The sequence below is a fragment of the Streptomyces formicae genome (assembly GCF_002556545.1).
In the GTDB taxonomy this organism is placed as follows: domain Bacteria; phylum Actinomycetota; class Actinomycetes; order Streptomycetales; family Streptomycetaceae; genus Streptomyces; species Streptomyces formicae_A.
Genome location: NZ_CP022685.1, coordinates 8,553,786 through 8,611,456, shown reverse-complemented (window position 1 = coordinate 8,611,456; position 57,671 = coordinate 8,553,786). Strand labels below are relative to the sequence as shown.

General features: G+C 73.0%; 3 protein-coding genes and 3 pseudogenes (2 of these 6 cut by a window edge). All 6 read right to left on the bottom strand.

Going from position 1 to position 57,671, the window contains the following annotated elements:
* Positions 1-208: pseudogene (locus tag KY5_RS43330) on the bottom strand (type I polyketide synthase); its annotated part reaches 2,261 nt to the left of the window's first position; the annotation flags it as partial.
* A gap of 102 nt (positions 209-310) precedes the next feature.
* Positions 311-6,370 (bottom strand): annotated as a pseudogene (locus KY5_RS43325) (type I polyketide synthase); the annotation flags it as partial.
* 162 nt (positions 6,371-6,532) lie between these two features.
* Positions 6,533-9,052: pseudogene (locus KY5_RS43320) on the bottom strand (type I polyketide synthase); the annotation flags it as partial.
* Between the two features lie 69 nt (positions 9,053-9,121).
* The gene (locus tag KY5_RS37160) at positions 9,122-29,278 is read right to left on the bottom strand and encodes a type I polyketide synthase (protein ID WP_234363046.1); all 20,157 of its coding nucleotides are present in this window, start codon (positions 29,276-29,278) and stop codon (positions 9,122-9,124) included.
* Positions 29,279-29,328: 50 nt separating this feature from the next.
* Positions 29,329-53,991, bottom strand: coding sequence for a type I polyketide synthase (locus tag KY5_RS37155; RefSeq protein ID WP_098246318.1), 24,663 nt, complete (start codon positions 53,989-53,991; stop codon positions 29,329-29,331).
* Between the two features lie 78 nt (positions 53,992-54,069).
* Positions 54,070-57,671: the 3' portion of a type I polyketide synthase gene (locus tag KY5_RS37150; RefSeq protein ID WP_098246317.1), read on the bottom strand. 15,538 nt of this gene lie beyond the right edge of the window; 3,602 of the gene's 19,140 nt are visible here — the last part of the coding sequence; its start codon lies beyond the right edge, outside the window; it ends in the stop codon at positions 54,070-54,072.

The following is a 57,671-nucleotide window of genomic DNA, read 5'->3' as shown; positions in this document are numbered from 1 at the left end:
GCCACTCCTGGGCCAGCGAAAGCGCGCGCAGCACGGTGGCGCGGGCGGCCGAGACCGGCTCCGTGCCGTCATCGGCGCACGGCACGAGGACCACGTCGGGCACTCCGGCCGCGGCGAGGGCCGTGAGGCCGTCGTACTCGGCGACGCTGACGCCGGACGCGGCGAGGCCCGCGCCCGCCTTCAGGTCGTCGGGTCCGACGACCGCCCAACCGCGGGCGGGAGCAGGGGCGGCCGCACGGGTCGGTGCGGCCACCCACTCCAGCCGGAACAACGCGTCGCGGTGGCGTGCACCCCACTGGTCCGCGGCGATCGGCCGCAGGACGAGGGATGCGACCGTCGCCAGGGGTTGCCCCTGCGCGTCGGCCAGTTCGAGGGCGACGGCGTCAGGTCCGGCCTGCGTGACCCGGACCCGCGCCGTGGTGGCACCGGTCGCGTGCCACCGGATGCCGCTCCAGGAGAACGGCAGCCTGGGTCGGCCCGCGTCCTCGACGAGTCCGCCGAGCATGCAGGCGTGCAGCGCGGCGTCCAGGAGCGCCGGGTGGAGGCCGAACGACGCGGCGTCCCGGTGCTGGTCCTCGCCGAGTGCGAGCTCTGCGTAGACGGCGTCGTCGCCGCGCCACGCCGCGCGCAGGCCCTGGAAGGCGGGTCCGTAGACGAACCCGGCCTCCTCCAGGCCGTCGTAGAAGCCGTCGACGTCGATGGGTTCGGTTCCGGCGGGCGGCCACTGGGTGAGCGCGGCAGGGGCTGCGGACGCTCCGGTGGTCAGGAAGCCGGTGGCGTGCCGGGTCCAGTCGTCGTCGGCGTCCTGGCCGTCCGGCGTCGAGTCGATGGTCAGCGTCCGACGGCCGGATCCTTCGTCGCCGCCGACCGTCACCCGCAGGCGTACGCCGCCGTGTTCGGGCAGCAGGAGCGGCGCGGCGAGCGTCAGCTCCTCCACCTCGTCGAGGCCGATCCGGTCGCCCGCGGCGAGCGCGATCTCGGCGAAGGCCGTGCCGGGCAGCAGGACCGTCTGCCCGACGGCGTGCTCCGCGAGCCACGGGTGGGTGTCGGTGCCGAGCCTTCCGGTGCACAACAGGCCCTGCCCGTCGGCGAGTTCCATGGCGGCGCCGAGCAGCGGGTGCCCGGCGGCCGCCAGGCCAAGACCCCCTGCGGCTTCGTCGAAGCTCAGGTCGCGGGGAGCGTCCAGCCAGTAGCGCTTGTGCTGGAAGGGGTACGTCGGCAGGTCGGCATGTCGTCCGGCGGGCACCAGGGCGCGCCAGTCGAAGGGCAGGCCCTCGACGTACGCCTCGGCCGCCGACAGCAGGAACCGGTCGAGGCCGCCGTCTTCCCTGCGCAGCGTGCCCACCACGGCCGCGTCGCCGCCGTGCGCCTCCAGCGTCTCGCGCACACCGAACACCAGCACCGGGTGGGGGCTGCACTCGATGAACGTGCCGACGCCGTCCGCCAGAAGACCACGTGTGGCGTCCTCGAAGCGCACGGTGTGCCGCAGGTTCTGGTACCAGTACTCGGCACCGACCTCGGTCCCGGTCAGCCACTCCCCCGTCACGGTGGAGAGCATCGGCACTTCAGCGGCACGGGGCTCGACTCCGGCCAGCACACCGGCCAGCGTCTCCTCGATGAGTTCGACGTGCGGGGAGTGGGAGGCGTAGTCGACAGGAACCCGACGGGCCCGTACCTCATCGGCGGCGCAGGAGTCCATCAGCTCGTCCAGAGCATCCGCGTCACCGGCCACGACCACCGAACCGGGACCGTTGACCGCTGCGACGGAGATCCGGCCGTCCCAGCGGGCGATCCGCTCACGCGCCGCCTCGACCGTCATCGCCAGGGACACCATGCCGCCCTGGCCCGACAGCGCCAGAATCGCCTGACTGCGCAACGCCACAATCTGCGCCGCATCCTCCAGCGCGAGCGCGCCCGCCACATGCGCGGCAGCGATCTCACCCTGAGAGTGACCCACCACGGCATCGGGCTCCACGCCGTACGAACGCCACAACGCGGCCAGCGACACCATCACCGCGAACAACACGGGCTGCACGACGTCCACGCGCTCCAACGCATCCGCGTCGGACAGCACGTCCCACAACGACCAGTCCACATAAGGCGCGAGCGCCTCCGCACACGCGTCCATGGAGGCACGGAACACCGGCGAAGACTCCGCCAACGCCACGCCCATCTCCAGCCACTGCGAACCCTGACCAGGGAACACGAACGCCGTCTTACCCGCAGCACGCGCCACACCCACCGCCACACGCGCCGACTCGGCACCCTGAGCAACGGCCGCCAACGCCTCCGCACCGCCCGCCACCACCACAGCCCGGTGATCAAACACCGACCGCGACAACAACGCATCCCCCACACGCGCAGACCCCAACTCGCCAACAACCGAAGCGAGTTGAGACGCGTGCGCACGCAGCGCGTCCGCCGTACGGGCGGACAACACCAGCGGCACCGGACCGGCCACCGACGGCTCGTCGACCGCAGCGTCCTCGGGTGCCTGCTCGAGAACCACGTGTGCGTTGGTGCCGCTCACGCCGAACGAGGACACACCCGCGCGCGACGGGCGGCCTGTCTCCGGCCACGGGCGGGACTCCGTGAGGACGTCCACGGCACCCGCCGTCCAGTCCACGTGCGGGGAGCGCTCGGAGACGTGCAGGGTCGAAGGCAGCACGCCGTGCCGCATCGCCATCACCATCTTGATCACGCCGCCGACACCGGCCGCGGCCTGGGTGTGGCCGACGTTCGACTTCAGCGAACCGAGCCACAGGGGCTCGCCGGTGCGGTCCTGGCCGTACGTGGCGAGCAGGGCCTGCGCCTCGATCGGGTCACCGAGCGTCGTGCCGGTGCCGTGCGCCTCGACCACGTCCACGTCGGACGTGCCGAGGCCCGCGCTCGCCAACGCCTGGCGGATGACCCGCTGCTGCGAGGGGCCGTTCGGCGCGGTGAGGCCGTTGGACGCTCCGTCCTGGTTGACCGCCGAGCCCCGCATGACCGCGAGGACCCGGTGGCCGTTGCGGCGCGCGTCCGAGAGGCGCTCCAGGACGAGCATGCCGACGCCCTCGCCCCAGCCGGTGCCGTCGGCATCGGCGGAGAACGCCTTGCAGCGGCCGTCGGGGGCCAGGCCGCGCTGGCGGCTGAACTCCACGAACGTCGCCGGGCTCGACATCACGGTCACGCCGCCCGCGAGCGCGAGCGTGCACTCGCCCGTGCGCAGCGCCTGCGCGGCGAGGTGCATCGCCACGAGCGACGAGGAGCACGCGGTGTCCACGGTCATCGCGGGGCCTTCGAGGCCGAACACGTACGAGACCCGGCCGGAGGCGACGCTGCCCGAGCTGCCGAGGCCGAGCTGCCCCTCGAAGCCCTCCGGGGAGCGGCTGAGCCGGGAGGCGTAGTCGTTGTACATCACGCCCGCGAACACGCCGGTCGCGCTGCCGCGCAGGGACTTCGGGTCGATGCCCGCCCGCTCGACGGCCTCCCACGACGTTTCGAGGAGGAGGCGCTGCTGCGGGTCGACCGCGAGGGCCTCGCGCGGCGACATGCCGAAGAAGACCGGGTCGAACTCGGCGGCGTCGTAGAGGAAGCCGCCCTGCCGGACGCTGCTGGTGCCGAGCTTCTCGGGGTCGGGGTTGTAGAGCCCTTCCACGTTCCAGCCCCGGTTGTCCGGGAAGTCGGACACCGCGTCGCGGCCTTCAGCCACCAGGCGCCACAGGTCTTCCGGCGAACTGACGCCGCCGGGGTAGCGGCAGCTCATGCCGACGATGGCGATCGGCTCGTCGGCGTCGGCCGCCGTGCGGAGGGTGACCGCGCCCGTCTCCGCGCCGCCGAGCAGCGTGGTGTGCAGGTGGTCGGCGAGGACCAGCGGGGTCGGGTAGTCGAAGACCAGCGTCGCGGGGAGGCGAAGCCCGGTGGCCGCGTCGAGCCTGTTGCGCAGTTCGACCGCGGTGAGCGAGTCGAAGCCGAGCTCGCCGAAGGCCCGCTCCGGTTCCACCTCGGCGGCGGAGGCGTGGCCGAGGACCGCGGCGACGGCGGTGCGGACGACGTCGAGCAGGGCGGGCAGGCGCTCGTCCTCGGGCAGTGCCGCGATCCGTGCCGCGAGGCCGCCGTCGGCCTTGGCGGCTTCGGGGCGTGCCGTGCGCACGAGGGCGCGCAGCAGCGGGGGTACGGCCTCGGGGCGCGCCCGCAGCGGCGCCAGGTCGAGCCGCATGGGCACGGCCACGGCGCAGGGCAGCGCGAGGGCGGCGTCGAAAAGACGCAGGCCCTCGTCGGCCGAGAGCGCGGCGACACCGGCCCGGGTGAGGCGGCCCCGGTCGGCGTCGGCGAGGTCGCCCGTCATGCCGCTGTCGTCCGCCCACAGGCCCCAGGCCAGCGAGGTCGCGGGCAGGCCCTGGGCGCGGCGGTGCTGGGCGAGCGCGTCGAGGTAGGCGTTGGCGGCCGCGTAGTTGCCCTGCCCGGGGTTGCCGAAGGTGCCCGCGGCCGAGGAGAACACCACGAACGCGGACAGGTCCAGGTCGCGGGTCAGCTCGTGCAGGTTGCGGGCCGCGTCGACCTTCGGGCGGAACACGGTGTCGATCCGCTCGGGGGTCAGCGACTCGATGACGCCGTCGTCCAGGACGCCCGCCGCGTGCACGACGGCCGTGACCGGGTGGGCGGCGAGGAGTTCCGCCACCGCGTCGCGGTCGCCGACGTCACAGGCGACCGCGGTGACCTGCGCACCGAGATCGGTCAACTCCTGGTGCAGCGCTCCGACTTGGCCGCGCCTGCTGGCCAGGACCAGGTTCCGCACCCCGTGCCGTACGACGAGGTGGCGCGCGACCAGGCCGCCGAGCGTGCCGCTCGCCCCTGTCACCAGGACGGCGCCGTCGCCGAAGCCCGCGCCTTCCTGCTGCTCGGGGCGGGCCCGCACCAGCCTGGGAGCGCGCAATTCACCGGCACGCAGCGCCAGTTGGGGCTCGCCGGTCTCGACGGCGGCGGGGAGCACGGGGAGCGCGGCCGTCGGCTCGTCGGCGTCGACGAGGACGAACCGGCCGGGGTGTTCGCCCTGCGCGGCCCGGACCAGGCCCCACACGGGCGCGCCGGTCAGGTCGGTGACGTCCTCGTCGGGTCCCACGGCCACCGCGCCCGCGGTGACGAACACCAGACGCGCCGAGCCGAACCGCTCGTCGGCGAGCCAGCTCTGCACCAGGGCGAGCGCCCAGTGCGTCGCCTGCGCGGGGTCGGTGGCGGCGGGGACGGGGGCGAGCACGAGGTCCGGGATCCGGTCCTCGGCCGCCAGCGCGGTCAAGTCCGCGTAGGAGCGGGCCTGTTCGCCGACGTCGAGGCCGTCTCCGAGGACCGCCCAGTCGGCCGGGGTGGCGGGGGCGGGCCGCACCCGCGCCCAGTCGACGCGGAACAGCGAGTCGAGCCGGTCGCCGCTCAGCGCCTCCGTCGCCAGGGGCCGCAGGGACAGGGTCTCGACGGTGGCGACGGGTGCGCCCGTGCCGTCGCTCAGGGCGAGCGCGACGCCCGAGGTGCCCGCCGGGGAGAGCCGTCCGCGCAGCACGGTCGCGCCGCCGCTGTGCAGACTCACCCCGCGCCAGGAGTACGGCAGGTGCAGCCGTTCCGTGTCGGCGACGAAGCCGCCGAGCCCGATGGCGTGCAGCGCGGAGTCGAGGAGCGCGGGGTGCAGCGCGAAGGAGGCCGCGCCCGCCGTGGTGTCCTGCTCGGGCAGTGCCACCTCGACGAACACCTCGTCGCCGCGCCGCCAGGCCGCGCGCAGGCCGCGGAAGGCGGGCCCGTAGCCCAGTCCGCCCGCGGCGAGGTCGTCGTAGCGGCCCTCGATGTCGACCGGCTCGGCGCCCGCGGGCGGCCAGGTCTCTCCCGTAGCGGCCGGGGTGTCCGTGCCAGCCGTCGCGAGCGTGCCGAAGGCGTGCCGCGTCCACGGCTCGTCGTCGGGCGCGTCGTCGGCGCGGGCGTAGCAGTTCAGCGTCCGGCGGCCCGACGCGTCGGGGGCGCCGACGGAGACCTGGAGCCGTACCGCGCCGTCCTCAGGGAGGACCAGGGGCGCGGCGAGGGTCAGCTCCTCGACGTGGTCGAGTCCGACCTGGTCGCCCGCCCTGACGGCGAGTTCGAGGAAGGCGGCGCCGGGCACGAGGACCACGCCGCCGACGGTGTGGTCGGCCAGCCACGGGTGGGTGGCGAGCGCGAGCCGCCCGGTGAGCAGGGCGCCTTCCTCGTCGGCGAGGGTGACCGCGGCGCCGAGCAGCGGGTGGTCGGCGGAGCGCAGCCCGGCCGAGCTGACGTCCGTGGCGTACGCGCCCGTGTCCAGCCAGTACCTGCTGCGCTGGAACGGGTACGTGGGCAGGTCGACGCGCCGGGCGCCGCGGCCCGCGAACACCGAGCGCCAGTCGAGGGTGACGCCCCGCGTGTGCAGGGCGGCGACGGCCGAGGTGAGCGCGGTGCCCTCGGGGCGGTTCGCGCGCGCCGCGGCCACCAGGAACGCGGCGTCGTCGACGCAGTCGCGGCCCGCCGCGGTGAGCACGGCGTCGGGGCCGAGCTCCAGGAAGTTCGTGACGCCCAGGTCGCGCAGGCACCGCACGCCGTCCAGGAACCGCACGGCCTCGCGGACGTGGCGCACCCAGTGCTCGGGGTCGCGCGCCTGCTCGCGGGTGAGCACGGCGCCGGTCAGGGTCGACACGACGGGGATCGAGGGCGTGCCGTACGTGAGGGTGCGCGCGACGGCGCGGAAGTCCGCGAGGACGGCGTCCACGTGCGGGGAGTGGAAGGCGTGGCTGACCTTCAGGTAGCGGGTCTTGCCGCCCTGTTCCCGCCATGCGGCGTCGAGGGCGGCGACCGCGTCGGCGTCGCCCGCGACCACCGTGGACTCGGGGCCGTTGACCGCCGCGACGTCCACCGTGCCGCCGTGCTCGGCGATCAGGCGGCGCACTGTTTCCTCGTCCGCGCGCAGCGACAGCATCGTGCCGCCCTCGGGCAGCGCCCCCATGAGCCTGCCTCGGGCGGCGACGAGGGCGCAGGCGTCGGCGAGGGTGAAGACGCCCGAGGCGTGGGCGGCGGCCAGTTCGCCGATGGAGTGGCCCGCGAGGAACTGCGGGGTGAGGCCCCAGGCCGTGACGAGGCGGAAGAGCGCCACCTCGATCGCGAACAGCGCGGGCTGCGTGTAGGTGGTGAGGTCGAGCAGGGCGGCGGTCTCGGTGCCGGGCTCGGCGAAGAGCACGTCCCGCAGCGGCCGGTCCAGGTGCGGGTCGAGGTGACCGCAGATCTCGTCGAGGGCCCGTGCGAACTCCGGGAACTCCTCGTACAGTTCGCGCCCCATGCCGACGCGCTGGCTGCCCTGTCCGCTGAACAGGAAGGCGAGTTTGCCTCTGCTGCCCACCGTGCCGCGCACCAGGTTCGGTGCCTCGCCGCCGGTGGCCAGGGCCTTGAGGCCGCTGAGCAGTTCCGCGCGGTCCGCGCCGACGACGGCGGCCCGGTGTTCCAGCGCGGTCCTGGTCAGGGCGAGCGAGTAGCCGATGTCCGCGGCCGACGCGTCGCGCGCCGCGGTCCTGCCGCCCTGCCCGTCCACGTGGGACAGGAGGGCGGCGGCGCGCTCGCGCAGCGCGGCGGGGTCGTTGCCCGACAGGACCCACGGCACCGCGTCCGCGAGGACGGGGGCGACGGGCTCGCCGTCGATGACCTCGGTCTCGTCGGCGTCGGTCTCCTCCGCCGGGGCCTGTTCGAGGACGACGTGGGCGTTGGTGCCGCTGATGCCGAACGACGACACCGCCGTTCTGCGCGGCCGTCCCGTCTCCGGCCAGGGCCGCGCCTCGTCGAGGAGTTCCACGGCGCCCGCGGCCCAGTCGACGTGCCGGGAGCGCTCGTCGACGTGCAGGGTCGGCGGCAGCACGCCGTGCCGCATCGCCATGACCATCTTGATGACGCCCGCGGCGCCCGCCGCGGCCTGGGTGTGGCCGATGTTGGACTTCACCGAACCCAGCCACAGCGGCTCGCCGGTGCGGTCCTTGCCGTACGTGGCGAGCAGGGCCTGCGCCTCGATGGGGTCGCCGAGGGTGGTGCCCGTGCCGTGCGCCTCGACCAGGTCGATGTCGCCCGTGGTCAGCCCCGCGCTCTCCAGGGCCTGCCGGATCACGCGCTGCTGCGAGGGGCCGTTGGGCGCGGTCAGGCCGTTGGACGCGCCGTCCTGGTTGACGGCCGAGCCGCGCAGGACCGCGAGGACCTGGTGGCCGTTGCGGCGGGCGTCGGAGAGCCGCTCCAGGAGCAGCATGCCTGCGCCCTCGCCCCAGCCCGTGCCGTCGGCGCTGTCGGCGAAGGACTTGCACCGGCCGTCCGCGGCGAGCCCGCGCTGCTTGCTGAAGCCGATGAACGTGTCCGGGGTCGCCATCACGGTGACACCGCCCGCGAGGGCGAGTCCGCACTCGCCAGAGCGCAGCGCCTGGGCCGCCAGGTGCAGCGTGACCAGGGACGACGAGCACGCCGTGTCGACGGTGACGGCGGGGCCCTCCAGGGCGAACGTGTACGACACGCGGCCTGAGGCGACGCTGCTGAAGCCGCCGGTGCCGAGGAAGCCCTCGACGCCCTCGGGCACGGACCGCAGCCGTGACGTGTAGTCGTGGTACATGACGCCCGCGAAGACGCCCGTCCTGCTGCCGCGCAGGGACGCCGCGTCGATCCCGGCCCGCTCGAACGCCTCCCAGGAGGTCTCCAGGAGGAGGCGCTGCTGCGGGTCCATGGCGAGGGCCTCGCGCGGCGAGATCCCGAACAGCCCCGGATCGAACTCGGCGGCGTCGTGCAGGAAGCCGCCCTCGGTGCGGAAGACCCGGTCGGGGTCCTCGGGGTCGGACAGGGCGACGTCGCCCCAGCCACGGTCGGTGGGGTACGGCGTGACGCCGTCGCGGCCGCCCGCGACCAGGTCCCACAGCTCTTCGGGGGAGCTGACGCCACCGGGGTAGCGGCAGCTCATGCCGATGATCGCGACCGGCTCCTGCTCGCCTTCCTCGACCTCGCGCAACCGCTGGCGGGTCTCGCGCAGGTCAGCGGTGACCCGCTTGAGGAAGTACCGCAGCTTGTCTTCGTTTTCCATGCCTTCTCTACTCCAGAGAACGTCGTGCAAGTGGTGTGGCCGGGCGGCGGGTCAGGAAATGCCGAATTCCTTGCCGAGCAGGTCGAACATCTCGTCGTCCGTCGCGGCGTCGAGGTCGTCGGCCGCCTGCGGCTCTGTGGCCTCTGCGCGGCTGTCGCGCCACGCGGTGAGCAGCGCCGTCAGGCGGGCTCCGACCAGGTCGTCCGCGTCGCCGCCCGCCTCGACCGAGGCGAAGCTCGCCTCGATGCGGCCGAGTTCGGCGAGCAGCGGCGCCACGCCCCCGGGCTCGTCCACGACGAGCGTGTCCACGAGGTGACCGACCAGGTCGAGCGGGGTCGGGTAGTCGAAGACCAGCGTCGCGGGAAGGCGGAGTCCGGTGGCCGCGCCGAGGTGGTTGCGCAGCTCGACCGCCGTGAGCGAGTCGAAGCCGAGCTCGGTGAACGCGCGCCGCTCGTCGACCGCTTCGGCTCCCGGCAGTGCGAGGACCGCGGCGACGTGCGTGCAGACCAGGTCCACCAGGGCGGAGGGACGTTCACTCGCGGGCAGCGCCGCGAGCCGGTCCCGCAGCGCGGCAGCGGGGTCGCCCCCGGTCTCCGCCGCCCTGCGGGTGGTGGTCCGCACCAGGCCGCCGAGCAGCGGCGGCACGACGGCCGCCGCGCGCAGCGCCCGCAGGTCGAGCCGCATGGGCGCCACCACCGGGTCCGCGCCCAGGGCCACCGCGTCGAACAGCTCCAGACCCTCCTCGGGGGTCAGGCCCGCGGCGCCGGTCTCGGCGAGGCGTGCGCCCATGCCGTCCTCGCCGTCCCACAGGCCCCAGGCCAGCGAGGTCGCGGGCAGGCCCTGGGCGTGCCGGTGCTGGGCCAGCGCGTCGAGGAACGCGTTGGCCGCCGCGTAGTTGCCCTGCCCCGCGTTGCCGAAGACACCGGCGGCCGAGGAGAACACCACGAACGCGGACAGGTCCAGGTCGCGGGTCAGCTCGTGCAGGTTCCAGGCCGCGTCGACCTTGGGCCGGAACACGGTGTCGATCCGCTCCGGCGTCAGCGAGCCGACGACACCGTCGTCCAGGACGCCCGCCACGTGGACGACGCCCGTCACGGGGTGCTCGGCGAGGAGCGCCGCCACCGCGTCGCGGTCCGCCACGTCACAGGCGGCCACGGTGACGTCGGCGCCCAGTTCGGTCAACTCGTCGCGCAGTGCGCCGACGTGGCCGCGCCTGCTGGCCAGGACCAGGTCCCGTACGCCGTGCCGTACGACGAGGTGGCGCGCGACCAGGCCGCCGAGCTTGCCGCTCGCCCCTGTCACCAGGACGGCGCCGTCACCGAAGCCCGCGTCTTCGCGCTGCTCCGGGCGGGCCCGCACCAGCCGCGGCGCGAAGGGTTCGCCCGCGCGCACGGCCAGTTCGGGCTCGGGGCTGCCGATGGCCGACTTCCAGCTGTGCTCGTCCTCGACGTCGACCAGGACGAACCGGTCCGGGTTCTCGGACCGCGCCGACCTGACCAGGCCCCACACGGCGGCGGACGCCAGGTCGGGCACATCGTCCCCGGCCCCGACCGCCACCGCGCCACGGGTCACAAGGACCAGCCGCGACGCCGCGCACCGCTCGTCGGCCAGCCAGCCCTGCACCAGCTCGAGAGCGGTGTGGGTCTGCCGGTGCACCGCGTCCGCCGTCATGTCCGCGGGGCGCGCGCAGCGCACCACGGTGTTCTCGGGCAGCGTCTCCCCCGCGTCCAGGGCCGACCGCAGCGCGGCCCAGTCCGCGAACTCCGCGACGGAACCGGCGCTCTGGGCCGCCGCCGGTGCGGGCACCCAGTCGGTACGGAACAGCGCCTCGTGTCCGCGCGACGCACCGAGCGAGCCCGGGGTCACCGCACGGACGACCAGCGAGTCGATCGTGGCGACCGGAGCGCCCGAGCCGTCCGCGACCGTCATGGCCACGCCGTCCGATCCGGCGGGCGTCAACCGCACCCGGAGGACCGTCGCGCCCACCGCGTGCAGGCGTACGCCCGTCCAGGAGAACGGGAGCTTCCCGGTCCCCTCGGCCTGGTCCATCAGGCCGATGCCGTGCAGCGCGGCGTCGAGCAGTGCCGGGTGCAGACCGAACCGGCCCGCTTCCACGTCGTCGGGCAGCGCGACCTCGGCGAACACCTCATCGCCCTTGCGCCACGCGGCCCGCAGGTTCTGGAAGAGCGGCCCGTAGGCGAATCCGCCGTCGGACATGTGGTCGTAGAACCCGTCCAGGTCCACGGAATCGGCTCCCGCCGGCGGCCAGGCGCCGAGGTCGGCGGGGTCGCCCGCGTCGTCCGTCAAGGTGCCGCTCGCATGCCGGACCCACGGCAGGTCGCCGTCCTCGTCGCGGGCGTGCACGGTCACCGGGCGACGGCCCGACGCGTCGGGCGCGCCGACCCGCACCTGGACCTGTACGCCGCCCTGCGCGGGCAGCACCAGGGGCGATTCCAGGGTCAGTTCCTCCACGCAGGCGCAGCCGACCTGATCACCGGCCTGCACCGCGAGCTCGACGAACGCTGTGCCGGGAAGGAGCACCGAGCCCATGATCGCGTGCTCGGCGAGCCACGGGTGCGTACGCAGCGACAGCCTGCCCGTGAACAGGGCGGTGTCCTCGTCCGCGAGGGTGACCGCGGCGCCGAGCAGCGGGTGGTCGGCGGAGCCGAGCCCGAGGCCCGACGCGTCGGTGACGGGCCGCATGCTCGTGTCGGGCCAGAACCGCTGGTACTGGAACGCGTACGTCGGCAGCTCGACGGTGTGGGCGGTGCCCGCGTAGTAGGCGGCCCAGTCGACGGGGATGCCGCGCACGTGCAGGGCGGCGAGCGCGGTCATGACCGCGTCGCCCTCCGCCCGGTCGCCGCGCAGCGCGGGGACGAAGTCGGCGTCCGGCAGGGATTCCTGGCCGAGCGCGGACAGGACGCCGCCGGGTCCGATCTCGACGAGGACGTCCGCGCCCGTGGCGACCACGGCGTCGGCGAACCGCACCGCTTCGCGCACGTGCCGCACCCAGTAGTCGGGCGAGGCGAGTTCCTCGGCGCCCGCCCGCGTTCCGGTGAGCGTCGACACGATCGCGATCTCCGGTGTCCTGGCGGTCACACCTGCCAGGACCTGCCGGAACTCGTCGAGCATCGGGTCCATCAGCGGCGAGTGGAACGCGTGGCTCACACGGAGCTTGCTGATCTTACGTCCCGCGTCGCGCCACCGCTCGGCGACGGCCTCCACGTCGGCGGCGACACCGGAAATGACCACCGCCGAGGGCCCGTTGACCGCCGCGATGCCCACCGTCTCCGGCAGATCGGCGGCGACCTCGTCCTCGGTCGCCTGGATCGCGACCATCGCACCGCCCTCGGGCAGCGCCTGCATCAGACCGGCACGAGCCGATACGACCTTGGCCGCGTCGGCGAGGGACCACACCCCCGACACATGTGCCGCAGCCAGCTCACCGATCGAGTGACCAGCCAACACATCAGGACGTACACCCCACGACTCGAAGAGCCGGAAGAGAGCCACCTCGACCGCGAACAGCGCGGGCTGCGTCACACCCGTCTCGTTCAGCGCGTCCGTGTCCTCCCCGAAGAGGACCTCACGCACCTGCGGGTCGAACTCCGCGAGGACCTGGTTCAGGGCCTCGGCGAAGACCGGGTAGGCGTCGGACAGTTCACGGCCCATGCCGAGCCGCTGCGAACCCTGGCCCGAGAACAGGAAGCCGACCCGGTGCTCGTCGGCGACACCGTTCAGGGCCCCGGCGACCGGACGTCCTTCGACGGCGTTGCTCAGCCCGGCAAGGAGCTCCGGCAGGTCGTGGCCGACGACGGCGAGGCGGTGCTCGAACCCGGCCCGCGAGGTCGCGAGCGCGCGGGCCACGTCCACCGGGTCGAGCCCGGGCCGCGCGGTCAGGTGGTCGCGCAGCCGCGCCGCCTGGTCGCGCAGGGCGTTCTCGGTGCGGCCGGAGAGCAGCCAAGGGCCGATCGGCGCCTCGGTGGCACGCGGCGCCTCGGCGTCCGAGGGCGCCTCGACGATGACGTGCGCGTTGGTGCCGCTGAAGCCGAACGACGACACGCCCGCACGCCGGGGCCGGTCGGCCTCGGGCCACGGCCGCGCCTCGGTGAGGAGTTCCACGGCGCCCGCGGACCAGTCGACGTTCGACGAGGGCTCGTCGGCGTGCAGCGTCTTCGGCAGGACGCCGTTGCGCAGCGCCATGACCACCTTGATGACGCCGCCCACGCCCGCGGCGGCCTGGGTGTGGCCGATGTTGGACTTCAGCGAGCCGAGCCACAGGGGGTCACCCGCGCGGTCACGGCCGTAGGTGGCGAGCAGGGCCTGCGCCTCGATGGGGTCGCCGAGGGTGGTGCCGGTGCCGTGCGCCTCGACGGCGTCGACGTCGGCCGCCGTCAGGCCCGCGTTGGCGAGGGCCTGCCGGATGACGCGCTGCTGGGACGGGCCGTTGGGCGCGGTCAGGCCGTTGGAGGCGCCGTCCTGGTTGACCGCCGTACCGCGGATCACCGCGAGCACCCGGTGGCCGTTGCGCCGCGCGTCAGAGAGACGCTCGAGGACGAGCATGCCCACGCCCTCGCCCCAGCCGGTGCCGTTGGCGTCGTCCGAGAACGAACGGCACCGGCCGTCCGGCGAAAGACCCTGCTGGCGGCTGAAGTCGACGAACGCGCCGGGCGTCGCCATGACCGTCGCGCCGCCCGCGAGCGCCAGCGAGCACTCGCCGGAGCGCAGCGCCCGCACCGCCAGGTGCATGGCGACCAGGGACGACGAGCACGCCGTGTCCACCGTCATCGCGGGGCCTTCGAGGCCGAAGGTGTACGAGAGACGGCCGGAGGCGACGCTGCCCGCGTTGCCCGTGCCGAGGTAGCCCTCGACGCTCTTGGGCGCACCGTGCAGCTGCGTGGCGTAGTCGTGGTACATGACACCCGCGAACACACCGGTCGCGCTGCCCCGCACCGACTTGGGGTCGATGCCCGCCCGCTCGAACGCCTCCCAGGAGGTCTCCAGGAGCAGTCGCTGCTGCGGGTCCATGGCCAGGGCCTCGCGCGGCGAGATGCCGAAGAAGGCCGGGTCGAACATGTCGGCGTCGTGCAGGAAGCCGCCCTCGCGGGTGTAGGAGCTGCCGCCCCGTTCGCCGGAGGGGTCGTAGAGCGCCTCCACGTCCCAGCCGCGCTCGGTCGGGAACGGCGTGATGCCGTCCGCGCCGTCGACGACCAGGCGCCACAGGTCCTCCGGCGAGCGGACGCCACCGGGGTAGCGGCAGCTCATGCCGACGATGGCGATCGCCTCGTCGGCCTCGGCCGGGGCCACCGCGGCGGCCGGGCTCGCGGGCACCAACTCAGCCGATTCGCCGCCCAGTTCGTCGCCGACGAACGCGGCGAGCGCGGTCGGGGTCGGATAGTCGAAGACCAGCGTGGCGGGCAGCCGCAGACCCGTGGCCGTGTTGAGCCGGTTGCGCAGGTCGACGGCGGTCAGCGAGTCGAAGCCGAGCTCCGTGAACGCGTGCCCGGACGCGACCGCCTCCGGCCCCGCGTGGCCGAGGACCATGGCGACCTGGGTGCGGACGAGGTCCAGGAGCACCCGCTCGCGCTCGTCCGCGGTGAGCGGCGCGAGACGGCCCCGCAGAGCGCCCGCCGGGTCGGCACCGGTCCCCGCGGTCCTGCGGTTCGTGGTGCGCACCAGGCCGCTCAACACCGGCGGGATCACCGGGAGTTCGCGTACGGCCCGCAGGTCGAGCCGCATCGGTACGACGACCGGCGCCGCTCCCGCGACGGCCGCGTCGAACAACGCGACGCCCTCGTCTGCGGAGAGGCCGTTGGCGGCGGAGTCCGCCACCTGGGCGCCCATGCCGTCGGCCCACAGGCCCCACGCCAGCGACGTGGCGGGCAGCCCCTGGGCGCGCCTGCGCCGGACGAGCCCGTCGAGGAACGCGTTGGCGGCCGCGTAGTTGCCCTGCCCCGGCGCGCCGAGCGTGCCCGCCACCGAGGAGAACAGGACGAACGCCGTCAGGTCCAGGTCGCGGGTCAGCTCGTGCAGGTGCCGCGCCGCGTCGACCTTGGGCCGGAACACGGTGTCGATCCGGTCCGCGGTCAGCGAGCCGATCGTGCCGTCGTCCAGGACACCCGCGGTGTGCACGACGGCGGTCACGGGGTGCTCGGCGAGCAGCGCGGCCAGCGCGTCGCGGTCGGCGACGTCGCAGGCGACCACGGCGACCTCGGCGCCCCGCGCGACCAGTTCGTCACGCAGCTCGTCGGCGCCCGGCGCGGCCGCACCGCGCCTGCTGGCGAGGACCAGCCTGCCGACGCCGTGCCGCTCGACGAGGTGCCGGGCGAACAGACCGCCGAGGGCGCCCGAGGCGCCGGTCACAAGGACCGTGCTGTCGGGCCCGAACGCCGCTTCCTCAGCACCGACTTCGGCCTTGACCCGCGCGAGCCGGGCCACGTGGACGTTCCCGTCGCGCACCGCGACCTGGGATTCCCCGGTCGCCACGGCGGACCACAGGGCGGCCGCGTCGTCCACATCGACGTCGACCAGGACGAGGCGGTCGGGGTTCTCCACCTGAGCCGTCCGCACCATGCCCCACACGGCGGCGGACGCCAGGTCGGGCACGTCGTCCCCGGCCCCGACCGCCACCGCGCCACGGGTCACGAGCACGAGCCGCGACGCCGCGCACCGCTCGTCGGCGAGCCAACCCTGCACCAGCTCAAGGGCGTTCAGGACCGCTTGGCGTACGTCGTCCACGCCGTGCGAGTCGACGCACCGCACCACGGCGTGGTCCGGCAGCGTCTCCCCCGCGTCGAGGGCCGACCGCAGCGCGGCCCCGTCCGCGAACTCGGCGACCGAGCCCGCGCCCTGGGCGGAGGCCGGTGCGGACACCCAGTCCAGGTGGAAGAGCGACTCCCAGCCCTGGCGCGACAGCGTCGCCGTCACGGGGCGCAGCACCAGCGAGTCGATCGTGGCGACCGGGGCACCGGCCCCGTCCACGACCGTCAGCGCCACACCGTCCGATCCGGCGGGCGAAAGCCGCACCCGGAGCACCGTCGCACCGGAGGCGTGCAGCCGCACACCCGTCCAGGAGAACGGCAGCTTGCCGGGCCCTTCGGCCGCGCTCATCAGGCCGATGCCGTGCAACGCGGCGTCGAGCAGCGCGGGATGCAGACCGAAGCCGCCCGCCTCCACGCCCTCGGGCAGCGCGACCTCGGCGAACACCTCGTCGCCCTTGCGCCACGCGGCCCGCAGCCCCTGGAACACCGGACCGTAGCCGAAGCCGCCGTCGGACATGCGGTCGTAGAGACCGTCCAGGTCCACGGAATCCGCCCCGGCGGGCGGCCACGCGCCGAGACCGGCCGACGGCGCGTCCGCGCCGTCCACGAGCACACCGCTCGCGTGCCGCACCCACACGTCACCGTCGTCGCCACGGGCGTGCACGGTCACCGAGCGACGCCCGGTCCCGTCGGCCGCGCCCACCTGCACCTGCACGCGCACGCCACCGCGCTCGGGCACCACGAGCGGCGCCTCGAGGGTCAGTTCCTCGACCAGGTCGCAGCCGATCTGGTCGCCCGCGCGGATCGCCAGCTCCAGGAACGCCGTCCCCGGCAGCAGGATCGAGCCCTGGATCACGTGATCGGCGAGCCACGGGTGGGTCTCCACGGACAGGCGGCCGGTGAAGAGCTCCCCGTCCGAGTCCGCCGTGTCGACGATCGCGCCGAGCAGCGGGTGCCCGGCCGAGCCGAGCCCGGCGGCGTTCAGGTCACCCGCGCCCACTCCGGCGTCCAGCCAGTAACGCTGGTGCTGGAAGGCGTACGTCGGCAGGTCCACGCGCCGCGCGCCACGCCCGGCGAAGAACGCCTCCCAGTCGAGACGCACACCCCGCGCACACACCTGCGCCACCGCGGAGACCAGCGCGGACTCCTCCGGCTGACCGTTCACCTGATCGGTACGGAGTACGGGGACGAAGGCGGCGTCCGGCGCGGACTCCTGGCCGAGGGCGGAGAGGGTGCCGCCGGGGCCGACCTCGATGAAGGTGACGAGGCCCTCCGCCGCCAGCGTCTTCACGGCGTCGGCGAAGCGGACCGACTCGCGGACGTGGCGTACCCAGTAGTCCGGCGAGGCCAGCTCGTCGGCGGAGGCACGTACGCCGGTCAGGGTGGACACGATCGGGATCGAGGGGGCCTCGTAGGAGACGCCCTCAAGGACCTGGCGGAAGTCATCCAGCATCGGGTCCATCAGCGGCGAGTGGAACGCGTGACTCACGCGGAGCTTGGTGACCTTGCGGCCAGCCTCACGCCACTTCTCTCCCACGGCCTCCACGTCGGCCGCGACACCGGAAATGACCACGGACGACGGGCCGTTGACCGCGGCGATGCCGACCGTCTCCGACAGGTCCCCGGCGATCTCCTCTTCGGTCGCCTGGATCGCGACCATCGCGCCACCCTCGGGCAGCGCCTGCATCAGCCCCGCACGAGCCGACACCACCTTCACGGCGTCACTCAGGGACCAGACACCCGCGACATGGGCCGCTGCGAGCTCGCCGATCGAGTGACCAGCCAGCACGTCAGGGCGTACGCCCCACGACTCAAGAAGCCGGAACAGCGCCACCTCCACCGCGAACAGCGCGGGCTGCGTCACACCCGTCTCGTTCAGCGCGTCGGCATCCTCACCGAACAGCACCTCACGCACCTCAGGCGCCAGCAGATCAAGCACCTCGTCCAGAGCGGCGGCGAACACCGGGAAACGGGACGCCAGTTCACGCCCCATCCCCAGCCGCTGCGAACCCTGACCCGAGAACAGGAAACCCACACCGCCCGGTGCGACCGCACCCGTGACCAGGCCGGGGAACGGGCGCCCCTCGGCCAGCGCGGTGAGCCCGTCCAGGAGGGCCGCGTGGTCGTCGCCCACCACGACCGCCCTGTGTTCGAAGGCCGACCGGGTCGTCGCCAGGGCGTACCCGATGTCCTGTGCGCGGCTCGGCTCATCGTGCTCGGCGGGCGCGCCCGTGACGTGCTCCCGCAGCCGTACGGCCTGGTCCCGCAGGGCCTCCGCGGTCCGCGCGGACAGCACCCACGGCACGACGCCGCCGTCGGCGGGGGCAGAAGCCTGGGCGGGGTCCTCGCTCGGCGCGTACTCGATGATGGTGTGCGCGTTCGTGCCGCTGATGCCGAACGACGAGATGCCCGCACGGCGCAGGTGACCGGTCTCCGGCCACGGCCTGGACTCCGTGAGGAGTTCGACGGAGCCCGCCGACCAATCCACCTTCGTCGAGGGCTCGTCGACGTGCAGGGTCGGCGGCAGTACGCCGTGGCGCAGCGCCATGACCATCTTGATGATGCCCGCCACACCGGCGGCGGCCTGGGTGTGACCGAGGTTCGACTTGATGGAGCCGAGCAGCAGCGGCCGGTCGGCATCGCGGTCCTGGCCGTAGGTGGCGAGCAGGGCCTGCGCCTCGATCGGGTCACCGAGGGTGGTGCCGGTGCCGTGCGCCTCGACGGCGTCGACATCGGACGGTGCCAGTCCGGCGCTCGCCAGGGCCTGGCGGATGACGCGCTGCTGCGAGGGACCGTTCGGAGCGGTCAGACCGTTGGACGCGCCGTCCTGGTTCACCGCCGAACCCCGTACGACGGCGAGTACCGGATGGCCGTTGCGGCGGGCGTCGGAGAGCCGCTCGACGAGCAGCATGCCGACGCCTTCGCCCCATCCCGTGCCGTCGGCGCTGTCGGAAAACGACTTGCAGCGGCCGTCCGAGGACAGGCCGCGCTGGCGGCTGAAGTCGATGAACGTGCTGGGCGTCGACATCACGGCGACACCACCGGCGAGCGCCATCTCGCACTCGCCCTGGCGCAGCGCCTGGATCGCCCAGTGCAGGGCGACAAGCGAGGAGGAACAGGCGGTGTCGACGGTGACGGCCGGGCCTTCGAGGCCGAGCGCGTAGGCGACGCGACCTGACGCGACGCTGCCGGAGCCGCCGGTTCCGAGGTAGCCCTCGACCTCCTCCGACACGGAGCGCAGCCGCGCCACGTAGTCGTGGTACATGACGCCCGCGAAGACGCCGACCGCCTTGCCCTTGGCGGAGTTGGGGTCGATGCCCGCCCGCTCGAACGCCTCCCAGGAGGTTTCGAGGAGGAGGCGCTGCTGCGGGTCCATGGCCAGGGCCTCGCGCGGCGAGATGCCGAAGAACGCCGGGTCGAACAGGTCGGCGTCGTGCAGGAAGCCGCCTTCACGGGCGGTGGAGCTGCCCGTGCGCTCGGGGTCCGGGTCGTACAGGGCGTCGGTGTCCCAGCCCCGGTTGACGGGGAACTCGCTGATGGCGTCGGTGCCGTCGAGCACGAGCCGCCACAGGTCCTCCGGCGATGCGACGCCGCCGGGGAAGCGGCAGCTCATGCCGACGATCGCGATCGGCTCGTCGGATGCCGCGACGACGGTGCGCGTGGGCGCGGCGACGACAGGCGCGCCCGCGATCTCGGTGCTGATGAACGCGGCGAGCGCGGCGGGGTTCGGGTGGTCGAAGACGAGCGTGGCGGGCAGGCGCAGCTCGGTGGCCGCGTTGAGGTGGTTGCGCAACTCCACGGAGCTGAGCGAGTCGAAGCCCAACTCGCGGAAGGCGCGGTCGGGTTCGACGGCGTGCGCCGAGCTGTGCCCGAGCACGGCGGCGGCGTGCGTACGGACGAGGTCGAGGAGCGCCTTCTCCCGCTCGCTCTCGGTCAGCCCCGCGAGGGACTGCGCGAGCGCGGACCGGTCGGCGGCCTCGGCGGTCCTGCGGGCCGTGTTCCGCACCAGGCCGCGCAGCAGGTGGAGTACGGGATGGGTACGGGCGAAGCGACGCAGCACCGCGAAGTCCATCGGGACGGGCGCCAGGAGCGCACGTCCCGTGGAGGTCGCCGCGTCGAACAGGGCCAGGCCCTGGGCAGGGCCCAGCGGGATCGCACCGCCGCTGGTGATGCGGCGTACGTCGGTGTCGTCGAGGCTGCCCGCCATGCCACCGCCCGTGGCCCACAGGCCCCAGGCCAGCGATGTCGCGGCCAGACCGCTCGCGCGGCGGTGCTGGGCGAGCGCGTCCAGGAAGGCGTTGGCCGCCGCGTAGTTGCCCTGACCCGGACCACCGAACACACCAGCGGCGGAGGAGAACATCACGAACGCCGACAGGTCCAGGTCCCGAGTCAGCTCGTGCAGATGCCAGGCGGCATCGACCTTGGGCCGGAACACACCGTCGATACGCTCAGGAGTGAGCGAGCCGATCACACCGTCGTCCAGGACACCCGCGGTGTGCACGACGGCGGAGATCTCGTGCGCGGACAGAAGGGCTGCCACCGCATCCCGGTCGGACACGTCACACGCCGCGAACGTCACCTCGGCGCCCTGCGCGACGAGTTCATCGCGCAGTTCCGCGGCTCCCTCGGCGTCGGCGCCGCGCCTGCTGACCAGCAACAGGTTGCGCACGTCACGCTCGGCGACCAGGTGCCGGGCGACCAGACCGCCCAGGGTGCCCGTCGCACCCGTGATCAGGACCGCACCGTCACCGAAGCCCGGCTCGTCCACCACGGACCGGGCGGCGCGGGCCAGGCGCGGGGCGCTGGCGGCGCCCGCACGCAACGCCAACTGCGGTTCGCCCGTGGCCAGTACGGCAGGCAGTACATCGAGGGAAGCAGCCTCGTCGAGGTCGACAAGGACAATTCGGTCGGGGTTCTCCGACTGCGCCGAGCGCACCAGGCCCCAGACGGCGGCATGGGCGAGATTCCGTACGTCCTCACCGTCCTCGGTAGCGACGGCGCGACGCGTCACGATGACCAGACGCGCGGCGTCGAACCGCTCCTCGCCGAGCCACGTCTGGATCGCGTCGAGCGCCCAGTGCGCGGCCTCGTGCGCGTCGGCCGCCGGGTCGGAGGTGGCCTCGACCGGGCAGGACAGGGCGACGTAGTCAGTCAACTCAGCTGTTGACGAAGCCAGTTCGGCAAGGTCGCTGGCCCACTCGACCGTCGGGGCGACGTCCTCGACCAACGGCACCGGCGCCCAGTCCACACCGAACAGCGCATCGTCGTGCGCGTCGGCGGCGGCCTGGACCGGGGCGGCCGGGCGAAGGATCAGCGAGTCGATCGTGGCGACCGGCGCACCGGCGCCGTCCGCGATCGTCAGCGACACCCCGTCGGGGCCTGTGGTCGTGAGGCGCACCCGCAGCGCCGTCGCGCTGGAGGCATGCAGGCGCACACCCGACCAGGAGAACGGCAGCTTGCCCGTGGTGTCGGCCTCGTTCGTCAGGCCGGTGGCGTGCAGCGCGGCGTCGAGCAGCGCCGGGTGGAGGCCGAAACCCTCCGCCTTGACGCCCTCGGGCAGCGCGACCTCGGCGAGCACCTCGTCACCGTGGCGCCAGGCGGCCCGCAGGCCCCGGAACACCGGGCCGTAGCCGAACCCGGCTTCGGACATGGCCTCGTAGAACCCGTCCAGGTTCACGGGCTCTGCCCCAGCGGACGGCCACTCGACCAGCGCCTCCCCGCCGGAACGTCCGCCGGAACGCAGCACACCGGTAGCGTGCCGGGTCCACGAACGACCGTCCTCCATGTCACCCGTGCTGGAGTGGAAAGTCACCTCCCGCCGCCCGGAACCGTCCTCGGCACCGACCCACACCTGCACCCGCACCGCACCGCTCTCGGGCAGGACGAGCGGCGCTTCCAGCGTTAGCTCCTCGACCAAGTCACACCCGACCTGGTCACCCGCACGGACCGCCAGGTCCAGGAACGCCGTACCCGGCAGCAGAACCGATCCCATGACCGCGTGGTCGGCCAGCCACGGATGCGTCTGCACGGAAAGACGGCCGGTGAGCAACACACCGTCCGTGCCGCCGAGTACGACGGTCGCACCAAGGAGCGGATGCTCGGCGGGACCGAGCCCCGCCGCCGCGACGTCGCCGATCAGCGGCTGCACGTCGGGCCAGTAGTCATCGCGCTGGAAGGCGTACGTGGGCAGGTCGACGCGCCGTGTTCCGTGACCGGCGAAGAAGACGCTCCAGTCCACTCGGACACCGTGAACGTGCAAACGCCCCACGGCAGTTGTGACGGCCAGCGCCTCCGGGCGCTCACCGCGCAGCACGGGTACGAGGGTGGCGTCCGGCGCGGATTCCTGACCGAGGGCGGAGAGCGTGCCGCCGGGACCGACCTCGACGAACGTGCCCACACCCTCGGCGGCGAGCGTGCTCACCGCGTCGGCGAAACGTACCGACTCGCGCACGTGGCGTACCCAGTAGTCCGGGGAGGACAGCTCGTCGGCGGTGGCGCGCACGCCGGTCAGCGTCGAGACGATCGGGAGCGAGGGAGCCTCGTACGACACGCTCTCAAGCACCGTACGGAACTCGTCCAGCATCGGGTCCATCAGCGGCGAGTGGAACGCGTGACTCACGCGGAGCTTGGCGACCTTGCGGCCAGCCTCACGCCACTTCTCCCCCACGGCCTCCACGTCGGCCGCGACACCGGAAATCACCACGGACGACGGGCCGTTGACAGCTGCGATGCCGACGGTCTCCGACAGGTCTCCGGCGATCTCCTCCTCGGTCGCCTGGATCGCGACCATCGCGCCACCCTCGGGCAGCGCCTGCATCAGACCCGCACGCGCCGACACCACCTTCACGGCGTCGGACAGCGTCCACACACCCGACACATGGGCCGCAGCCAGCTCACCGATCGAGTGACCAGCCAGCACATCAGGACGTACGCCCCACGACTCAAGAAGCCGGAACAGCGCCACCTCCACCGCGAACAACGCAGGCTGCGTCACCCCCGTCTCGTTCAGCGCATCCGCGTCGTCCCCGAACAGCACCTCACGCACCTGAGGCACCATCAGCCCAAGGGCCTCATCCAGAGCTGCGGCGAACACCGGGAAACGAGAGGCCAGTTCACGCCCCATCCCCAGCCGCTGCGAACCCTGCCCCGAGAACAGGAAACCCACCCGGCCCGGCTCATCGGCCACACCCGTCACCACGGCGCCGGACACCTGGCCCTCGGCAACCGCCGTCAGCGCGTCGAGCAACTCCGACCGGTCGGCGCCGACCACCACCGCGCGGTGCTCCAACACCGCACGCGAGGTCACCAGCGCCTGGCCCACATCCAGTACGGACAGGTCACCCGACGCCTCCACGAAGGACTTCAGACGCGCCGCCTGCTCGCGCAGCGCCTCCCCGTTCCGCGCCGACAGCACCCACGGCAGTAGACGACCGTCCTCGGGCGGCTCCTCGATCTCCACCGGCTCCGGCGTCGGAGCCTGCTCCACGATCACGTGTGCGTTGGTGCCGCTGAAGCCGAAGGACGACACACCCGCACGCCACGGTCGGTCGGCGGCAGGCCACTCGCGCTCGTCGGAGAGCAGCTCGACCGCGCCCGCGGTCCAGTCGACGTGCGGCGAAGGCTCGTCCGCGTGGAGGGTCTTGGGCAGCACGCCGTGGTGCATCGCCATGACCATCTTGATCACACCCGCCACACCGGCGGCCGCCTGCGTGTGACCGATGTTCGACTTCAACGAGCCGAGCCACAGGGGCCGGTCGGCGTCGCGGTCCTGGCCGTACGTGGCGAGGAGCGCCTGGGCCTCGATCGGGTCGCCCAGCTTGGTGCCCGTGCCGTGCGCCTCGACCGCGTCCACGTCGGACGGGGCGAGACCGGCCGTCGCGAGCGCCTGACGGATCACACGCTGCTGCGACGGGCCGTTGGGCGCGGTGAGGCCGTTGGACGCGCCGTCCTGGTTCACCGCGGAGCCGCGTACGACCGCGAGGACCTTGTGGCCGTTGCGCTCGGCGTCCGAAAGGCGCTCCACGAACAGCATGCCGACGCCCTCGCCCCAGCCCGTGCCGTCCGCGCCCGCGCCGAACGCCTTGCAGCGGCCGTCCTCGGCCAGCCCGCGCTGGCGGCTGAACTCGATGAACGAGCTGGGGGTGGACATCACCGTCACGCCGCCCGCCAGGGCCAGTTCGCACTCGCCCTTCTGGAGCGCCTGCACCGCGAGGTGGAGGGCGACGAGGGACGACGAGCAGGCCGTGTCGACCGTGACCGCGGGGCCTTCGAGGCCGAAGGTGTAGGAGAGGCGCCCTGAGGCGACGCTCGCCGCGTTGCCGGTGCCCGCGTAGCCGCCCGAGTCCTCGGCGGAGGCGCTCAGGATCCAGCCGTAGTCCTGCATGTTCGAGCCGACGAACACGCCCACGCGCTCACCGCGCAGGGAGGCGGGGTCGACACCCGCACGCTCGAAGGCCTCCCAGGAGGTTTCCAGGAGCAGTCGCTGCTGCGGGTCCATGGCGAGGGCCTCGCGCGGCGAGATGCCGAAGAAGGCCGCGTCGAAGCCGCTCACACCCGACAGGAACGCGCCGGACCGGGAGTAGGAGGTGCCGATCGAGTCCGGGTCGGGGTCGTAAAGACCCTCGAGGTCCCAGCCGCGGTCGGTCGGGAAGTCGGATACGGCGTCGCCGCCCGCCCGGAGCACCTGCCACAGCTCCTCCGGGCTGGTCACACCGCCCGGGAGGCGGCAGGCCATGCCCACGATCGCGATCGGCTCGTCGGAGACGTCGGTCACGGTGGCCGAAGCCGTGGTGGCCGCGACCGCTCCGCACACCTCGGCCCGCAGGTAGGCGGCGAGCACGGCCGCGTTCGGATAGTCGAAGACGAGGGTCGTGGGCAGCGCGACCCCGGTGGCCTCGCTGAGCCGACTGCGCAGCTCCACCGCCGTCAGCGAGTCGAAGCCCAGGTCACGGAAGGCACGCGTCGCCGGGAGCGCGTCACCGGACGCGTGCCCGAGGACCGCCGCGGCCTCGTACCGGACGAGCTCGGTGAGCTGTCGCTCCTGCTCCGCCTCGTCCAGACCGGCGAGCCGCCGCGCCAGATCCGAGGCGCCCTGCTCGGGTGCCGCGGTCTCGAACGCGGCCCGCACCTGCGGGAGTTCGCTCAGCAGCGGGCTGGGCCGCTGCGCCATGAACGTGGCCGCGAACCGCGCCCAGTCCACGTCGGCGATGGCGACGTTCCCGTCACCGCTCTCCAACGCCGTGGCCAGGCCCACGATGGCCACCGCCGGAGCCATCGAGGGCAGACCCCGGCGCTTCAGCTGCGCCCCGGCGTCCTGCCCGGCGTTGGCGACCATGCCGCCGTCGGCCCACGGGCCCCAGGCCACCGCCGTGGCGGGCAGACCCGCGGCCCTGCGGTGCTCGGCCAGCGCGTCCAGGTAGGCGTTCGCCGCACCGTAGGCGGCCTGCGCGCCACTGCCCCACACACCCGAGATCGACGAGAACATCACGAACGCGTCCAACGGCGTGTCGGCGAGCAGCTCGTGCAGGTGCCGCGCACCGACGGCCTTCGCCGCCAGCACGTCGGCGAACTCCCCAAGGGAGTCCGGGTCGGACGGGTCGATGTCGGCGAGCACGGTGGAGCGCTCGATGCCCGCCGCGTGCACGACCGCGTTCAGCTCGGGGACACCCGCGAGGAGTGCCGCGACCGAGTCACGGTCCGTCATGTCGCACGCGGCGAACGTCACCCGCGCGCCCAACTCGACCAGTTCCGCTTCCAGTTCGGCCGCACCCGTCGCGTCGGCGCCACGACGGCTCGCGAGCACCACGTGCTCGGCGCCGTTGCCGGCGAGCCAGCGCGACACGTGCCCGCCGAGCGCGCCGAGTCCGCCGGTGACCAGGACCGTGCCGCGCGGCGTCCAGCCGCTCCCGCTCGCCTTGCGCAGCGGGGCGGGGGCAAGGCGGCGGCCGAGGATCCCGGTGCCGCGTACGGCGACCTGGTCCTCGCCCTCCAGTCCGGCGAGGACCGAGACCAGCAGGTCCCCGGTCGACTCGTCGGCCGCGTCCGGCACGTCGACGAGACCGCCCCAACGATCCGACAACTCCAGCGCGGCCACCCGGCCGAGGCCCCACACCATCGACTGCCCGAACCCGGCGACCGGATCGCCCGGGGCCGCCGCCACCGCACCCGACGTCAGGCACCACAACGGCGCCGACACACCGGCAGCACCGAGCGCCCGCAGCAGGCCGACCGTGGCCCCGACACCCGTGGGCACCACCGATTCACCGGCGTCCGCGAGCCCCAGCAGGGAGACGACACCGCTCAGCGCGGGCAGCCCGTTCAACTGCCCGGCCCAGTCGGACGACTCCAAATCCACCGCCAGGACGTGCGCCTCGGCACCATTCCTGACCAGCGCGTCCCGCACCCAGTCGATCCGGTCCTCGCCCGCCGGAGCCACGACCAGCCACGTACCGTCAAGACGCCCGGACCCGGCAGCCACCGGCCGCCACTCGACCCCGTACCGCCAGCCCTCCACGGCGGCCCGGCCCTGCTGCTCCTTGCGCCACGCGGAAAGACGCGGCAGCACGGCACTCAGCGGGGCATCGGACGACACGTCCAACGTGCGCGCGAGATCGGCGATGTCACCGTCCTCGACGACACCCCAGAACCGCGCGTCCACCGGGGACAGCGACGCGGCATCCGCATCGACGTCCGCGTCGGCAGGTACGGCGTCCAGCCAGTAGCGCTCGCGCTGGAAGGCGTACGTCGGCAGGTCGACACGGCGCGTCACGTGACCGGCGAAGAAGGCGTCCCAGTCCACGGTCACACCGCGTACGTGCAGGTGCCCCGCGGCCGTCGTGACCGCCAGCGCCTCGGGGCGGTCGCCGCGCAGGGCGGGGACGAAGGCGGCGTCTGGCGCGGACTCCCGGCCGAGGGCGGACAGCGTGCCACCCGGGCCGACCTCGACGAACGTGCCCACACCGTCGGCGACGAGCGTGCTCACCGCGTCGGCGAAACGCACCGACTCGCGCACGTGACGCACCCAGTAGTCCGGGGAGGACAACTCCTCGGCGGTGGCACGTGCGCCGGTCAGAGTGGACACGATCGGGATCGCGGGAGCCTCGTACGACACGCTCTCAAGCACCGTACGGAAGTCGTCCAGCATCGGGTCCATGAGCGGCGAGTGGAAGGCGTGGCTCACGCGGAGCTTGGTGACCTTGCGGCCCGCCTCACGCCACTTCTCCCCCACAACCTCCACGTCAGCCGCGACACCGGAAATCACCACGGACGAGGGCCCGTTGACCGCCGCGATACCGACCGTCTCCGACAGGTCCGTGGCGACCTCGTCCTCGGTGGCCTGGATGGCGACCATCGCGCCGCCCTCGGGCAGCGCCTGCATCAACGCACCTCGCGCCGACACGACCTTCACGGCGTCGCTCAAGGACCACACACCCGACACATGGGCCGCTGCGAGCTCGCCGATCGAGTGACCAGCAAGGACGTCAGGACGTACGCCCCACGACTCAAGCAGCCGGAACAGCGCCACCTCCACCGCGAACAGCGCAGGCTGCGTCACACCCGTCTCATTCAGCGCATCGGCGTCCTCACCAAAGAGAACCCCACGCACCTCAGGCACCATTAGCCCAAGGACCTCGTCCAGAGCTGCGGCGAACACCGGGAAACGCTGGGCCAGTTCACGACCCATCCCCAACCGCTGCGAACCCTGGCCCGAGAACAAGAAACCCACCCGGCCCGGCTCATCGGCCACACCCGTGACCGCGCCACCGGTAGGCCGACCCTCGGCCACCGCCGTCAGCGCGTCGAGCAGTTCCGACCGCTCGGCACCGGCCACCACCGCACGGTGCTCCAACACCGCACGCGAGGAGATCAGCGCACGGCCCACATCCAGTACGGACAGGTCACCCGACGCCTCAACGAAGGACTTCAGGCGCGCCGCCTGCTCGCGCAGGCCCTCGACGCTGCGGCCCGAAAGGACCCACGGCAGCAGGCCACCGTCGTGCGTCGTCGGTTCCGCGGCCTCCACCGGCTCGACGACAGGAGCCTGCTCCACGATCACATGTGCGTTCGTGCCGCTCACACCGAACGACGACACACCCGCGCGCCACGGCTGGCCGGTCTCCGGCCACGGCTTGGCCTCCGTCAGGAGCTCCACTCCGCCCGCGGACCAGTCCACGTGTGAGGTCGGCTCGTCGACGTGGAGGGTCTGGGGCAGTACGCCGTGGCGCATCGCCATGACCATCTTGATCACACCCGCCACACCGGCCGCTGCCTGGGTGTGACCGATGTTCGACTTGATCGAGCCGAGCAGGAGCGGCCGGTCTGCGGGGCGGCCCTGGCCGTAGGTCACCAGGAGGGCCTGGGCCTCGATCGGGTCGCCGAGCTTCGTGCCGGTGCCGTGCGCCTCGACCGCGTCCACCTGGGCGGCGGAGAGGCGCGCGCTCGCCAGGGCCTGGCGGATCACGCGCTGCTGCGAGGGGCCGTTGGGCGCGGTGAGGCCGTTGGACGCACCGTCCTGGTTCACCGCTGAACCGCGGATCACGCCGAGGACCTCGTGGCCGTTGCGCTGCGCGTCGGAGAGCCGCTCCAGGAGGAGCAGGCCGACGCCCTCGCCCCAGCCGGTGCCGTCCGCGGCGTCGGCGAACGCCTTGACCCGGCCGTCCTCCGCAAGTCCGCGCTGGCGGCTGAAGTCGATGAAGCCGCCTGGCGTCGACATCAGCGTGACGCCGCCCGCGAGGGCGAGCGGGCACTCGCCGTGCCGCAGCGCGTGCACCGCGAGGTGCAGGGCGACCAGGGACGAGGAGCAGGCGGTGTCGATGGTGAGCGCGGGGCCCTCGAAGCCGAACGTGTAGGAGATGCGGCCCGAGATGACGCTCGCCGCGTTGCCGGTGCCGAGGTAGCCCTCGTAGCCTTCGGGCGCGCCGGTGAGCAGGCGGGCCAGGTAGTCCTGGCCGTTGGTGCCGACGAACACGCCGGAGCGGCTGCCCCGCATCGCCTGCGGGTCGATGCCCGCCCGCTCGAAGGCCTCCCAGGAGGTTTCCAGGAGGAGGCGCTGCTGCGGGTCCATGGCCGCGGCCTCGCGCGGCGATATCCCGAAGAAGGCGGGGTCGAAGTCCGCGACGTCGTGGATGAACCCGCCTTCGCGGGTGTAGCAGGTGCCCTGGCGGTCGGGGTCGTCGTCGAAGAGCGCCTCCAGGTCCCAGCCGCGGTCGGTGGGGAAGGCGGAGACCGCGTCCGTACCGTCCTCGAGGAGGCGCCACAGGTCTTCCGGCGACCGCACGCCGCCGGGGAACCGGCAGCTCATGCCGACGATCGCGATCGGCTCGACCTCGCGCTCCTCGGCCTCGCGCAGCTTGCCGCGCGCCTCCTGCAGGTCTACGGAGGCCCGCCGGAGGTAGTCGAGGTACTTCTCCTCGTTGGACATGTGCTTGGACCCTTCAGATGTGTTCATGAGCTCAGGACCTACCGAGTTGTTCGTCGAGCAGCGCGAGCGGCTGGTGCTCAGGAGTTGCCGAGTTGTTCGTCGAGCAGCGCGAGCAGCTCGTCCGCCGTCGCCGTACGCGCGTCCGTGGCGGACTCGGCCGGTTCCGTGCGGGTGTGCGCCTCGTCCCACATGGAGAGGAGCGCGCGGAGTCGGGTGCCGACGGCGGTGCTCTGCTCGTCGTCGGGCGTGAGGAGGGACAGGGCGGATTCGAGGCGGTCCAGTTCCGCGTCGATGGTCGGCGCGCCGCCGCCGGGCAGCGCGTCGAGTACGTACGCGGCGAGCGCGGACGGCGTGGGGTGGTCGAAGACGAGCGTGGCGGGCAGGCTCAGGCCCGTGGCCACGTTGAGGAGGTTGCGGAACTCGACCGAGGTCAGCGAGTCGAAGCCGAGTTCCTGGAACGCCCGGCCCGGCTCGACGAGCTTGGTGCCGTCGTGGCCGAGGACGGCCGCCGCGTACTCGCGCACCATGTCGAGCACGGCGCGTTCGCGTTCGGGTCCCGACAGGGCGGTCAGTCGGGCCGTGAGGTCGCTCGGTGCACTCGCGTCCGCGGTGTCGCGGGCGGCGGGTCCGCCGGAGAGTTCCCATAGGAGCGGGCTGGGCCGTACCGCGGTGAAGGTCGGGGCGAACAGGTCCCAGTCGATGTCCGCGACGAGCGCCATCGGGTCGCCGAGCCGGACCACCCGGTCCAGCGCGGCGATGGCCTGCTCGGGCTCCATCGGGTTCAGGCCGCGGCGGCGCAGGGAGTCGCCGAGCGCCCCTTCGGCCATGCCGCCGCCGCCCCAGGGCCCCCACGCGACCGTGGTGGCGGGCAGGCCCGCCGCCGCGCGTCGTTCCGCGAGGGTCTCCAGGAAGGTGTTGGCGGCCCCGTAGTTCGCCTGGCCCGACCCGCCGAGCGTGCCGGAGAGCGAGGAGAACATCACGAACGCGGACAGCTTGTGGTCCCTGGTCAGTTCGTCCAGGTTGATCGCGGCGTCGACCTTCGGCCGCAGCACGGCGTGCAGTCGCTCCGGGGTGAGCCCGGACAGCACGCCGTCGTCGAGGACGCCCGCCGCGTGCACGACCCCGGTGAGCGGGAACTCGTCGGGCACCGTGGCGAGCAGGGCGGCGAGGGCGTCCCGGTCCGCGGCGTCGCAGGCGGCGATCGTGACGCGGGCGCCCAACGCGGTGAGTTCCGCCCGGAGTTCCTCCGCGCCCTCGGCCGCCGGGCCGCGGCGGCTGGTGAGCAGCAGGTGCTCGGCGCCCTTGGCGATCAGCCAGCGGGCGATGTGCGCGCCGAGCCCGCCGGTGCCGCCGGTGACGAGGACCGTGCCGCTGGGGCTCCAGTCCCCGACGCGGCCCGCTGCGGCCCGGACGAGCCTGCGGACGAACAGTCCGCCGCTGCGCAGCGCGAGCTGGTCCTCGTCGCCCGCGGCGGACAGGACGCCCGCGAGACGGGTGCCCGCGCGCTCGTCGAGCGTCTCGGGGAGGTCGACCAGGCCGCCCCAGCGGTCCGGTTGTTCGAGTCCGGCGACCCTGCCGAGGCCCCAGATCATCGCCTGGTCGGGGTTCGCGGGGGCGTCGGAGCCGCCGGTGCGGGCCGCTCCTCGCGTCGCGCACCACAGGGGCGCGGCGAGGTCGTTGTCGCCGAGGGCCTGGATGAGGGCGAGGGTGGCGGTCAGGCCCGCGGAGGGCAGTTCGGGGTCGAGGGCGAGCAGGGAGAGCACGCCCGCGACGGGCTCGTCGGTGGCCACGCGCGCCGCGAGTGCCGCGCGGTCCGTCGCCTCGCCGGTCCTGACCGACAGGACGCGTGCGCCGTGCCTGCTCAGCGCGGCGGTGACGGGCTCCTCCCCCGTGCCGTCCCTGCTGACGACGAGCCAGGTGCCCGTGAGCGCCGGGGTGGGGTCGCTCATCGGCTGCCAGGTGACGCGGTAGCGCCAGCTGTCGACGGTGGAGTGCTCGGCCTGTTCGCGCCGCCACGACGAGAGCCGCGGCAGCACCGTGGCGATGGAGTCGTCGGGCGACACGGCGAGCTCGGCGGCGAGTTCACCGAGGTCGCCGTCCGCCACCGCCGCCCAGAACCGGGCGTCGACGGCGCCGGAGACGTCACCGGCGGGGGCGTCGGCGACGGCCGGCCAGAACCTGTCGCGCCGGAAGGCGTAGGTGGGCAGGTCGACGTGGGTGCCGCCGGTGGTCAGTGCGGACCAGTCGACGGGTACGCCGAGTACGTGCAGCCTGCCCGCGGCGACCGCCACGGCGAGCGTCTCGGAGCGGTCGCCGCCGCGCAGCGCGGGGACGAAGGCCGCCTCCGGCGCGGTCTCCTGGCCGAGCGCGCAGAGCACACCGCCGGGGCCGATCTCCAGGAACAGGTCGGTGCCCTGGTCGCGCAGCGTGGCGACGGCGTCGGCGAAGCGCACCGACTCGCGCACGTGGCGCACCCAGTACTCGGGCGATGCCAGCTCGTCAGCGCTCGCCTGGACGCCGGTCAGGGTCGACACGATCGGGATCGCGGGAGCCTCGTATGTGACGCTCTGAAGGACCGAGCGGAACTCGTCGAGCATCGGCTGCATGAGCGGCGAGTGGAACGCGTGGCTGACCCGGAGCCGGGTCACCTTGCGGCCCGCCGCACGCCACCGCTCGGCGACGGCCTCCGCATCGGCGGCGACACCGGAAATGACCACCGCCGAGGGCCCGTTGACCGCCGCGATGCCCACCGTCTCCGGCAGGTCGGCGGCGACCTCGTCCTCGGTCGCCTGGATCGCGACCATCGCACCGCCCTCGGGCAGCGCCTGCATCAGACCCGCACGAGCAGACACGACCTTGGCCGCGTCCGCCAGGGACCACACCCCAGATACATGTGCCGCAGCCAGCTCGCCGATCGAGTGACCAGCCAGCACGTCAGGACGTACACCCCACGACTCAAGAAGCCGGAACAGCGCCACCTCGATCGCGAACAGCGCGGGCTGCGTCACACCCGTCTCGTTCAGCGCGTCCGTGTCCTCCCCGAAGAGGACCTCACGCACCTGCGGGTCGAACTCCGCGAGGACCTGGTTCAGGGCCTCGGCGAACACCGGGTAGGCGTCGGCCAGTTCACGGCCCATGCCGAGCCGCTGCGAACCCTGGCCGGAGAACAGGAACGCGGTGCGGTGTCCCCCTGCGACGCCGGAGACCAGTTCGTTCGCGGTCCGTCCCTCGACGAGCGCCGTGAGGTTCGCGAGGAGTTCGTCGCGGTCACGGCCGACGACGACCGCCCGGTGTCCGAGGGCGGGCCGTTCGGTCGCGAGGGTGGCGGCGGCGTCGAGCGGGTCGAGGTCCGGGTGCGCCACGAGGTGGGCGCGGAGCCGTTCCGCCTGGGTCCGCAGTGCGTCCTCGCCCCGTCCCGAGACCAGCAGCGGCAGCGGGGACGCGGCGGGTCGCGGTGCGGTCTTCGGCGTCGCGGTCGCGGTGACCGGTGCCTGTTCGACGATGGCGTGCGCGTTGGTGCCGCTGAAGCCGAACGACGACACCGCGAACCGGCGCGGCCGACCCGTCTCGGGCCAGGGCCTGGCCTCGGTGAGGAGCTCGATGTCGCCGGTCGACCAGTCGACCTGCGGTGTCGGCTCGGCGACGTGCAGGGTCTTGGGCAGCGTGTCGTGCCGCAGCGCCATGACCATCTTGATGATGCCGCCGACGCCTGCCGCGGCCTGCGTGTGGCCGATGTTGGACTTCAGCGAACCGAGCCACAGGGGCTGGTCGGCGGGGCGGTCCTGGCCGTAGGTGGCGAGGAGGGCCTGCGCCTCGATCGGGTCGCCCAGCTTGGTGCCGGTGCCGTGCGCCTCCATCACGTCCACGTCGGCGGCGGAGAGCCCGGCGCTGGCGAGCGCCTGCCGGATCACACGCTGCTGGGAGGGGCCGTTGGGGGCGGTGAGGCCGTTGGACGCGCCGTCCTGGTTCACCGCCGAACCCCGTACGACAGCGAGGATCTGGTGACCGTTGCGCTGCGCGTCGGACAGCTTCTCCAGGACGAGCATGCCGACGCCCTCGCCCCAGCCCGTGCCCTCCGCGTCCGAGGAGAACGGCCTGCACCGGCCGTCGACGGAGAGCCCGCGCTGGCGGCTGAAGTCCAGGAACGCGCCCGGCGTCGACATGACCGTCACACCACCCGCCAGGGCCATGTCGCACTCCCCCGACCGCAGTGCCTGCGCGGCGAGGTGCATGGCGACCAGGGACGACGAGCACGCCGTGTCGACCGTCACGGCCGGGCCTTCGAGGCCGAACGTGTAGGACAGGCGGCCCGCCATGACGCTGGCCGCGTTGCCCGTGCCGACGTATCCCTCGACGCTCTCCTCACTGGACGCGAGGAGCGCGTCGTAGTCCTGGAGGCTGGTACCCGCGAAGACTCCGATGTCCCTGCCCCGGACCCCGGTCGGGTCGACGCCCGCGTGCTCGAAGGCCTCCCAGGAGGTTTCCAGGAGCAGTCGCTGCTGCGGGTCCATGGCCAGGGCCTCGCGCGGCGAGATGCCGAAGAACGCGGGGTCGAAGCGGTCGGCGTCGTGCAGGAAGCCGCCCTCGCGGGCGTAGGTGGTGCCGAAGTGGTCGGGGTCCGGGTCGTACAGGGCCTCCAGGTCCCAGCCCCGGTTGGTCGGGAACTCGCTGATGGCGTCGACGCCCTCGTGCACGAGCCGCCACAGTTCCTCGGGCGAGTTGGCGCCTCCGGGGTACCGGCAGCTCATGCCGACGATCGCGATCGGCTCGTCGGACACCGCCGGAGTCCTGCGCGCGGGCGCGGCGTCGACGGGCGCCCCGGCGAGTTCGGCGGCGATGTACGCGACGAGCGCCGCCGGGGTCGGGTAGTCGAAGACGAGCGTCGCGGGAAGCCGCAGCTCGGTGGCCGCGTTGAGCCGGTCGCGGAACTCGACGGCGGTCAGCGAGTCGAACCCGAGCTCCTTGAAGGCGCGTTCGGGCGCGACGGCGTGCGCCGAACCGTGCCCGAGGACCACGGCCACGTGCCCGAGCACGAGGTCGAGAAGCGCCTTGTCCCGCTCGGCCCCGGTCAGTCCCGCGAGGGACTGTGCGAGCGCGGACCCGGCGACGTGGGCGGCCGCGGCGGCCCTGCGTGCCGTGCCGCGCACCAGTGCGCGCAGCAGGTGCGGCACCTGCTCGGTGCGCGCCTGCTTGTGGAGCGCGGGCAGGTCGAGCGGTACGGGGGCGAGGAGCGTGCGCCCTGTGGAGGCCGCGGCGTCGAACAGGGCGAGGCCCTCGGCCGTGCCGAGCGGGTGCACGCCGTCGACGGTCGTCGGCAGCGTGTCGCCGTCCAGCGGCCCCCCTGCCGTCTCCCACGGGCCCCGGGCCAGCGAGATGGCGGGCAGACCGGCCGCCGCGCGGTGCTGCGCGAGTGCGTCGTGGAACGTGCTGACCGCCGCGTGGAGGCCCTGCCCCGGCGTGCCGAACGTACCGGCCGCCGAGGAGAACAGGACGAACGCGGACAGGTCCAGGTCGCGGGTCAGTTCGTGCAGGTGGTACGCCGCGTCGGCGCCGGGCCGGAACACGGTGTCGATCCGGTCCCCGGTCGGCGAGCCGGTCGTGCGGTCGTCGTCCGCGAAAGCGGTGGTGTGGACGACGGCGGAGATCCGGTGCTCGGCAAGGAGGGCGGCCAGCGCGTCGCGGTCGGCGGCGTCGCAGGCCGCGAACGTCACCTCGGCGCCCCGCGCGGTCAGTTCGTCGCGCAGTTCCACGGCGCCCGCGGCCTCGACGCCGCGCCCGCCGACCAGCAGCAGGCTGCGCACGTCGCGCTCCGCGACCAGGTGCCGGGCGACGAGCCCGCCCAGGGTGTCGGCGGCTCCGGTGACGAGCACCGTGCCGGAACCGAGCCCGGGGTCGGCCACGAGGGACTGCCGGGCCCGCGCAAGGCGCGGGGCGCTCGCCGCACCCGCGCGGAGCGCCAACTGCGGTTCGCCCGTGGCCAGTACGGCAGGCAGCGCCTCGGTCGACGCCGCCTCCTCGTCGAGGTCGACGAGGACGATCCGGTCAGGATTCTCCGACTGCGCCGAGCGCACCAGCCCCCAGACGGCGGCGTGAGCGAGATTCCGTACGTCCTCACCGTCTTCGGTGGCGACGGCGCGACGCGTCACGACGACCAGACGCGCGGCGTCGAACCGCTCCTCGCCGAGCCACGTCTGGACCGCGTCGAGCGCCCAGTGCGCGGCGGCCGCCGGATCCGCACCGGCCTCGACCGGGCAGGGCAGGACCACGAAATCGGGCTGATCCGTGTCCTGTGCCCGGGTCAGTGCTGCCAGGTCGGTCCACCGTGTCGTCGGGGCCTCGCCGTCGGACGGCGGGACCGGCACCCAGTCGACGCCGAACAGCGCCTCCTGCTCCTGTCGCGTCACCGTCGCCGTCATCGGGCGCAGCACCAGGGTGTCCACGCTCGCCACCGGAGCGCCCGTCCCGTCCGCGATCGTCAGCGCCACCGCGTCCGTGCCCGCGGGACCCGCGGGTGTCAGCCGCACGCGCAGCACCGTCGCGCCGGAGGCGTGTAGCCGCACGCGCGACCACGAGAACGGCAGCCGTCCCGCGCCGTCGTCGTCGGCCGTGAGGCCGATGGTGTGCAGCGCGGCATCGAGCAGCGCCGGGTGCAGACCGAAGCCGTCAGGCTTGACGCCGTCGGGCAGCGCGACCTCGGCGAACACCTCGTCGCCGACGCGCCAGGCGGCGCGCAGGCCGCGGAAGGCGGGGCCGTAGCCGAAGCCACCCTCGGCCATGCGGTCGTAGTAGCCGTCCAGGTCCACGGCTTCGGCTCCGGCGGGCGGCCACACGACGAGGGATTCCCCGCCTGCGCCACCGCCCGCCCGGAGCAGGCCGGTGGCGTGCCTGGTCCACGAACCGGCGTCGTCGACGTCGCCTTCGCTGGCGTAGAAGGCCAGCTCGCGGCCACCGGACGCGTCCTCGGCACCGACCGACACCTGCACCCGCACCGCACCGCTCTCGGGCAGGACGAGCGGCGTCTCCAGCGTCAGCTCCTCCACCAGGTCACACCCGACCTGGTCACCCGCACGAACCGCCAGCTCCACGAACGCGGAGCCGGGCAGCAGGGTCGAGCCCCGCACCACGGAATCGGCGAGCCACGGGTGGGTCTGCACGGACAGGCGCCCGGTCAGCAGCACGCCTTCGGTGCCACCGAGGGTGACGGCCGCACCGAGCAGCGGGTGCTCAGCCGCACCGAGCCCGGCCGCCGACACGTCGCCGACCGCCGCCAGCACGTCGGGCCAGTAGCGCTCGCGCTGGAAGGCGTACGTGGGCAGGTCGACACGGCGCGTCACGTGACCGGCGAAGAAGGCGTCCCAGTCCACGGTCACACCGCGTACGTGCAGGTGTCCCGCGGCCGTCGTGACCGCCAGCGCCTCCGGACGTTCACCGCGCAGGGCGGGGACGAAGGTGGCGTCCGACGCGGACTCCCGGCCGAGGGCGGACAGCGTGCCACCCGGGCCGACCTCGACGAACGCGCCCACACCCTCGGCGACGAGCGTGCTCACCGCGTCAGCGAAGCGCACCGACTCGCGTACGTGGCGCACCCAGTAGTCCGGCGAGCCCAGCTCGTCGGCGGTGGCGCGCACGCCGGTCAGGGTGGACACGATCGGGATCGAGGGAGCCTCGTAGGAGACGCTCTCCAGGACCTGGCGGAAGTCGTCCAGCATCGGGTCCATCAGCGGCGAGTGGAACGCGTGGCTGACCCGCAGCTGGGTGACCTTGCGGCCCGCCTCGCGCCACCGTCCGGCCACGGCCTCCACGTCGGCGGCGACACCGGAGACGACCACGGAGTTCGGGCCGTTGACCGCGGCGATGCCGACGGTGCCCGGCAGGTCCCCGGCGACCTCTTCCTCGGTTGCCTGGATGGCGACCATCGTGCCGCCCTCGGGCAGCGCCTGCATCAACCGGCCCCGCGCGGAGACCACCTTGACGGCGTCGCTCAGGGACCACACACCAGAGACGTGCGCGGCAGCCAGCTCACCGATCGAGTGACCAGCAAGGGCGTCAGGACGTACGCCCCACGACTCAAGGAGCCGGAACAGCGCGACCTCCACCGCGAACAGCGCAGGCTGCGTCACGCCCGTCTCGTTCAGCGCGTCCGCGTCCTCACCGAAGAGGACCTCACGCACCTCAGGCGCCAGCAGATCAAGCACCTCGTCCAGCGCCTCGGCGAACACCGGGAAACGGGACGCCAGTTCACGACCCATCCCCAGCCGCTGCGACCCCTGACCCGAGAACAAGAAACCCACCCGGCCCGGCTCATCAGCCACACCCGTGACCGCGCCACCGGTAGGCCGACCCTCGGCCACCGCCGTCAGCGCGTCGAGCAGCTCCGACCGGTCGGCGCCGGCCACCACCGCGCGGTGCTCCAACACCGCACGCGAGGAGATCAGCGCACGGCCCACATCCAGTACGGACAGGTCACCCGACGCCTCCACGAAGGACTTCAGACGCGCCGCCTGCTCGCGCAGCGCCTCCGCGCTCCGCGCCGACAACGCCCACGGGACGACGGTGTCGACGGTGTCGACGGGCAGCGGTTCGGGGGTTTCCGTCCGCTCGGTCTCGGGGGCCTGCTCGATGATGGTGTGCGCGTTGGTGCCGCTCACGCCGAACGACGACACACCCGCCCTACGCAGGCGACCGCTCTCCGGCCAGGGCTGAGACTCCGTCAGGAGCTCGACGGCGCCCGCGGACCAGTCCACGTGTGTGGACGGCTCGTCGACGTGGAGGGTCTGGGGCAGTACGCCGTGGCGCATCGCCATGACCATCTTGATCACACCCGCCACACCGGCCGCCGCCTGCGTGTGACCGATGTTCGACTTGATGGAGCCGAGCAGGAGCGGCCGGTCTGCGGGACGGTCCTGGCCGTACGTGGCGAGGAGGGCCTGCGCCTCGATCGGGTCACCCAGCTTGGTGCCCGTGCCGTGCGCCTCCATCGCGTCCACATCGGCGGCGGAGAGCCCGGCGCTGGCGAGTGCTTGGCGGATCACGCGCTGCTGGGAGGGGCCGTTGGGGGCGGTGAGGCCGTTGGACGCGCCGTCCTGGTTCACCGCGGAACCCCGTACGACGGCGAGGATCTCGTGGCCGTTGCGCTGGGCGTCGGAGAGCCGCTCGACGAGGAGCATGCCGACGCCCTCACCCCAGCCGGTGCCGTCGGCGGCGTCGGCGAACGCCTTCACCCGGCCGTCCTCGGCCAGCCCGCGCTGGCGGCTGAACTCGATGAACGCGCCCGGCGTCGACATCACGGTCACACCGCCGACGAGCGCCATCTCGCACTCGCCCTTCTGCAGGGACTGGCTCGCCCAGTGGAGGGCGACGAGGGAGGAGGAGCAGGCCGTGTCGACCGTGACGGCCGGGCCTTCGAGGCCGAACGTGTAGGACAGGCGGCCGGAGATGACGCTCGCGGCGTTTCCGGTGCCCACATAGCCGTCGACGTTCTCTCGTGCGGCCATCAACAGGGCCGTGTAGTCCTGGCCGTTGGTGCCGACGAACACGCCGGAACGGCTGCCGCGTACGGAGTTGGGGTCGATGCCCGCCCGCTCGAAAACCTCCCACGAGGTCTCCAGGAGGAGCCGCTGCTGCGGGTCCATGGCCAGGGCCTCGCGCGGCGAGATGCCGAAGAACTCCGGATCGAAATCCGCCACCTGGTCCAGGAAGGCACCCATGCGGCTGTACGTGGTCAACGAGTGCTCAGGGTCCGGGTCGTAGAGAGAGTCCAGGTCCCAGCCGCGGTCGGCCGGGAACTCCGACACCGCGTCCGCACCGGACTCGACGAGCCGCCACAGGTCCTCGGGCGAACCCACCCCACCCGGGAACCGGCAGCTCATCCCCACAATGACGATCGGCTCATCGGCCACACCCGTCGATACGGGACTGTCGATCACGGCATCGACGACGCCGCCCAGTAGTTCGGCGCCGAGGTAGGCGGCGAGCGCGGCCGGGGTCGGGTAGTCGAAGACCAGCGTGGCGGGGAGCGCCAGCTCCGTGGCCACGTTCAACCGGTTGCGCAGCTCGACCGAGCTCAACGAGTCGAACCCGAGCTCCCTGAACGCCCGCTCAGGCGCCACGGAATGCGCCGAGCTGTGCCCGAGCACCACCGCCACATGCCCCAACACCAAGTCGAGCAGCGTCTTCTCGCGCTCGGCCGCCGACATCCCCACCAGCGACTGCGCCAGCCCGGAACGCGCCACACGCCCCGCCACCGCCGTCCGACGGGTCGCACCACGCACCAGCGCGCGCAACAGATGCGGCACCGGCTGAGTACGCGCCTGCTTGCGGAACGCGGCCAGATCCAGCGGCACGGGCGCCAGCAGCGCACGGCCCGTGCGACCCGCCGCATCGAACAGCGCCAGGCCCTCCGCCGACCGCAATGGCAGGACACCGCCACGCGCCATCCGCCGCACATCGGCCTCGTCCAGGCTGCCCGCCATGCCGGACGCATCCGCCCACAGGCCCCAGGCCAGCGATGTCGCGGCCAAGCCGCTCGCGCGGCGGTGCTGGGCGAGCGCGTCGAGGAAGGCGTTGGCCGCCGCGTAGTTGCCCTGACCCGGACCGCCGAACACACCGGCGGCGGAGGAGAACATCACGAAAGCGGACAGGTCCAGGTCCTGCGTCAGCTCGTGCAGATGCCAGGCGGCATCGACCTTGGGCCGGAACACACCGTCGATCCGCTCGGGAGTGAGCGAGCCGATCACGCCGTCGTCCAGGACACCCGCGGTGTGCACGACGGCGGAGATCTCGTGCGCGGACAGAAGGGCTGCCACCGCATCCCGGTCGGACACGTCACACGCCGCGAACGTCACCTCGGCGCCCTGCGCGACGAGTTCATCGCGCAGCTCTGCGGCTCCCTGGGCGTCGGCGCCACGCCTGCTGACCAGCAGCAGGTTGCGCACGTCACGCTCGGCGACCAGGTGCCGGGCGACCAGGCCGCCCAGGGTGCCGGTCGCACCCGTGATCAGGACCGCACCCGTGCCGAAGCCCGGCTCGTCCACCACAGACCGGGCGGCGCGGGCCAGGCGCGGGGCGCTGGCAACACCCGCACGCAGCGCCAACTGAGGCTCACCCGTGGCCAATACAGCAGGCAGCACATCGAGGGAAGCAGCCTCATCGAGGTCGACGAGGACGATCCGGTCGGGGTTCTCCGACTGCGCCGAGCGCACCAGACCCCAGACAGCGGCATGGGCGAGATTGCGTACGTCCTCACCGTCCTCGGTGGCCACGGCGCGACGCGTCACGACGACCAGACGCGCGGCGTCGAACCGCTCCTCACCGAGCCACGTCTGGACCGCGTCGAGCGCCCAGTGCGCGGCCTCGTGCGCGTCGGCCGCCGGGTCGGAGGTGGCCTCGACCGGGCACGACAGGGCGACAAAGTCGGCCAACTCAGTGCTCGACGAAGCCAGTTCGGCAAGGTCGCTGGCCCACTCGACCGTCGGGGCGACGTCCTCGACCAACGTCACCGGCGCCCAGTCGACACCGAACAGCGCATCGTCGTGCGCGTCGGTGGCGGCCTGGACCGGAACGGCCGGAAGCAGCTCCAGCGAGTCGACGGAGGCCACCGGGGCACCGGAACCGTCCGCGACCGTCAACGACAGACCGTCCGAACCGGTGGGCGCGAGCCGCACCCGCAGCTCGGTCGCCCCGGAAGCGTGCAGACGCACACCCGACCACGAAGACGGCAGCTTGCCCGGGTCGTCGACCGCCCGCGTAACGCCGGTGGCGTGCAGCGCGGCGTCGAGCAGCGCCGGGTGCAGGCCGAAGCCCTCCGCCTGCACGCCCTCAGGCAGCGCGACCTCGGCGAACAGCGTCTCGCCCTCGCGCCAGACGGCCCGCAGGCCCTGGAACACCTGGCCGTAGCCGAAGCCGTCCTCCGCCATGTTCTCGTAGAACCCGTCCAGGTCCACGGACTCCGCACCGGCGGGCGGCCACGCGACCAGCGCCTCCCCGCCGGAACGTCCGCCGGAGCGCAGCACACCGGTAGCGTGCCGGGTCCATGAACGACCGTCCTCCATGTCACCCGCGCTGGCGTAGAAGGCCAGCTCGCGCCCGCCGGACGCGTCCTCGGCACCGACTGAGACCTGCACCCGCACCGCACCGCTCTCGGGCAGGACGAGCGGCGTCTCCAGCGTCAGCTCCTCCACCAGGTCACACCCGACCTGATCACCCGCACGGACCGCCAGCTCAAGGAACGCCGTACCCGGCAGTAGAACCGACCCCATGACCGCGTGATCCGCCAACCACGGATGCGTCTGCGTCGACAGACGACCCGTCAGCAGCACACCGTCCGTGCCACCGAGAACCACCGTCGCGCCAAGAAGCGGATGCTCGGCGGGACCGAGCCCCGCCGCCGACACGTCACCGGCGCCCGGCACCACGTCCAGCCAGTAGCGCTCGCGCTGGAAGGCGTACGTCGGCAGGTCGACGCGACGGGCCCCGCTGCCCGCGAAGTAGGCGTCCCAATCCACCTGGGCGCCCCGGATGTGCACTTCGGCGAGTGCGGTGGTCAGAGCGGACTCTTCCGGACGGTTGGTGCGCAACACCGGCACGAAGGCGGAGTCCGGCGCGGACTCCCGGCCGAGGGCGGAGAGCGTGCCGCCGGGGCCGACCTCGACGAACGTGCCCACACCCTCGGCGACCAGCGCGCTCACCGCGTCGGCGAAACGCACCGACTCACGCACGTGGCGCACCCAGTACTCGGGAGACGTCAGCTCGTCGGCCGTGGCCAGCTGGCCCGTCAGCGTCGAGACGATCGGGATCGAGGGAGCCTCGTAGGAGACGCTCTCCAGGACCTGGCGGAAGTCATCGAGCATCGGGTCCATGAGCGGCGAGTGGAACGCGTGGCTCACGCGGAGCTTGGTGACCTTGCGACCCGCCTCACGCCACTTCTCTTCCACAGCCTCCACATCAGCCGCGACACCGGAAACGACCAGCGACGACGGGCCGTTGACCGCCGCGATACCGACGGTCTCCGACAGGTCTCCGGCGATCTCTTCTTCCGTTGCCTGGATGGCGACCATCGCGCCACCCTCGGGCAGCGCCTGCATCAGACCTGCACGAGCGGAAACGACCTTGACCGCGTCCTTGAGGGACCACACACCTGCCACATGGGCCGCTGCGAGCTCGCCGATCGAGTGACCAGCCAGCACGTCAGGGCGTACGCCCCACGACTCAAAGAGCCGGAAGAGAGCCACCTCCACCGCGAACAACGCAGGCTGCGTCACCCCGGTCTCATTCAGCGCGTCCGCGTCCTCACCCAAGAGCACCTCACGCACCTGCGGATCGAACTCCGCGAGCACCTGCTCAAGCGCCTCAGCGAACACCGGGAAACGGGACGCCAGTTCACGCCCCATCCCCAACCGCTGCGACCCCTGACCCGAGAACAAGAAGCCCAACGGGCCGGTGACGGCCGCACCCATCACCACACCCGCCGCCTGCCTGCCCTCCGCCAGCGCCGTCAGCGCCGCAAGCCGCTCCTCCGCACCCTCCGCCACAACCACCGCACGCTGCTCCAACACCGCACGCGTCGTCGCCAGCGAGAAACCCACATCCACAGGGCTCAGGCCAGCCGCCCCCGAACCCAGCCGCGCTGCCTGCTCCCGCAACGCCTCCGCACTCCGCGCCGACAACACCCACGGCACCACACCACCGTCGTCGTGCGCCGTCGACTCCACGGCCTCCACCGGCTCGGCAACAGGAGCCTGCTCCACAATCACATGCGCGTTCGTGCCACTCACACCGAACGACGACACACCCGCACGCCACGGCCGGTCTGCGGCAGGCCACGGCTTGGCCTCCGTCAGGAGCTCCACAGCGCCGGCCGACCAGTCCACGTGCGTGGACGGCTCGTCGACGTGGAGCGTCTGGGGCAGTACGCCGTGGCGCATCGCCATGACCATCTTGATCACACCCGCCACACCGGCCGCAGCCTGCGTGTGACCGATGTTCGACTTGATGGAGCCGAGCAGGAGCGGCCGGTCTGCGGGACGGTCCTGGCCGTACGTGGCGAGGAGCGCCTGCGCCTCGATCGGGTCACCCAGCTTCGTGCCCGTGCCATGCGCCTCCATCGCGTCCACATCGGCGGCGACGAGCCCGGCGCTGGCGAGCGCTTGGCGGATCACGCGCTGCTGGGAGGGGCCGTTGGGCGCGGTGAGGCCGTTGGACGCGCCGTCCTGGTTCACCGCAGAGCCCCGTACGACCGCGAGGATCTCGTGGCCGTTGCGCTGCGCGTCCGACAGACGCTCCACGAGGAGCATGCCGACGCCCTCGCCCCAACCCGTACCGTCGGCGGCATCGGCGAACGCCTTGACCCGGCCGTCCTCCGCAAGACCGCGCTGGCGGCTGAACTCGACGAACGCACCCGGCGTCGACATCACCGTCGCGCCACCGACGAGGGCCATCTCGCACTCACCGGACCGGAGGGCCTGCGCGGCGAGGTGCAGGGCGACCAGGGACGAGGAGCAGGCCGTGTCGACCGTGACCGCCGGGCCTTCGAGGCCGAAGGTGTAGGACAAGCGACCGGAGATGACACTCGCGGAGATGCCCGTGCCCGCGTACCCCTCGACCATCTCCTGCGCGGCCATCAACAGGGCCATGTAGTCCTGGCCGTTGGTGCCGACGAACACGCCGGAACGGCTGCCCCGCATCGCCTGCGGATCGATGCCCGCACGCTCGAAGACCTCCCACGAGGTCTCCAGGAGCAGTCGCTGCTGCGGGTCCATGGCCAGGGCCTCGCGCGGCGAGATGCCGAAGAACTCCGGATCGAAATCCGCCACCTGGTCCAGGAAGGCACCCATGCGGCTGTACGTGGTCAACGAGTGCTCAGGGTCCGGGTCGTAGAGAGAGTCCAGGTCCCAGCCTCGGTCGGCCGGGAACTCCGACACCGCGTCCGCACCGGACTCGACGAGCCGCCACAGATCCTCGGGCGAACTCACCCCACCCGGGAAGCGGCAGCTCATCCCCACAATGACGATCGGCTCATCGGCCACACCCGTCGATACGGGACTGTCGACCACGGCATCGACGACGCCGCCCAGCAGTTCGGCGCCGAGGTAGGCGGCGAGCGCGGCCGGGGTCGGGTAGTCGAAGACCAGCGTGGCGGGGAGCGCCAGCTCCGTGGCCACATTCAGCCGGTTGCGCAGCTCGACGGAGCTCAACGAGTCGAACCCGAGCTCCCTGAACGCCCGCTCAGGCGCCACGGAATGCGCCGAGCTGTGCCCGAGCACCACCGCCACATGCCCCAACACCAGGTCAAGCAGCGTCTTCTCGCGCTCGGCCGCCGACATCCCCACCAGCGACTGCGCCAGCCCGGAACGCGCCACACGCCCCGCCACCGCCGTCCGACGGGTCGCACCACGCACCAGCGCGCGCAGCAGATGCGGCACCGACTGGGTACGCGCCTGCTTGCGGAACGCGGCCAGATCCAGCGGCACGGGCGCCAGCAGCGCACGCCCCGTGCGACCCGCCGCGTCGAACAGGGCCAGGCCCTCCACCGACCGCAGCGGCAGCACACCGCCACGCGCCATCCGCCGCACATCCGCCTCATCCAGGCTGCCCGCCATGCCGGACGCATCCGCCCACAGGCCCCAGGCCAGCGACGTCGCGGCCAGACCGCTCGCGCGGCGGTGCTGGGCGAGCGCGTCCAGGAATGTATTCGCCGCCGCGTAGTTGCCCTGACCCGGACCGCCCAACACACCAGCCACGGAGGAGAACAGGACGAACGCCGACAGGTCCAGGTCCTGCGTCAGCTCATGCAGATGCCAGGCGGCATCCACCTTGGGCCGGAACACACCATCGATACGCTCCGGTGTCAACGAACCAATCGTGCCGTCATCGAGCACACCTGCGGTGTGCACGACGGCCGAGATCTCGTGCGCGGACAGGAGGGCCGCGACCGCATCCCGGTCGGACACGTCACACGCCGCGAACGTCACCTCGGCGCCCTGCGCGACGAGTTCATCGCGCAGCTCCGCGGCCCCCTCGGCGTCGGCGCCGCGCCTGCTGACCAGCAGCAGACTGCGCACATCACGCTCGGCTACCAGATGCCGGGCGACCAGACCACCCAGGGTGCCGGTCGCACCCGTGATCAGGACCGCACCGTCACCGAAGCCCAGCTCGTCCACCACGGACTGCTGGGCCCGCGCCAGGCGCGGGGCACTTGCGGCACCCGCACGCACTGCCAACTGCGGTTCACCACAAGCCAGGAGAGAAGGCAGCATGTCCGCCGACTCCGGCTCCTCGTCGAGGTCGACGAGGACGATCCGATCGGGGTTCTCCGACTGCGCGGAGCGCACCAGGCCCCACACCGCTGCATGAGCGAGATTACGTACGTCCTCACCGTCGGCGGTGGCGACCGCGCCACGCGTCACCACGGCCAGGCGCGACGCCTCGAACCGCTCCTCCGCAAGCCACATCTGGATCGCACCAAGCGCCCAGTGCGCCGCCTCGTGCGCGTCGGCCGCCGGGTCGGAAGTGGCCTCGACCGGGCACGACAGGGCGACGAAGTCCGCCAACTCAGCCGAAGACTCAGCCAGATCAGAGACCCACTCCACGGACGACACAGCGTCCTCGACCACCGGCACCGACGCCCAGTCGACACCGAACAGCGCCTCCCGCTCCTGCCGGGGCAGCGCCACCGGGCGCAGCTCCAGCGAGTCGACGGTGGCCACCGGGGCACCGGAACCGTCCGCGACCGTCAGCGACACCCGGTCCGGACCCGTGAGCGCGAGCCGCACCCGCAGCTCGGTCGCCCCGGAAGCGTGCAGACGCACACCCGACCACGAAGACGGCAGCCCCTCCGGGACATCCGTCGCGTCCATCAGCCCGATGGCGGGCAGTACCGCTTCGAGCAGCGCCGGGTGCAGACCGAAGCCGTCGGCCTTCACGCCGTCGGGCAGCGCGACCTCGGCGAACACCTCGTCGCCACTGCGCCAGGCGGCCCGCAGACCCTGGAACACCGGACCGTACTCGAGGTCCGATCCCAGCAGTCCGTCATAGAGACCGTCGACGTCCACGGCCTCCGCACCGGCAGGCGGCCACTCGCCCAGAGGGGCCGCGGCGGCGCTCGCGCCGGACCGCAGCACTCCCGTGGCATGCCGGTGCCACGCACCGGCGTCGTCGGCGTCGCCCTCACTGGAGTAGAAGGTCAGTTCGCGCCTGCCCGACTCGTCCGCGCCGCCGACCCAGACCTGCACGCGCACGGAGCCGTTCTCGGGCAGGACGAGGGGGGTGTCCAGCGTCAGTTCCTCGATCAGGTCGCAGCCGACCTGGTCGCCCGCGCGGATCGCCAGCTCCACGAACGCGGAGCCGGGCAGCAGGGTCGAGCCGCGCACCGCGAAGTCGGCGAGCCACGGGTGCGTCCGCACCGACAGCCTGCCGGTCAGCAGCGCGCCGTCCGTGTCACCCACGGCGACAGCGGCACCGAGCAGCGGGTGCTCAGCCGCACCGAGCCCGGCCGCGGAGACGTCACCGACCGTGGGCAGCGTGTCGGGCCAGAAGCGCTCACGCTGGAAGGCGTACGTGGGCAGGTCGACGCGCCGCGCGCCACGACCGGCGAAGAAGCCCTCCCAGTCCGTGCGCACGCCTCGCGCGCACAGCCGCGCCAGCGCCGACACGAGCGCGGTCTCCTCCGTCTGTTCGGTACGCAGTACGGGGACGAACCCGGCGTCCGGCGCGGAATCCTGACCCAGGGCGGAGAGCGTGCCGCCGGGGCCGACCTCGACAAACGTGCCCACGCCCTCGGCGACCAGCGCGCTCACCGCGTCGGCGAAACGCACCGACTCACGCACGTGACGCACCCAGTACTCGGGAGACGTCAGCTCGTCGGCCGTAGCCAGCTGACCCGTCAGCGTCGACACGATCGGGATCGAGGGAGCCTCGTACGAAACACCCTCAAGCACCGTACGGAACTCGTCCAGCATCGGGTCCATCAACGGCGAGTGGAACGCGTGACTCACCCGCAGCTTGGTGACCTTGCGGCCCGCCTCACGCCACTTCTCCCCCACAGCCTCCACATCAGCCGCGACACCGGAAATCACCACCGCCGAGGGCCCGTTGACCGCCGCGATACCGACGCCGTCCGGCAGGTCCGCGGCGACCTCGTCCTCGGTCGCCTGGATCGCGACCATCGCACCGCCCTCGGGCAGCGCCTGCATCAGACCCGCACGCGCCGACACGACCTTGACCGCGTCGGCAAGGGACCACACACCCGACACATGCGCCGCAGCGAGCTCACCGATCGAGTGACCAGCCAGCACATCAGGACGTACGCCCCACGACTCAAGGAGCCGGAACAGCGCCACCTCCACCGCGAACAACGCAGGCTGCGTCACACCCGTCTCGTTCAGCGCATCGGCATCCTCACCGAAGAGGACATCGCGGACCTCAGGCGCCAGCAGATCAAGCACCTCGTCCAGCGCCTCAGCGAACACCGGGAAACGCAGGGCCAGTTCACGACCCATCCCCAGCCGCTGCGACCCCTGACCCGAGAACAAGAAACCCACCCGGCCCGGCTCGTCGGCCACGCCCGTGACCGCGCCACCGGTCGGCCGACCCTCGGCCAGCGCCTCCAACGCGGCGCGCAGCTCCGAGCGGTCGGCGCCGACGGCCACCGCGCGGTGGCTCAGCCTCGCGCGCGACGTGGCGAGCGAGTAGCCGACGTCCACGGGCTCGTGCTCGTCGATGAGGGACAGGAGGCGCTCCGCCTGGTCGCGCAGCGCGCCCTCGTCGCCCGCGGACAGCACCCACGGCACCACCGCACCGGCGTCGCGCGCCGGCGTCTCCGGGGCTTCGTCCTGTTCGACGGCAGGGGCCTGCTCGATGATGGCGTGCGCGTTCGTGCCGCTGAAGCCGAACGACGACACACCGGCCCGCCACGGCCGGTCCACGTCCGGCCACGCACGCTCGTCGGTGAGGAGTTCGACCGCGCCGGTCGACCAATCGACGTGCGAGGAAGGCTCGTTCACGTGGAGGGTCTTGGGCAGGACGCCGTGGCGCATCGCCATGACCATCTTGATGACAGCGGCGACACCGGCCGCGGCCTGCGTGTGACCGATGTTGGACTTCATCGAACCGAGCCACAGCGGCTCACCGGCCCGGTCCTGGCCGTACGTCGCGAGGAGCGCCTGCGCCTCGATCGGGTCGCCGAGCTTGGTGCCGGTGCCGTGCGCCTCGACCGCGTCCACGTCGGACGGGGTGAGACCCGCGGTCTCCAGGGCCTGGCGGATCACGCGCTGCTGGGAGGGGCCGTTGGGGGCGGTGAGCCCGTTGGACGCGCCGTCCTGGTTCACCGCGGAACCGCGTACGACGGCGAGGATCTTGTGACCGTTGCGCTGCGCGTCGGAGAGCCGCTCGACGGCCAGCATGCCGACGCCCTCGCCCCAGCCCGTGCCGTCCGCGGCATCCGCGAACGCCTTGCAGCGGCCGTCCAGAGCCAGGCCGCGCTGGCGGCTGAACTCGATGAACGCGCCCGGCGTCGACATCACGGTCACACCGCCCGCGAGCGCCATCTCGCACTCGCCCGAGCGCAGGGCCTGCGCGGCGAGGTGCAGGGCGACCAGGGACGACGAGCACGCCGTGTCCACCGTGACCGCGGGGCCCTCGAAGCCGAAGGTGTAGGAGAGGCGTCCGGAGGCCACGCTCGCCGCGTTGCCCGTCGCCACGTAGCCGCCGACGTCCTCGGCGGACTCGCCTATGACGTGGGTGTAGTCCTGCATGTTCGAGCCGACGAACACGCCGACGCGCCCGCCGCGGATCGCGTTCGGGTCGATGCCCGCGCGCTCGATGGCCTCCCAGGAGGTTTCGAGGAGGAGCCGCTGCTGCGGGTCCATGGCGAGGGCCTCGCGCGGCGAGATGCCGAAGAAGGCCGCGTCGAAGCCGCTCACGTCCGACAGGAACGCGCCCGAGCGCGAGTACGAGGTCCCCACGCCGTCCGGGTCGGGGTCGTACAGCCCCTCCAGGTCCCAGCCGCGGTCGGTCGGGAAGTCCGACACCGCGTCCTCGCCGGACAGCAGCACCTGCCACAGTCCCTCGGGGCTGGTGACGCCGCCCGGGAAACGGCACGCCATGCCCACGATCGCGATCGGCTCGTCCGCCACACCGGATGTGAGCGCGGGAGTCGTGGGCGCGAAGTCCACGCCCGCACCGGACAGTTCGGTCCGCAGGTGAGCCGCGAGATCAGCAGCGGTCGGATAGTCGAAGACCAGGGTCGAGGGCAGGGCCATGCCCGTGACCTCGCTCAGTCGGCTGCGCAGCTCCACCGCCGTCAGCGAGTCGAAGCCGAGGTCACGGAAGGCACGGTTCGCGGAGAACGCGTCGGCCGACACGTGTCCCAGAACCGCCGCGGCCTCGTACCGCACCAGTTCGGTGAGCTGCCGCTCCTGCTCCGCCGCGTCCAGACCCGCGAGTCGTTGCGCGAGCGCCGACGAACCCTGCTCGGCCGCCTTGACCTCGAACATGGCCCGCACCTGCGGGAGTTCGCTCAGCAGCGGGCTCGGCCGCTGCGCCGTGAACGTGGCCGCGAACCGCTCCCAGTCCATGTCGGCGATGGCGACGTTCCCGTCACGCCTGTCCAGCGCCGTGGCCAGACCCATGATCGCGGCCGCCGGGGCCATCGCGGGCAGGCCGAGCCGACGCAGCTGCGCCGCGGCGTGCCTCCCCGCGTTGGCGACCATGCCGCCGTCGGCCCACGGGCCCCAGGCCACCGCGGTGGCGGGCAGACCCGCCGCCCTGCGGTGCTCGGCGAGGGAGTCCAGGTAGGCGTTGGCGGCCGCGTAGGCGCCCTGGCCGCTGCTGCCCCAGATACCGGCGATCGAGGAGAACAGCACGAACGCGTCCAACGGCGCGTCGGCGAGCAGCTCGTGCAGGTTGCGCGCGCCGTCGGCCTTGGCGGCGAGCACGCCGGCGAGGTCGTCGGCCTCCAGGTGGGCGAGGGACGCCGAACGCTCCACGCCCGCCGCGTGCACCACGGCCGTGAGCGGGAACTCCTCGGGCACCGAGGCCAGCAGCTCCGCCAGGGCATCCCGGTCGGCGACGTCGCAGGCCGCCACCGTGACGCGGGCGCCGAGCGCGGTCAGCTCCGCGCACAGGTCCTCGGCTCCGTCGGTAGCCAGCCCACGACGGCTGGTCAGCAGCAGGTGCTCGGCGCCGTTGCCCGCGAGCCAGCGCGACACATGCCCGCCGAGCGCGCCGAGTCCGCCGGTCACCAGGACCGTGCCGCGCGGCGTCCAGCCCTCTCCGGACAGCACCTTGCCCACCGGGGCGGGCACGAGGCGCCGACCGAGGATCTCGCCTCCGCGTACGGCGACCTGGTCCTCGCCACTCGCCCCGGCGAGGACCGAAGCCAGCAGGTCACCCGTCGCCACGTCGGCCGTCTCCGGCAAGTCGACCAGACCGCCCCAACGACCGGACTGCTCCAGCCCGGCCACCCGGCCGAGACCCCACACCATCGACTGCTCGAACCCGGCCACCAGGTCGCCCGGCGCCGCCGACACCGCCCCCGACGTCAGGCACCACAACGGCGCCGACACACCCGCCACGCCGAGCGCCCGCACCACACCCACCGTGTGCGCGACACCCGCGTCCGCGAGCCCCAGGAGCGAGACGACACCGCTCAGCACGGGCAGCTCGTTCAACTGCTCGGCCCAGTCGACCGATTCCAGGTCCACCGTCAGGACATGCGCCTGCGCGCCGTTCCTGACCAGTGCCTCCCGCACCCACTCGGTCCGGTCCTCGCCCACCGGAGCGACGACCAACCACGTGCCATCGAGGCGCCGAGTCCCGGCGGCCACCGACCGCCACTCGACCCCGTACCGCCAGCCCTCCACGGCGGACCGGTCCCGCTGCTCCTTGCGCCACGCGGAAAGCCGGGGCAACACCGCACTCAGCGGGTCCTCCGACGACATGTCCAGCGTCCGCGCGAAGTCCGCGACATCGCCCTCCTCCACGGCCTCCCAGAACCGCGCTTCCACCGGAGACATCCGCCCGACGCCCTCACCCACCGGCAGGGCGTCCAGCCAGAAACGCTCACGCTGGAAGGCGTACGTCGGCAGATCGACGCGGCGCGCCCCGCTGCCCGCGAAGTAGGCGGTCCAGTCGATCGCCACGCCCCGCGTGTGCAGCGCGGCGACCGTGGTGACGAGCGCGGTCTCCTCGGACCTGTCCGCGCGCAGCGCGGGCAGGAACACCGCGTCGGGCGCGCTCCCCAGGCCGAGTGCGGCCAGCGTGCCGCCGGGGCCGACCTCGACGAACACGGCGACGCCCTGCTCGCGCAAGGCCACGACGGCGTCGGCGAAGCGCACCGACTCGCGGACATGCCGCACCCAGTAGCCGGGGGACGTCAGCTCGTCGGCCGTGGCCAGCTGGCCCGTCAGCGTCGAGACGATGGGAAGCGTGGGAGCCTCGTAGGAGACGCTCTCCAGGACCGCGCGGAAGTCATCGAGCATCGGGTCCATCAGCGGCGAGTGGAACGCGTGACTCACGCGGAGCTTGGTGACCTTGCGGCCCGCCTCACGCCACTTCTCCCCCACGGCCTCCACGTCAGCGGCGACACCGGAAATCACCACTGCGGAAGGCCCGTTGACCGCCGCGATGCCCACCGTCTCCGACAAGTCGGCCGCGACCTCGCCCTCGGTCGCCTGGATCGCGACCATCGCGCCGCCCTCGGGCAGCGCCTGCATCAGACCCGCACGCGCCGACACGACCTTGACCGCGTCGGACAGCGTCCACACACCCGCGACATGCGCCGCTGCAAGCTCGCCGATCGAGTGACCAGCAAGCACATCAGGACGTACACCCCACGACTCAAGAAGCCGGAACAGCGCCACCTCCACCGCGAACAACGCAGGCTGCGTCACACCCGTCTCGTTCAGCGCATCCGCGTCCTCACCGAAGAGAACCTCACGGACCTCAGGCGCCAGCAGATCAAGCACCTCGTCCAGAGCGGCAGCGAACACCGGGAAACGCTGAGCCAGTTCACGACCCATCCCCAGCCGCTGCGAACCCTGCCCCGAGAACAGGAAACCCAGCAGGCCGGTGACGGCCGCACCCGTCACCACCCCCGCCGCCTGCCTGCCCTCCGCCAGCGCGGCCAGAGCCGCAAGCCGGTCCTGCGCACCCTCCGCCACAACCACCGCACGCTGCTCCAACACCGCACGCGTCGTCGCCAGCGAGAAACCCACATCCACAGGGCTCAGGTCAGCCGCCCCCGAAACGAGCCGCGCCGCCTGCTCCCGCAACGCCTCCGCACTCCGCGCCGACAACACCCACGGCGCCACACCACCGTCGTCGTGCGACGTCGGCTCCACGGCCTCCACCGGCTCGGCAACAGGAGCCTGCTCCACAATCACGTGTGCGTTCGTGCCACTCACACCGAACGACGACACACCCGCACGCCGCAGACGACCCGTCTCCGGCCACGGCTGAGACTCCGTCAGGAGCTCGACGGCGCCCGCCGACCAGTCCACGTGTGAGGACGGCTCATCGACGTGCAGGGTCTGCGGGAGCAGACCATGCCGCATCGCCATGACCATCTTGATAATGCCCGCCACACCGGCAGCGGCCTGCGTGTGACCGATGTTCGACTTCACCGAACCCAGCCACAACGGCCGGTCCGCGTCACGGTCCTGGCCGTACGTCGCGAGGAGCGCCTGCGCCTCGATCGGGTCACCGAGCGTCGTGCCCGTGCCGTGCGCCTCGACCACGTCCACGTCGCCCGGGGCGAGGCCCGCGCCGGTGAGGGCCTGGCGGATCACACGCTGCTGGGACGGGCCGTTCGGAGCGGTCAGACCGTTCGACGCGCCGTCCTGGTTCACCGCCGAACCCCGTACGACAGCGAGGATCTCGTGGCCGTTGCGCTGAGCGTCGGACAGACGCTCCACGAGCAGCATGCCGACGCCCTCGCCCCAACCCGTGCCGTCGGCGGCATCGGCGAACGCCTTGCAGCGGCCGTCGGCGGAGAGGCCGCGCTGGCGGCTGAACTCGATGAACGAGCCCGGTGTGGACATCACCGTCACACCGCCGACGAGCGCCAGTTCACACTCGTCCTTCTGGAGTGCCTGCGCCGCCAGGTGCAGGGCGACCAGGGAGGAGGAGCAGGCCGTGTCGACGGTGACCGCCGGGCCTTCGAGGCCGAACGTGTACGACACGCGGCCGGAGATGACGCTCGCCGAGATGCCCGTACCCGCGTACCCCTCGACTGCTTCCTGATTGGCCATCAGGAGCTGTGCGTAGTCCTGGCCGTTGGTGCCGACGAAGACTCCGGCGCGGCTGCCGCGTACGGAGTTGGGGTCGATGCCCGCCCGCTCGAGCGCCTCCCAGGAGGTCTCCAGGAGCAGTCGCTGCTGCGGGTCCATGGCGAGGGCCTCGCGCGGCGAGATGCCGAAGAAGTCCGCGTCGAACTCCATCGCCTCGTGCAGGAAGCCGCCTTCACGTGTGTACGTGGTGCCCGAGTGGTCGGGGTCCGCGTCGTAGAGGGACTCCACGTCCCAGCCGCGCTCGACGGGGAACCCGGACACCGCGTCCGCACCGGACTCGACGAGCCGCCACAGGCCCTCGGGCGAGTTCGCGCCACCGGGGAAGCGGCAGCTCATGCCGACGATCGCGATCGGCTCGCCCGCCTTCTCCTCGACCTCGCGCAGGCGTTGCTTGGTCTGCCGCAGGTCGGCGGTCAGGCGCTTCAGGTAGTCGAGGACCTTGTCGTCGGTCGACATGTGCGTGCTGCCCCTCTGGGTGTGAGTCCGTGCTCAGGGTGGTGAGAGTGTGTGCGAGTACCAGTGCGTACTGGCTGGTCAGGACTTGCCGAGCTCCTCGTCGATGATGTCGAAGACGTCATCGAGGGTTGCCGAGCTCAGGTCGTCCACCGGGGCCTCCGGCTCCTGCTCCTCCCACGCGGACAGGAGTGACCGGAGCCGGAGCCGGATGTCTCCGGCCAGGGCGTCGTCCGGGTCGAGCTTGGACATCGTGATCGTCAGCTTGTTGAGTTCGCTGAGTACGGCCGCCGCGGGCGACGCCTGGTCGGTGACGACCGTCGTCCGCAGGTGGGCCGCGAGCGCCCCGGGGGTCGGGTGGTCGAACACCAGGGTGGCGGGCAGCCGCGTGTCGACTTCGGCGTCCAGCCTGTTGCGCAGTTCCACGGCGGTCAGCGAGTCGAAGCCGAGTTCCTTGAACGCCCGGTCCGCCTCGACCGCGTCCGGACCGGCGAAGCCGAGTACGGCGGCGGTGTGCGTACGCACGAGGTGGACGAGGGCCCGGTCCTGCTCCGCCTCGGTGAGGCCCGCGAGGCGCTGGGCGAGCGGGACCGTTCCCGCGCCGTCGCCGGACCGCGCGGACCTGCGGGCCGGGGTGGGCACCAGGCCGCGCAGCAGCGTCCCGACCCGCTCGGGGTGGGCCCGGAGCGCGGCCAGGTCGAGCGCGGCGGGCACCGCGCTCGCGGCGCCGGTCGCACGTGCCTCGTCGAACAGGGCCATGCCGTCCGCGGAGGACAGCGGAATCATGCCGCCCCGTGCCATGCGCTGGACGTCGGCGTCGTCGAGGTGCCCCGTGATGCCGGTGGCCTCGGCCCACAGGCCCCAGGCCAGCGACGTCGCGGGCAGGCCCTGGGCACGGCGGTGCTGGGCGAGCGCGTCGAGGTAGGCGTTGGCCGCCGCGTAGTTGCCCTGTCCCGGACCGCCGAACACACCGGCGGCCGCGGAGAACAGCACGAAGGCGGTGAGCCCGGAGTGCTCGGTCAGCTCGTGCAGGTGCCGTGCGGCGTCGGCCTTGGGGCGGAGTACCGCGTCGACCTGCTCGGGGGTGAGGGAGTCGATGACACCGTCGTCCAGGACGCCCGCCGTGTGCACGAGCGCGGTGACGGGGTGCTCCGCGAGGAGCGCGGCGACCGCGTCACGGTCGCTCACGTCGCAGGCGGCGACCGTGACCCGTGCGCCGAGTGCCTCCAGTTCCGCGCGCAGTGCGTCGGCGCCGGGGGTGTCCGTGCCGCGCCTGCCGGTCAGGACGAGGTCGCGGACTCCGTGGCGGGTGACGAGGTGCCGTGCGGTCATGCCGCCGAGCACACCGAGCCCACCGGTGATCAGGACCACGCTGTCGGGGGTGAAGGCCACCGTGTCGGGTGCGTCGGCGTGGGCGGCGAGCCGGGCGAGGCGGGGCACCGAGGCGACGCCGTCCCTGAGCGCGATCTGCGGCTCCCCGGTCGCCACGGCGGCGGGCAGCTTGCGGGTCGACCGGGCGTCGCCGTCCGTGTCGAGGAGGTCCACGAGGACGAACCGCGTCGGGTGTTCCGACTGCGCCGAGCGGACCAGGCCCCACACGGGGGCGCGCACCAGGTCCGGTACGTCCTCGTCCGGTGCCGCGGCGACGGCGCCGTTGGTGAGGACGACGAGCCTGGACTCGGCGAACCGCTCGTCGGCGAGCCACTCCTGGAGCAGGCCCAGGGTGTGGTGCGTGGCCTCGCGGGGTGTCGCCGCGTTCTCGCCGGGGGTCACGGTGACGTACCGGGGCGCGGGCGCGCCGTCGGCGACGGCGGCCGACAGGGCGGCCAGGTCGGCGTGTTCGTCGACCTGCTCACCGGCGGCGGTGAGCGCCTCGACCAGGCGGTCGGTGCCGGTGCCCGCGCCGAGCACCGCCCAGGTGCCGGTGTCGGGGGCGGCGTCCTGGGTCGGGACCCACTTCACCTCGAACAGCGAGTCGCGGTGCGCGGACCGGGCCAGGTTGAGCTGGTCGGCCGAGAGGGGCCGCAGGTTCAGCTCGTCGACGGCGGCGACGGGCTCGCCGGTGCCGTCGGCGACGAGGACGGCCACGGCGTCCACGCCGACGGGCGTGAGCCGGACCCGCAGCGCGGTCGCGCCGGTCGCGAGGAGGCGTACCCCGGCCCACGAGAACGGCAGTCCTTCCGAGCTGACGCCGATGCCGACGGCGTGCAGCGCGGTGTCGAGGAGTGCGGGGTGCAGGCCGAAGCCGTCGTCGGCGAGGCCGTCGGGCAGCGCCACTTCGGCGAACACCTCGTCGCCCTTGCGCCAGGCGGCGTTGAGTCCCTGGAAGGCGGGGCCGTGGTCGAGGCCGGTTGCGGCGACCGAGGCGTAGTGCGTGTCGAGGTCGACGGGGTCGGCCTCGCCGGGCGGCCAGGCGACGAGGGTGTCGGTGACGGGCTCGGCCCGATCGGACAGGGCTCCTGTGGCGTGGCGGGTCCAGTCGCCGCCCTCGTCTCCGCGGGAGTCCACGGTGAACGCCCGGCGGCCGGAGTCGTCGGGTCCGTGGAGGCTGAGCCGTACCTGTACGCCATCGCGTTCGGGCAGGACGAGGGGGGCTTCCAGGACGAGGTCGTCCAGCGAGGCGCAGCCGACGTGGTCACCGGCGCACAGCGCGAGCTCGACGTAGGCGGCGCCGGGGAGCACCGCGGAGCCGAGGACGCGGTAGTCGGTGAGCCACGGGTGGGTGCGCAGGGACAGCCTGCCGCTGAACACGAGGCTCTCGGAGTCCGGGAGTTCGGTGACGGCGGCGAGCACGGGGTGGTCGACGCGGCCGAGGCCCGCCGATGTGACGTCGCCGGTCGCGGTGTGCGTCGTGGTGGGCCAGAAGCGCCTGCGCTGGAACGGGTAGGTCGGCAGGTCGACGCGGCGTCCGCCCGGCGTCCGCCAATCCACCTGCCCGCCTCGGACGAACAGGCCGCTCGCCGAGGTCATCAGGCGCGTCAGGCCGCCGTCCCCGCGGCGCAGCGAGCCGACGACGACGCCGTCGGTACCGACGAGTTCACCGAGCCCCGCCACGAGGACCGGGTGGGGGCTGACCTCGACGAAGGCCGTGTGGCCCGCCGCCACCAGGTCGGAGACGGAGTCGGCGAACTCGACGGTCTGCCGCAGGCTGCGGTACCAGTACGCGGCGTCGAGCTCACGGGTGTCGAGCCAGCCGCCGGTCAGCGGCGAGTAGTACGGCACGTCACCGGAGCGCGGCGTGACGTCCGCGAGGCCCGCCAGGACGTCGGCTTCGATGCGTTCGACGTGGTGGGAGTGCGGGGCGTAGTCGGCGAGCACGCGGCGCGCCCAGATGCCCTGTTCGGCGCAGGTCTCGACGAGTTCGTCGAGCGCGGTGACGTCACCGGAGACGACGACGGAGGCGGGTCCGTTGACCACGCCGATCGCGAGCTGTCCTTCCCAGAGCGCGATCAGTTCCCGTACGCCGTCCACGTCGAGCGCGACCGACACCATGCCGCCGTGTCCCGACAGGGCGCTGAGCGCCTTGCTCCGGACGACGACCAGGCGGGCCGCGTCCTGAAGGGTCAGGGCGCCCGCGACGCAGGCCGCGGCGATCTCACCCTGGGAGTGGCCGAGTACGGCGCTGGGCTCGACGCCCCACGACCGCCAGGTGGCGGCGAGCGACACCATCACGGCGAACAGCG

What these genes read in the sequence shown, in the direction of transcription:
- KY5_RS37160 (WP_234363046.1), bottom strand. Translation starts at nt 29,278, where the DNA reads ATGAACACATCTGAAGGGTCCAAGCACATGTCCAACGAGGAGAAGTAC.
- KY5_RS37155 (WP_098246318.1), bottom strand. Translation starts at nt 53,991, where the DNA reads ATGTCGACCGACGACAAGGTCCTCGACTACCTGAAGCGCCTGACCGCC.